This window comes from Motilimonas eburnea, assembly GCF_021295345.1.
Classification (GTDB): domain Bacteria; phylum Pseudomonadota; class Gammaproteobacteria; order Enterobacterales; family CBDFNC01; genus Motilimonas; species Motilimonas eburnea.
The window spans coordinates 173,015-230,685 of the sequence record NZ_JAIMJB010000002.1 but is presented as its reverse complement, the minus strand read 5'-3'; the positions used below and the strand labels follow the sequence as shown (position 1 = coordinate 230,685).

44 protein-coding genes and 2 pseudogenes (1 of these 46 cut by a window edge) are annotated in these 57,671 nt (G+C 47.1%); 23 read left to right on the top strand and 23 right to left on the bottom strand.

What is annotated here, in order from left to right:
• Positions 1-56 precede the first annotated feature (56 nt).
• From sstT to K6Y21_RS03035, 3 genes are all read right to left on the bottom strand, one after another.
• Complete coding sequence (sstT, locus tag K6Y21_RS03045) at positions 57-1,277, bottom strand: serine/threonine transporter SstT (RefSeq protein ID WP_233070204.1); 1,221 nt, start codon at positions 1,275-1,277, stop codon at positions 57-59.
• A gap of 256 nt (positions 1,278-1,533) precedes the next feature.
• Entirely contained in the window at positions 1,534-2,400 is an 867-nt protein-coding gene (locus K6Y21_RS03040; protein WP_233070203.1) for a DUF2797 domain-containing protein, read from the bottom strand.
• Between the two features lie 129 nt (positions 2,401-2,529).
• Positions 2,530-4,119 carry an ABC-F family ATPase gene (locus K6Y21_RS03035; protein WP_233070202.1) on the bottom strand — a complete coding sequence of 530 codons (1,590 nt, stop codon included), beginning with the start codon at positions 4,117-4,119 and terminating at the stop codon, positions 2,530-2,532.
• 160 nt (positions 4,120-4,279) lie between these two features.
• Between K6Y21_RS03035 and K6Y21_RS03030 the strand changes: the two genes are divergently transcribed.
• From K6Y21_RS03030 to K6Y21_RS03010, 5 genes and pseudogenes are all read left to right on the top strand, one after another.
• Complete coding sequence (locus K6Y21_RS03030; protein ID WP_233070201.1) at positions 4,280-4,495, top strand: TIGR02450 family Trp-rich protein; 216 nt, start codon at positions 4,280-4,282, stop codon at positions 4,493-4,495.
• An 83-nt stretch (positions 4,496-4,578) separates the two neighbouring features.
• Positions 4,579-5,226, top strand: coding sequence for a glutathione S-transferase (locus tag K6Y21_RS03025; RefSeq protein ID WP_233070200.1), 648 nt, complete (start codon positions 4,579-4,581; stop codon positions 5,224-5,226).
• Positions 5,227-5,233: 7 nt separating this feature from the next.
• Positions 5,234-5,473: pseudogene (locus K6Y21_RS03020) on the top strand (VF530 family protein); the annotation flags it as partial.
• Between the two features lie 101 nt (positions 5,474-5,574).
• On the top strand, positions 5,575-5,823 hold the full coding sequence (locus tag K6Y21_RS03015; RefSeq protein ID WP_233070199.1) for a PTS transporter subunit EIIB: 249 nt from the start codon (positions 5,575-5,577) through the stop codon (positions 5,821-5,823).
• A gap of 206 nt (positions 5,824-6,029) precedes the next feature.
• A complete protein-coding gene (locus K6Y21_RS03010) occupies positions 6,030-6,374 on the top strand; it encodes a DUF2799 domain-containing protein (RefSeq protein ID WP_233070198.1) in 345 nt (114 codons plus the stop codon).
• 208 nt (positions 6,375-6,582) lie between these two features.
• Here K6Y21_RS03010 and K6Y21_RS03005 read toward each other — a convergent pair whose 3' ends face one another.
• The 7 genes from K6Y21_RS03005 to K6Y21_RS02975 form a co-directional block, all read right to left on the bottom strand.
• On the bottom strand, positions 6,583-9,036 hold the full coding sequence (locus K6Y21_RS03005; protein WP_233070197.1) for a tetratricopeptide repeat protein: 2,454 nt from the start codon (positions 9,034-9,036) through the stop codon (positions 6,583-6,585).
• 511 nt (positions 9,037-9,547) lie between these two features.
• Positions 9,548-10,819: a zinc ribbon domain-containing protein gene (locus K6Y21_RS03000; protein WP_233070196.1), complete on the bottom strand. Its 1,272-nt coding sequence runs from the start codon at positions 10,817-10,819 to the stop codon at positions 9,548-9,550.
• 1 nt (position 10,820) lies between these two features.
• A complete protein-coding gene (locus K6Y21_RS02995; RefSeq protein ID WP_233070195.1) occupies positions 10,821-11,912 on the bottom strand; it encodes a hypothetical protein in 1,092 nt (363 codons plus the stop codon).
• Between the two features lie 528 nt (positions 11,913-12,440).
• The gene (locus tag K6Y21_RS02990; protein ID WP_233070194.1) at positions 12,441-12,800 is read right to left on the bottom strand and encodes a hypothetical protein; all 360 of its coding nucleotides are present in this window, start codon (positions 12,798-12,800) and stop codon (positions 12,441-12,443) included.
• Between the two features lie 86 nt (positions 12,801-12,886).
• Complete coding sequence (locus tag K6Y21_RS02985) at positions 12,887-13,375, bottom strand: hypothetical protein (RefSeq protein ID WP_233070193.1); 489 nt, start codon at positions 13,373-13,375, stop codon at positions 12,887-12,889.
• Between the two features lie 13 nt (positions 13,376-13,388).
• On the bottom strand, positions 13,389-14,504 hold the full coding sequence (locus K6Y21_RS02980; RefSeq protein ID WP_233070192.1) for a hypothetical protein: 1,116 nt from the start codon (positions 14,502-14,504) through the stop codon (positions 13,389-13,391).
• A gap of 57 nt (positions 14,505-14,561) precedes the next feature.
• Positions 14,562-15,497: a hypothetical protein gene (locus K6Y21_RS02975; protein ID WP_233070191.1), complete on the bottom strand. Its 936-nt coding sequence runs from the start codon at positions 15,495-15,497 to the stop codon at positions 14,562-14,564.
• A 328-nt stretch (positions 15,498-15,825) separates the two neighbouring features.
• Between K6Y21_RS02975 and K6Y21_RS02970 the strand changes: the two genes are divergently transcribed.
• A complete protein-coding gene (locus K6Y21_RS02970) occupies positions 15,826-16,518 on the top strand; it encodes a hypothetical protein (RefSeq protein WP_233070190.1) in 693 nt (230 codons plus the stop codon).
• Between the two features lie 15 nt (positions 16,519-16,533).
• The gene (locus K6Y21_RS02965) at positions 16,534-17,403 is read left to right on the top strand and encodes a hypothetical protein (RefSeq protein ID WP_233070189.1); all 870 of its coding nucleotides are present in this window, start codon (positions 16,534-16,536) and stop codon (positions 17,401-17,403) included.
• A 146-nt stretch (positions 17,404-17,549) separates the two neighbouring features.
• Here K6Y21_RS02965 and K6Y21_RS02960 read toward each other — a convergent pair whose 3' ends face one another.
• From K6Y21_RS02960 to K6Y21_RS02940, 5 genes are all read right to left on the bottom strand, one after another.
• Positions 17,550-18,809 (bottom strand): AAA family ATPase, encoded by a 1,260-nt coding sequence (locus K6Y21_RS02960; protein ID WP_233070188.1) that lies wholly within the window; start codon positions 18,807-18,809, stop codon positions 17,550-17,552.
• Complete coding sequence (locus K6Y21_RS02955; protein ID WP_233070187.1) at positions 18,806-19,447, bottom strand: RNA ligase family protein; 642 nt, start codon at positions 19,445-19,447, stop codon at positions 18,806-18,808. Before K6Y21_RS02955 ends, K6Y21_RS02960 begins: the two co-directional genes overlap by 4 nt.
• A gap of 188 nt (positions 19,448-19,635) precedes the next feature.
• The gene (locus K6Y21_RS02950) at positions 19,636-19,980 is read right to left on the bottom strand and encodes a low molecular weight protein tyrosine phosphatase family protein (protein ID WP_233070186.1); all 345 of its coding nucleotides are present in this window, start codon (positions 19,978-19,980) and stop codon (positions 19,636-19,638) included.
• Positions 19,980-20,633, bottom strand: a complete 654-nt coding sequence (prfH, locus tag K6Y21_RS02945; RefSeq protein WP_233070185.1) for a peptide chain release factor H — start codon at positions 20,631-20,633, stop codon at positions 19,980-19,982. The genes K6Y21_RS02950 and prfH overlap by 1 nt, the downstream gene beginning before the upstream one ends.
• Positions 20,630-21,835 carry an RNA ligase RtcB family protein gene (locus K6Y21_RS02940; RefSeq protein ID WP_233070184.1) on the bottom strand — a complete coding sequence of 402 codons (1,206 nt, stop codon included), beginning with the start codon at positions 21,833-21,835 and terminating at the stop codon, positions 20,630-20,632. The genes prfH and K6Y21_RS02940 overlap by 4 nt, the downstream gene beginning before the upstream one ends.
• Positions 21,836-22,234: 399 nt before the next feature.
• Here K6Y21_RS02940 and K6Y21_RS02935 point away from each other — a divergent pair, with 399 nt between their 5' ends.
• On the top strand, positions 22,235-23,104 hold the full coding sequence (locus K6Y21_RS02935; protein WP_233070183.1) for a hypothetical protein: 870 nt from the start codon (positions 22,235-22,237) through the stop codon (positions 23,102-23,104).
• Positions 23,105-23,178: 74 nt separating this feature from the next.
• On the opposite strand, the gene K6Y21_RS02930 is transcribed toward K6Y21_RS02935, so the two are convergent.
• From K6Y21_RS02930 to K6Y21_RS02905, 6 genes and pseudogenes are all read right to left on the bottom strand, one after another.
• Positions 23,179-23,502: a hypothetical protein gene (locus K6Y21_RS02930; RefSeq protein ID WP_233070182.1), complete on the bottom strand. Its 324-nt coding sequence runs from the start codon at positions 23,500-23,502 to the stop codon at positions 23,179-23,181.
• 135 nt (positions 23,503-23,637) lie between these two features.
• Positions 23,638-25,038, bottom strand: a pseudogene (locus K6Y21_RS02925) (PfaD family polyunsaturated fatty acid/polyketide biosynthesis protein); the annotation flags it as partial.
• 137 nt (positions 25,039-25,175) lie between these two features.
• Positions 25,176-30,614 (bottom strand): hotdog fold thioesterase, encoded by a 5,439-nt coding sequence (locus tag K6Y21_RS02920; RefSeq protein ID WP_233070180.1) that lies wholly within the window; start codon positions 30,612-30,614, stop codon positions 25,176-25,178.
• Positions 30,614-32,893: a PfaB family protein gene (locus K6Y21_RS02915; protein WP_233070179.1), complete on the bottom strand. Its 2,280-nt coding sequence runs from the start codon at positions 32,891-32,893 to the stop codon at positions 30,614-30,616. The genes K6Y21_RS02920 and K6Y21_RS02915 overlap by 1 nt, the downstream gene beginning before the upstream one ends.
• Complete coding sequence (locus K6Y21_RS02910; protein WP_233070178.1) at positions 32,886-40,397, bottom strand: type I polyketide synthase; 7,512 nt, start codon at positions 40,395-40,397, stop codon at positions 32,886-32,888. Before K6Y21_RS02910 ends, K6Y21_RS02915 begins: the two co-directional genes overlap by 8 nt.
• Positions 40,398-40,467: 70 nt before the next feature.
• On the bottom strand, positions 40,468-41,202 hold the full coding sequence (locus K6Y21_RS02905; RefSeq protein ID WP_233070177.1) for a transcriptional regulator: 735 nt from the start codon (positions 41,200-41,202) through the stop codon (positions 40,468-40,470).
• 257 nt (positions 41,203-41,459) lie between these two features.
• On the opposite strand from K6Y21_RS02905, the gene K6Y21_RS02900 reads away from it, so the two are divergent.
• A complete protein-coding gene (locus tag K6Y21_RS02900; protein WP_233070176.1) occupies positions 41,460-42,251 on the top strand; it encodes a 4'-phosphopantetheinyl transferase family protein in 792 nt (263 codons plus the stop codon).
• A 414-nt stretch (positions 42,252-42,665) separates the two neighbouring features.
• Here K6Y21_RS02900 and K6Y21_RS02890 read toward each other — a convergent pair whose 3' ends face one another.
• Positions 42,666-43,097 carry an acyl-CoA thioesterase gene (locus K6Y21_RS02890; RefSeq protein WP_233070175.1) on the bottom strand — a complete coding sequence of 144 codons (432 nt, stop codon included), beginning with the start codon at positions 43,095-43,097 and terminating at the stop codon, positions 42,666-42,668.
• A gap of 214 nt (positions 43,098-43,311) precedes the next feature.
• Between K6Y21_RS02890 and K6Y21_RS02885 the strand changes: the two genes are divergently transcribed.
• From K6Y21_RS02885 to K6Y21_RS02870, 4 genes are read left to right on the top strand one after another with little or no spacing between them, the layout of a single operon-like run.
• A complete protein-coding gene (locus tag K6Y21_RS02885) occupies positions 43,312-44,361 on the top strand; it encodes a 3-oxoacyl-ACP synthase III (RefSeq protein WP_233070174.1) in 1,050 nt (349 codons plus the stop codon).
• Positions 44,361-45,254, top strand: coding sequence for an alpha/beta fold hydrolase (locus K6Y21_RS02880; RefSeq protein WP_233070173.1), 894 nt, complete (start codon positions 44,361-44,363; stop codon positions 45,252-45,254). The genes K6Y21_RS02885 and K6Y21_RS02880 overlap by 1 nt, the downstream gene beginning before the upstream one ends.
• 34 nt (positions 45,255-45,288) lie before the next feature.
• Positions 45,289-46,959, top strand: a complete 1,671-nt coding sequence (locus tag K6Y21_RS02875; protein ID WP_233070172.1) for a fatty acid CoA ligase family protein — start codon at positions 45,289-45,291, stop codon at positions 46,957-46,959.
• 13 nt (positions 46,960-46,972) lie between these two features.
• On the top strand, positions 46,973-47,965 hold the full coding sequence (locus tag K6Y21_RS02870) for an NAD-dependent epimerase/dehydratase family protein (protein WP_233070171.1): 993 nt from the start codon (positions 46,973-46,975) through the stop codon (positions 47,963-47,965).
• A 7-nt stretch (positions 47,966-47,972) separates the two neighbouring features.
• Here the strand turns inward: K6Y21_RS02870 and K6Y21_RS02865 are convergent, their stop codons facing one another.
• On the bottom strand, positions 47,973-48,449 hold the full coding sequence (locus K6Y21_RS02865; RefSeq protein WP_233070170.1) for a hypothetical protein: 477 nt from the start codon (positions 48,447-48,449) through the stop codon (positions 47,973-47,975).
• Positions 48,450-48,749: 300 nt separating this feature from the next.
• Between K6Y21_RS02865 and ccoN the strand changes: the two genes are divergently transcribed.
• The 10 genes from ccoN to uspE all read left to right on the top strand — a co-directional run.
• Positions 48,750-50,177, top strand: a complete 1,428-nt coding sequence (ccoN, locus tag K6Y21_RS02860) for a cytochrome-c oxidase, cbb3-type subunit I (RefSeq protein ID WP_233070169.1) — start codon at positions 48,750-48,752, stop codon at positions 50,175-50,177.
• Between the two features lie 13 nt (positions 50,178-50,190).
• Complete coding sequence (ccoO, locus tag K6Y21_RS02855; RefSeq protein WP_233070168.1) at positions 50,191-50,829, top strand: cytochrome-c oxidase, cbb3-type subunit II; 639 nt, start codon at positions 50,191-50,193, stop codon at positions 50,827-50,829.
• Between the two features lie 14 nt (positions 50,830-50,843).
• Positions 50,844-51,029, top strand: a complete 186-nt coding sequence (locus K6Y21_RS02850) for a cbb3-type cytochrome oxidase subunit 3 (protein ID WP_233070167.1) — start codon at positions 50,844-50,846, stop codon at positions 51,027-51,029.
• Positions 51,029-52,000 carry a cytochrome-c oxidase, cbb3-type subunit III gene (gene ccoP, locus K6Y21_RS02845; protein WP_233070166.1) on the top strand — a complete coding sequence of 324 codons (972 nt, stop codon included), beginning with the start codon at positions 51,029-51,031 and terminating at the stop codon, positions 51,998-52,000. Before K6Y21_RS02850 ends, ccoP begins: the two co-directional genes overlap by 1 nt.
• A gap of 92 nt (positions 52,001-52,092) precedes the next feature.
• The gene (locus K6Y21_RS02840) at positions 52,093-52,575 is read left to right on the top strand and encodes a FixH family protein (RefSeq protein ID WP_233070165.1); all 483 of its coding nucleotides are present in this window, start codon (positions 52,093-52,095) and stop codon (positions 52,573-52,575) included.
• Positions 52,562-54,955, top strand: a complete 2,394-nt coding sequence (locus tag K6Y21_RS02835; protein WP_233070164.1) for a heavy metal translocating P-type ATPase — start codon at positions 52,562-52,564, stop codon at positions 54,953-54,955. The genes K6Y21_RS02840 and K6Y21_RS02835 overlap by 14 nt, the downstream gene beginning before the upstream one ends.
• On the top strand, positions 54,952-55,158 hold the full coding sequence (ccoS, locus tag K6Y21_RS02830) for a cbb3-type cytochrome oxidase assembly protein CcoS (RefSeq protein WP_233070163.1): 207 nt from the start codon (positions 54,952-54,954) through the stop codon (positions 55,156-55,158). Before K6Y21_RS02835 ends, ccoS begins: the two co-directional genes overlap by 4 nt.
• On the top strand, positions 55,158-55,835 hold the full coding sequence (locus K6Y21_RS02825) for a sulfite exporter TauE/SafE family protein (protein ID WP_233070162.1): 678 nt from the start codon (positions 55,158-55,160) through the stop codon (positions 55,833-55,835). The genes ccoS and K6Y21_RS02825 overlap by 1 nt, the downstream gene beginning before the upstream one ends.
• A 264-nt stretch (positions 55,836-56,099) precedes the next feature.
• Positions 56,100-56,849, top strand: coding sequence for a fumarate/nitrate reduction transcriptional regulator Fnr (gene fnr, locus K6Y21_RS02820; protein WP_233070161.1), 750 nt, complete (start codon positions 56,100-56,102; stop codon positions 56,847-56,849).
• 126 nt (positions 56,850-56,975) lie between these two features.
• A protein-coding gene (gene uspE, locus K6Y21_RS02815) for a universal stress protein UspE (RefSeq protein WP_233070160.1) crosses the window boundary here: on the top strand, positions 56,976-57,671 show its 5' portion. 237 nt of this gene lie beyond the right edge of the window; 696 of the gene's 933 nt are visible here — the first part of the coding sequence; it begins with the start codon at positions 56,976-56,978; its stop codon lies off the right edge, out of view.

Here is a 57,671-nt window from a genome sequence, read left to right as displayed (position 1 = left end):
AGGCAGGAAAATAAACAGGGCCGCCGCAGCGGCCCCGACCCATATTGAAAGCAAAGTTAGCTTGGGGTTTTGTCATCCGCTTCACAGGCCGCGGCAGTAAACACCACGTCGGTTGAACTGTTTAAGGCGGTTTCAGCCGAGTCTTGCACCACACCGATGATAAAGCCCACGGCCACCACTTGCATGGCCACATCATTATTGATGCCAAATAAGCTACAGGCTAATGGAATAAGCAGCAGCGAGCCACCCGCAACACCCGAAGCACCACACGCCGACACCGCGGCTAACACACTAAGTAGCAAAGCGGTCAGAAAATCAACTTCAATGCCCAAGGTATTAACGGCAGCCAAGGTAAGCACAGTGATCGTAATTGCCGCGCCACCCATGTTGACCGTCGCGCCCAGCGGGATCGACACAGAGTAAGTATCTTCGTGTAGCTTTAAACGCTCACATAAAGCCATATTCACAGGGATATTAGCCGCACTTGAACGCGTGAAAAATGCCGTCACCCCACTTTCACGCAAACACTGCAACACCAAAGGATACGGATTACGCTTGATTTTCACATAGACGATCAAGGGGTTAACCACCAAGGCGATAAATAACATCGCGCCAAGTAACACGCCAAGCAGTTGGATATAACCGGCAATGGCGGCAAATCCCGTTGTCGCAAACGTCCCTGCCACTAAACCGAATATACCGATCGGAGCAAGGCGAATAATAAAGCGCACTATAGTAGACACACCGTGGCTCACATCTAAAAAGACTTGTTTAGTCGCAGAGGTCGCGTGATGCAAGGCAATCCCCAAGCCCACACCCCAAGCCAAAATACCAATGTAGTTACCTGTTAATAGCGCGTTGACGGGGTTATCCACTACCTTAAATAGCAGCGTGTTGAGTACCTCGCCGATGCCTTGAGGAGGATTTGTGCCCTCTACCCCAGTTGCTAATACCAGTGTGGTCGGGAAAGCAAAACTAAATAGCACTGCCGTCAGTGAGGCTGCTAATGTGCCAATTAGATACAGCATAATAATCGGCTTCATGCTGGTGTGGGCATTTCGCTTTTGGTTGGCAATGGAGGCGGCCACCAGCACAAACACCAAAATCGGCGCGATGGCCTTTAACGCGCCAACAAATAAGTCACCTAAAAACGCCAGTTGCAGTGCCGCGTCTTTAGAAATACTGGCAATCGCCACACCGGCTATTATCCCTATAACGATTTGCAGCACTAGGCTGCCATTTGCCAGCTTGGCAAACAGTGAGTTTGATTGAGTCATTTTGTACCCTTATGGCTATACAGGGTTGTTACCACATCACAACAAAGTAATAACATGGTAAACCGCCACATAGCAGCTGTTAGTTTTATATATTGAGCTTGCAGCAGTGTATTTAACCAAGAAGGATTTTTTGAGCAATAGTTATACAGAAGTGAATTAAAAAAATTTGAACTGACGCAAAACAGACAGGATATCCGACTAGTATAACTGGGCTAAAATAGTCGGATATGTTTAGAAATAAAAAACAGCAGATATTTTATTGATCTTGGGCTGACCAAGAAATCTCATAGCTAGTGTATTTACGTAGGTTAATGACCCCCGTATCTAACAGCAAATACTGGCCTTTAATACCCATTAACGTACCGCTCACGTCGGGCGACTTATCCAAATTAAAGCTGGTTATTTTAGACGGGTACTGCTCAACCGGGTACTGGATGCTTTGCAGGGGTAAATCCACCGCCGTGATGGCATCTTCGCCAAATTGATCGGTTAGATGAGCCAACTGCTGCTCTATTTGCGGTAATAACTGCTCGGCCTTGGCCCGTAAATCCATATCCGGTGCATCGCCTTTTAGCAAAGCGCGCCAATTGGTTTTATCGGCAACAAGCTTGGCCAGCTCAACCTCGACAAGACCCGATAATAAACGATTTTTCACTCGTAAAATGGCCATGGCTTGAGTTGCACCTTGATCTATCCAACGAGTAGGAATTTGGCTATGGCGAGTAATGCCCACTTTTAACCCAGAGGTATTGGCCAAATAGACAAAATGATCTGTCATACAAAATTGCTCGGCCCATTGAGGCTCGCGACATGTTCCTTGGTCAAAATGGCAAGTTTCCGGCTTCATGATGCACATATCACAGCGCGCCAGCTTTTTCATACAGACAAAACAATGGCCTTGGGAGTAACTCTTTTTGGTTTTCTTCGCACAAGCATCACAGTAGATATTGCCCGTATGGCTAAAGCGAATCGGCTGGCCAATGAGGGGGTTTAGATGAATTTCCTTTACTCCCTCTTTTGAGCTTAAAGGAAGATAATACTGCGCCTGATCATCGAGTAGCTCGGTGCGCATTTTGCTAATGGTGCCGGTGATCGAAATGGAGCCGGTAATTGAATTTGTCATTGGATCATTGCTCATATCATTATTGTGTTTAATATTTTCCGTTGGCTTAGCCTACATTTTGCTAAGCAAAAACAACAAAGCCCGACAGTATCGGGCCTTGGTAAAAATGGAGATCAAATTAGGAACGAGCTATGCTTCGCCTTGGCTACGTAGATAATCATCATAGCTCCCTTGGAAATCGACAATGCCATTGGGCGTTAACTCAATGATGCGCGTAGCAAGTGACGATACAAACTCACGATCGTGAGAAACAAACAGCAGCGTGCCCGCGTAGTTTTCAAGGGCTAAGTTCAGCGACTCAATGGTTTCCATGTCCATGTGGTTGGTTGGCTCATCCATAACCAAAATATTGGGCTTTTGCATGATCAACTTACCAAACAGCATGCGCCCTTGCTCACCGCCCGATAATACCTGTACGGTTTTCTTAATGTCATCTTGCGAAAACAGCATACGACCCAAAATACCGCGTAGGGTTTGTTCATCATCACCGGGCTGCGACCACTGGCCGATCCAGTCAAGTAAGGGCAAGTCTTCACTAAAATCATGGCTATGATCTTGCGCATAATAGCCAATTTGCGCGTTTTCAGACCATTTGATCTCGCCCGCATTTGGCGTTAAATCACCCACTAAACATTTTAGAAGCGTGGTTTTACCTATCCCGTTAGGACCGATAATGGCAATGCGCTCACCCACTTCAACCATTAAATCTAAGCCGGCAAATAATGGCGCATCAAAACCATGGCCTAAGCCAGTCACTTCGAGCGCTTGACGGTGCAATTTTTTCTCTTGATCAAAGCGAATAAAAGGGCTTTGGCGGCTTGATGGCTTAACCTCATCAAGCTGAATCTTATCAATTTGTTTAGCACGAGACGTCGCTTGCTTCGACTTTGAAGCGTTAGCCGAGAAACGGCTTACAAAGGTTTTAAGCTCAGCAATTTGCGCTTTCTTCTTGGCGTTATCGGCCAACAAACGCTCCCTTGCTTGCGTCGCCGCGGTCATGTACTCATCATAGTTACCGTGATAAAGACGCACTTCGCCGTAATCTAAATCCGCCATGTGGGTACACACGCTGTTTAAGAAGTGACGGTCGTGAGAAATAATGATCATGGTGCAGTTACGCTCTTTAAGCACGCCTTCTAACCAACGTATAGTATTGATGTCCAAGTTGTTGGTTGGCTCATCAAGTAGCATGATGTCCGGATCAGAAAACAGTACCTGCGCCAAGAGTACACGCAGTTTTAAGCCCGGTGGGATCTCACTCATTAAGCCGTAATGCTGCTCAACGGGAATACCAACCCCGATTAAGATCTCCCCCGCACGCGACTCAGCGGTGTAGCCGTCCATTTCAGCATATTCGGCTTCTAAATCACCGGCGCGAATACCGTCTTCGTCCGTCATTTCAGCTTTTGCGTAGATGGCGTCTCGCTCAGATTGCACCGCCCATAGCTCGGTGTGGCCCATGATCACCGTATTGATCACACTAAATTCTTCATAAGCGAACTGATCTTGCTTTAATTTACCAATGCGCTCATTTGGGTCTTTCGACACACTGCCGGAAGACGGCTCTAAATCGCCACCCAAGATTTTCATTAAGGTGGATTTACCACACCCATTAGCGCCGATTAAGCCATAGCGATTGCCTTCACCAAATTTGATGTTCACATTTTCAAACAGCGGCTTAGAGCCAAATTGTATGGTTAGATTTGCAGTAGTAAGCACAGTGTTCCCAAACTAGATAAGAAGTTAGATGTTAAAATAGCCGCGCATTATGTCACACCCGATGTGGACATGCGATAGGTAAGATAAAAAGCCATGAACCGTATGACAAGCTTAATCGTAATTACACGAATTGTGACACACAGATCAGGAACAGCTCACTATGAATCAAATATCGGCTAAAAAGTTACTCCACAGTAAGTGGACCAAAGTCAGCCCCATAAATAAAGAAAAGCACTTTATCATTACCGAGGTCGAATACGATGAAGACCAAAAGGTGGTGCGCTGTGTGATCCAAGCGGTTTACAACCAAAATGAATATGACATCAACTGGCGTGACTTAAAGCAACCTCAGCAATGGCGAACCGGTTGGTGTTAGTTCGCCGATAAATGCCAAAGCCAACCATCTACAATTTGTGATAAAATGCCGGTCAATCGTTAAAGTAATACATATATACACCCATGACACCTATCCTTTATTCGTTTCGCCGCTGTCCCTATGCCATGCGTGCCCGCCTTGCCATCGCCGCAAGCCATCAAGTCGTTCAACTGCGCGAAATCGTGCTCAAACATAAACCCCAAGAAATGCTGGCCATATCACCTAAGGGCACTATTCCAGTTTTGCAGCTAAGCACAGGTGAAGTGATAGACGAAAGCTTAGACATTATGTTGTGGGCATTACATCGCTCGGATCCCCTCACTTTAGTCAAAAATGAATTAAGCACTGACATGGCGCTGATCAAACAAAATGATCACGACTTTAAACCTTGGCTCGATAAATACAAATATGCCGACCGCCACCCTGAGCTTAGTCAAAGGGACTATCAGGACAAGGCCTGTGAATTTATCGACGCACTGGAGTCAAATTTAAGCAAACATCAATATTTAACAGGTGACCAGCTCAGCTTGGCCGACCTTGCCATCGCGCCATTTATTCGCCAATTTACCATGGTGGACAGTAAATGGTTTGATAACGCGCCCTATCCTTTACTGCGCAGATGGCTTAATGACATACTCAACAGCGCGCTATTTAAATCCGCCATGAAAAAATACCCAACCTGGCTAGAATCAGGCCAAACCTTTAACTTTCCAGAATCAAGCACAGCGTGAGCCGATAATGACCAAACCCAATAACCAAAAGCCAACACAAGCAAACAACCCACTTCATGGCATTACCTTAGAAAAACTCCTAACCGAAATGGTGGACTATTACGGCTGGGAAGAATTAGGCGCACGCATCAATATTCGTTGTTTTACTCATGATCCCAGCATCAAATCCAGCTTAAAATTTTTACGTAAAACGCCCTGGGCTCGCAGCAAAGTCGAAGCCCTTTACCTCACCATGATCCAAAAGCCATGGTAAAGGCACAAATCACAAGCCGACAAAACTTGGCAAACATCAAAACTTGAATAAAATGATGATGCTACAATTTTTATTTTGACAGACAAGGATTCATCATGAACGAACTGATTACGAAAACCATCGCACTTTTGGGCGGCAAAGAAAACATTACCGCCATTGACCACTGTATTACTCGCGTGCGTTTAAAAGTAAAAGATGACAACAAGGTAGACTTTGAAGCCTTGAAACAGCATTACGACAGTGCCGTTAAAGGCATGACAGAGCACAGCGTGCACCTAGTGGTTAATCAATACAAACATGAATATTCAGCTGCCGACATCGCAAGCCTGTTGATTAACGAATAATCTCCTAAGCAGCACCTAAACTAAGGCGGTCTCACTCGCGCCTTAGTTGACACCCGGCTTAGTACACTCCCAGCTTAGTTCACCCGCGCCTTCATCACTTCTCGTGCCAAAGAAAAACACTATAATACGAAAATAAGCAATCCAATGGCCAAGATGGCACGTATGATTCACTAGTGCTTTTATGCTAACCCCCGAAGGAGTATCAAATGAAAACCTTAATACCCTTATTATTTGGCTTGTCCTTAACAGCATGTAGCAGTGTTGATCAGCAGCAACTAGCGGATAACAACCAATGGTTCAAAATTGGTCGAGACGACGGCTTGGCGGGCAAAACCGCCAAAGATCAAACCCAACTTGCACAGCTCGGCCAGCTGCCTTCAATGGGCTATAACGACTATGAAAAAGGCTATAACACCGGCCTTGATAGATACTGTAACCCCTTATACAACCCCAAACTCAACTCGCTGCAAGACTACTACGCCAGTGTTTGCTCACAAGTGCCAAACAGCTACAAATACTTCAGTTATTGGGGTATAGGCGACAATATTTAGTGGCTAAACTTAGACAACAACACAATTAAGGGTTGCTTAATTGTGTTGTAAGTAGCTTATTAAATGCTATGCCTTCGAAATAGACATTTATATATAGCTTTTATTTACGATGATTGTCTACGAAGAAGTACTACTAAATATTCTAATCACTTCTCAAATAGCCATTCTGTTTGCTAGTACTCACCACCGGCAAAACTCCCCACCCCACCTAATCAAAGCTCAAACACCTTAGGTGCGGGGCTTTGTCAACCTCAAACCCAGCGCCATGGCCTTGGTTTTGCGCGGCGAGCTCATTAATGGCGCGCTCATAACCCAGCGCGGCGGACTTTTCTAAATGTTGTCGTGATTGGATGAGATCTTTAGTGAGCCCTTCACCCAAATAATACATGCTGGCAAGTACATAATGGCATAATTTGCAATCCTGGTCGGCGCCGGCAATCAAATAGCCGATGCCATGGCTGATCCCAGATTCTTCCACTGCATTTTCCAGCAAAAAGCACGCTAGGTTAAAATAGGCTTGCTCGGCTTGGTTTTTTCCGGCTTGTTCATACCAATGGATCACCTGCTGAACGCGATCGGGGGCATCACTGTCCTCTTGATAATACAAGGCTAGCGTATATTGCGCCGCAACCAGATCATGCTCCGCTGCTAGGGTTAAATACGGCTTAGCGGCGTGTTTATCTAAGGGTAAGATCTCGCCCAAAAAGTAGCGTGTGCCCACCACTTCACAAGCATATGCATCGCCAAAATCAGCCGCTTTAAGCATTAAATCTGAGCTTAGTTTTTGATTGTATTTAGAAAAATCAGGCTGATTAAGCAGTAAAGCCAAGTTATATAACGCCCATGTGTCTTTGGGGTCATCGGTGTGAATGTAACCTTGCAAGTAATCATAGGCGCGCTCTGGAACTTGGTATTGGTGCAGGTAGATGGCGCCTAAGTATTCCTTAGCGGCGCTGACTTGCGCTTGTGCTTGCTCCAAATGATGTGCAGCTGACTCATATTTCCCTTGATCGAAATGTAATACCCCTAAATGAAAATGGCTAAGCTTATCGCCCTGCTCAGCGGCCAGTCTCAACCAGTGAGCCGCTTGTTGATGATTGGCAATCACGCCAATGCCGTATAGTAAACAATGGCCTATGTTCGCCGCCGCTTGTGACCAGCCTAATTCATAAGCTTGATTAAACAGTTGCCACGTACGAAGTTTGCCTTCAGGGTGGTCAAGATCGAGATACAGCCGAGCGAGTAAGTAATGGGCTTCACCGGAGGCATGCCCCAAGGCTTTCGTCAGGTAAATTTGCGCTTTATCCGGTTGTTTTTCACAGCCGCGGCCATGGTAATAACAAAAGCCTAGCTCTAAGGACGAGCTCAAACAATCGCCTTCATCGGCGGCTTTATGAAACCAAACCAATGCCTGTTGTTGCTCTTGTTCATCATCGCTGTTGCTGAGCGCCATCGCGTATATATGTTGACAAACGTGATGGCCTAACTCGGCGGCGCGTTTTAACCAAAACTGACTTTGCTCTAGATCAACCTCGGTACCCGTGCCATCTCGGTACATACAATACAGGTTATTGGCGGCGTCTTCGTCTCCCGCCGTCCCTGCTTGTAAATAATACTTAAAGGCTAAGGCGTCATTTTTTGCGACACCGCGGCCTTCCAAATACGCGGAGCCTAAGGTAAACATGGCACTCATATCGTTTTTTGCGATGGCTAATGTTAGGTACTTAACCCCAAGTTCAACATTAGCAGGGGTGAGCCCAAGGTAGAGCTTACCTAACAGCCGTTCTACATCTTCATAATGGCCTAAGGCTTGGTGATATAAGGCGATTGCCTTTTGCGGATCTTTTTCAACACCTAACCCCAGACTGTAGATCCGTGCTAGGTTGTAACAACTTGTTTCATCCTGATCTTGCTCGATGGCCATTTCATACCATCGGATAGCCTGTTGGTAGTGATCATCATCTTGGCAATGCTTTTCACTGTGATAGCCAAGCTGAAATATAATGTTGCCCTGTTGATGGCCGTGCTGGTAAGCGTGATGTAACAATTCAAAGGCATACACATTATCTTGCTCGACCCCTTTGCCATCACGATAACATTGGGCTAACAGATACGTCGCGGTGGCATTGCCACCTTTAGCGCCTTGCAGTGCGTGGTAAAAGGCGCGTTTTGCATCAACCTCAATCTCATCTTCACCATAGTAAAAAATATCGGCTAAATTTTTGTGCGAAAGCGCATTACCTTGCTTGGCCGAGATTTCATAATAATAGATGGCAGCCTCAAGGTTTTTGTCTACGTACTGCCCCTTTTGATACATGGCGCCCAGATTATTAATGGCCCAAGTGTGATGGTCAGCCGCAGCGATGGAATACCACATAAAGACATCTTTAGGGCTGTATTTGGCTTTTAAGCCATGCTCTGCCATCCAGCCCATCGCAAAGGCCGCCCAAGTGTGACCGTATTGAGCTAAAGGCAGTATATAGCTTTCAGCCATGGCAAAATCTTGCTCTACGCCGTCGCCGTTGTTGTATGCCCAACCAAGAGAAAACTGCGCTTCAATGTCGCCAAGGGCGTAGGCCAGTTGCAGGCTTTTAATATTCTGGGGGGCGGTATTAAGAGCAAATTCCCTTAAACCTGACGCGATCAAATCCGTGGTCGACATAGTCACCTCTGCAATAATGCTTTGTATTATGGCCTCTTAGCTGCACGCCTAAAAGCGGATAGAAGGGCTAACCCTAGCTTGTCAGTTTGCCCAAGACATCAGTCAATCAGATAACTCGCCAATAACAGGGTGCGTAAATAAGCGTGAACGACTCTTTTATATCACAAAAAGGTAATGCCCCGCCTAATGCAAAATGATGATTTAGTAACCAAGTGTTTAATATTGTGACGTAATAATTTAATTACTCACCCTCGGCGAAGAGCGCAAATTTACATTAAAAATGCCATTCCCTGAGCAAGCTCAGGTCCCACTGTTACTCACAAACTAGCAACCAAATACAAGCCCCAGTGGGAGGCGAGCTCACTCGGCGAACATCACAAATTCACATTTAAATATGCTATTCCCTGAGCGAGCTCAGGTCCCACTGATACTCACAAACTAGCAAACAAACACAAGCCCCTGTGGGAGGCGAGCTCGCTCGGCGAAGATCACAAACTTAACCAAATAGCACTTATCGCGCGCCATATTCATCCAGTAATGACATGATCAGCTGATCCCCTCGCCTTGTTGCTATTGCTAACGGTGTTTGTCCGGCTTTGTCGGTAGCATTGGCATCGGCGCCTTGCTCTAGGTGCTGTTTGGTAAGGGCCCAATCGCCATGATTGATGGCTTGATGTAGCGACATCACAAACTGGCTGGCGTCGTATTGATTTATTTGATACCCGCAATGCTCGCAACTTGATGCTAGCTTGGCAACCAGCTCTTTACAGCTTGGACAGCGCTTAACCTTGCCGCTTTTTAGGGCAGCTGCTTCTTGCTCGGCCTTTAAGGCTTGTTGTTGCTTTTGTTGCTGGGTTTGCTGATCAAATAAGTCGGGAATGTCTTCCCAATTAAAGCGAGTCTGTTCTTTTTTTAACTTCTTGGCCACACGTTGCTCAAACAATTTCGGTGACATTTTTTTCCATTTATCGGCCTTGCGTCCTGTGGCCTTATCATGGGCTGCGGTGGTGGGATCTAACTGCCTAAAGGGCTCAAGCTGGGGGATATCGGGTAGCGGCTGGCTGACATCCATAAAACGTTGCAACATTTCCCAACAAAGGTAGTGCTGCTGCGGCGAGGCATGTAATTCACCGGTTAAGTTAAGATAAAACACCGCCTTTTGATTACGGTGCACCACGGCCAAATTGGTATAAATTTGCCCCGAGGTGGTATCCACGTGCAAATCCACAAAAGCATCAAAATCGGTAAACGGATAACTGACTAAACCAAAGCGTTTTTTTACCTTGACCATGCCGGTTTGGCGAAAAAAACCATCGCCATTATCGGTAGCAAACCATTCGGGATGTTTAAGTAAATACTCATAGAGCATTCTTCCTCCCAAACAAATCACCCCAAACAATATACTCACTAAAGCTGCTTGCAGTAGGATTGTTTGATCCTCTTTGTAATAGCCAAAAATGAAAACCGAGAATGCTAAAAGCGATATAAAAAACAGAATTATTCCACCACCTAAAAGGTTCATGACAAATGCGGTATACCCCTTAACCCCAGTATATTGAAGTCGCGTATGACTCCAAGAAGAGCCTTCTTCTCCTGTTTCCTCTGCGTCATAAATGCGGTCGGCAATATACTGATAAGGTTCAACTTTAGTGTAATGTTGTGACCAAGGCAGTTTGATACTTCCTTTGCTCCAGGTGGCGTAACGCAATCCGGTTTCTGGCCGTTTAACTTGGCTTGCCTTACCTTGTTGCCATGCGGTGGCACTGTAGTGCTTATCTAACATTTTATTCAACCTCACTGGTGCAAACGTTGCTCACACGCTGCGCCAGCACCATTTGCTCCATTTCGGCGAGAATATGGGCGGGTACCCAAGGGGCGCTCACTGGCCGCTGGCCCCATACCATGAGTTGATATTCTTCTTCCATTTTTGGTAACGGATTACGTTTGCTACGCCCTTCAAAAGAAAACAAATACTGGATAAAGCGGGTGGGATCTTGTTGGTCAATTTGCGCGGCCTTGGCATATAAATCGCGCCAGTAAAAACGCTCTCGACCGCGATACCCCGCTTCATCCCACGCAAGCGTGGTGGGGTCAAGATGGCGATAAGGCTCTAGCTCAGGAATATCTGGTAAAGGTTTGGTGACATCCATATAGCGCTGCACCATGTCCCAAGCGGCAACGGCCTCATGCATGGAAGCGCCCGCCATCAACACATCAATATCATGAGTTCGACGGCCCAATTTATCGGGGTATTTGTAACGCAGCGCTAAACGGAATTCATGGGTACCATTTTGTTGAACAATGGCATTAATCACCGCATCAAAGTCGGTAAACGGTAACGTACCAAAATGGGTGGTCATGTTACCCGTACAACGGTGTAAACCTATTTTTGACCAAATATAGGGGCGACAACTGGGTGATGATGTACCCAATAACACCCGCATTACTGTAAAGATAAGAAATATCACAAATGGGTAAAATAACAGCTTAATTGTAAATACAATGTCTCCTGCAAGGAAAGTCGCTATTGACGTTATAAAGAGTACAAACAGATAACCCCAAGCTAATGGAAAGCTTCCAATCAGGAAAATAGATCGTATAAATCCCATCAAAACAGAGCCAGAACAATCAGGCCCAGTCTCTATGCGATAAGTTTGATGGTCGATAGAAGCATCATGACTTAACTTACCCGGCTCAGCCACCTTCTTAAATTGATATTTTGTTGGATTTAGCCAAGTAATATCACCCCATGGCAGTTTCGCCTTGGTGATGACGGATTTAAAAAAGCTATCATTGGCCGCCGGCGCTGGGTTTGGCCCTTGGCCATGATACGCCGTGTTTGCGTATTCGCGATGGGATGAGTGATACAAAGACATTCAACCTAGCAATTAAGTCACAAAAAGATAAAGCATTCTACCCCAGCATTATTGACAATAAAATCCATATAAACCTATTACCTCGTACATCACAGCGGTATATGCCATTCCCTGAGCAAGCTCAGGTCCCACTGACACTCACAAACTAGCAACCAAATACAAGCCCCAGTGGGAGGCGAGCTCGCTCGGCGAACATCACAAACTCACATTTAAATATGCCATTCCCTGAGCAAGCTCAGGTCCCACTGATACTCACAAACTAACAGCCAGACACCAACACCTGAGAGAGGCGAGCTCGCTCGGCGAAGAGCGCAAATTCACATTAAAAATGCCATTCCCTGAACAAGCTCAGGTCCCACTGTACCCCGTCAATGAACAACCACACTCATTAAGTTTTAGGTAGATGGCACGACCCAAGCGTCATCACCAAATACCATTACATGATTGCCTTGTGATGATGAGGAGCCTGTTATGGTCGTAGCATCTCAGCTTGCATGGGGTTACTTCGCCTTTACATCATGGATTTCTTCAATGGAAAGCACGCGCGACCTTTTCAGCCATGGCTTGCTCCGCTGCTTCGTACTCTTGTTCGCTCATATCGCGCCAATAACGGGGATCGCGTCCTATGGCTACATCATGTTTGGCGGTGGTCGGGTCTAAATGGCGACATACTTCTAACGTCGGCGCGTTAGGCAACGGCTCGGCGACATCCATGTAACACTGAATAAAGTCCCACCACGCCAGCCCATCGGCAATGCTGGTGAAGTTGGCCAAACCGACACTGCTAAATTGAAGGGACTTGTCATCCTTATGCACAAAAATGATATTGCAGCCAGTCGAGGTCGGCGTTGGGCTGACAAGGGGCTGTAAGTAAGGAATAAACTCCATAAAATTCACACTTTTTTTGCTTTTTAAACGGCCTGATAACCAGCTATATTGCCAAAAGGTGATCATTCCTGTCTGACGATTTAATTCTAAAGCGGGACTAGCCTTACCAAAAATATAGTCTGAGTAAGGGGGGGGAGCCTAACTAATCCAAGAAACACAAGCCCAACAATCAATATGCAGCCTATAATTGGAGCCATTTCCTTAATTATCTTGATTGATAGTTTTAAATCGGAAAAAGCAAAATACAATGATAGCAGCAATACACCTATAACTATTGCAGTCCCTCCAATGACAAGTAAGCTACCACCAAATTGGCACAAGATCCCCAACCATGCCCTTCCACCCGTCACGGTTCGAATACACTGATGATTAAATTGAAACAAGCCATCATCTTCTGCTATACCCTCATCCTTCAAAGAAGCATACAACCCTTTTAAGTAGGTGGATGGCACCACCCGCGCGTAATCACCAAACTCCAATGGATGATTGCCTTTTAGTTGATGAGGCTCAGGCATTGGCGTGGTTTTCCAATACTGGTATTCATATGCTGTTGCTGCGTAATAGTCTTGTTGCACGATTTGGCTCCTGTTATGGCTGCAGCATCTCAGCTTGCTCAGTTTCTAACTCGACTTCTTCCTGCCCTTGCTTTAAGCGCTGCTGGTAAACCTCTTCGGGGATATACGGCGGTGTGTACGGCGCAAAGCCATTCATCATCACTCGGTATTCCTCTTCCATCACCTTGATGGGGTTATCACTGCGAATACCGTCATATTGAGTAAAGTAATCTTGCCACTGTGGTTTACTGTGCTGGGCATAAAAATCAACCCAAAAGTTATCGGGTCGCCCGCGCTTACCCGCTTTATCAAATGCCGCTGTGGTCGGGTCTAAATGGCGAAACGGCTCAAGGCTTGGGATATCCGGTAAAGGCTGCTCCACGTCCATGTATCTTAACAAGGTATCCCATGCGGCCTCGATTTGTGAATAATCGGTGCCGCCACTGAATATTTGTATTTCAAAAGACTGGAATTGATTTTCCGGGTGCTGGTATTTCAACACTAATCTTAGGTGGGTGGTGCCATTTGTCATCACATTATGCTCCACCACGGGCACGCAATCGGTAAAGTTAGCCTCACCGATATAAGCGTGTTTCACTTTGCCGGTGCGGCGATAACACCCTTCACCGCTCCAGTGATAGCGTTTAAAACCTTTTAGGTTTTTTTCTATTAACCAATAGTTTAGATAAGTTCCTATACAAGCCACTATGAGTGGAAATATCCCAAAAATAAGAAACGCTTTAAAAGGCAGTAGCGTCATCTCAATAATGCATCCAGCTAAAAGCGCCCCCCAACAAGCAATGATCAGTATCCATGCCATTGGAAATGACAAGATGCTAACAGGTAAGCCAAGGAGTGCGAAGAAGAACTCACTGGAGGCTTTTTGTTCGAATGTCGTCTTAAACGCCTCTTCACTCCAAGGCCAATGCTTAGGAAAGCTTGTTGATTCATATTGCAAGCTAAATTCGCGATACCAATAAGATGGGAACTGCCAATGGATCGGACTCTTGTAGCTGTATTGATTGTGCCAAATAAGTTGGCTGTCTATGAGTAAATGCTCAAGCAGATTGGCTTGGTAAATTTCATTAATGCGGGGGCACTGACTTCCGCGATAAGCGGTATCGGCATAACCATTTTTTTCAGCTGACATAAGTGACCTGAGACTGTTTATTTACGTTAATTAGACAAAGACGGTCAACCAATCGCATCAGTAATAAATCCGACTGATTTTTTCAGCCATGGCTTGCTCTGCATCTTGGTACTCTTGTTCGCTCATATCGCGCCAATAACGGGGATCTCGTCCTTTGGCTGAATCATGTTTGGCGGTGGTCGGGTCTAAATGGCGGCATACTTCTAACGTCGGCGCGTTAGGCAACGGCTCGGCGACATCCATGTAACACTGAATAAAGTCCCACCACGCCAGCCCATCGGCAATGCTGGTGAAGTTGGCCAAGCCGACACTGCTAAATTGAAGGGACTTGTCATCCTTATGCACAAAAATGATATTGCAGCCAGCCGAGGTCGGGGTTGGACTGACAAGGGGTTGTAAGTAAGGAATAAACTCCATAAAGTTCACACTTTTTTTGCTTTTTAAACGGCCCGTTAACCAGCCAAAGTGCCAAAAGGTGATCATTCCTGTTTGACGATTTAACTCTAAAGCGGGACTAGCCTTACCAAAAATCCAGTCTGAGTAAGGGGGGGGGAGTCGAACTAATAACAAAAAAACCACACCTACGAATAATAGTCCTAATGAAAATGGTAACGTGCCAGAGATGTATAAGAAGGCATTGGATAGGTCATCATACTTTTTTATAAAGGTAACAATAAGACTCATCAACAGAAAAGCAATTCCCGCAATGACTAACATGCTCCCACCAAACTGACATAAAATCCCCAACCATGCCCTTCCACCTGTCACGGTTCGAATGCACTGATGATTAAATTGAAATAAACCATCATCCTCTGCTATAGCCTCATCCTGCAAAGAAGCATGTAGCCCCTTTAAATAGGTGGATGGCACCACCCGTGCATAATCACCAAACTCCAATGGATGATTGCCTTTTAGATGATGGGGCTCAGGCATTGGCGTGGTTTTCCAGTATTGGTATTCATACGCCGATAACGCGTAATAGTCTTGTTGCATGTCTGGGCTCCAGAAGCTAAATACGGTCAGTCGTGGGAACGCTAAGCTGAAACAAATATGACCGATACAAATACAATCGCGGCCATGGATCACGCTTATTTTTTCAACAAAAGCAATAGACCCAAAAGCAATAGTTCTAAGTGCAAACCACAAAAGTCACAAAAAGATAAAGCATTCTAACTCAACATTATTGACAATAAAATCCATAAAAACCTATTATCGCGAGCTAACACATTGAATTAGCAGCTTACTTGTTGTGTTGGCTAATGACTTAGCTGCGCACTATCTAGCCACAAGTTTGGCCCTAACTCATCTAAAAGGATCGCAAGTGTTTCAACGCCAGTTATTCTGCCTATTGGTCGCCATATTAAGCTTGCCTGTACTGGCGCAATCCGCCCCTAAGGCGAGCTATCGAGCCGGCCTCAATCATGAGCTCATCATTACCACGGCAAAGGGCAAGCAAGTCATCGCCCATGTTTTCTCAACCCAAGAAACCAGCGCCGAATACAGTGCCTTGGCTGAGTTTAATCACCAAGCCGCACTCTTTTACAGCAGCAAAATGGATGAGCTCTATTTCACCTTCAGCCAAACAACCCCGGAGCTTATCGATTGTGTTTACGTCAGCTTACGCACCCAAATTAACGTGCCAGTCAGAAAGTTTCGTTGTGGCTTAAACGAAAAAATATCGCCAACTCTGTTTGAACAGCAAAGAGAGGACTTTGCCAACACCTTGCCAGCACAAGCAAACGATCTAAACATCGCCGCCCAAGTTAACAGTACGGGCAAGGTGATTATTCCCATTTCGCAAGCCGAACACTTTGAGGTTCAAGCTGTTTACACCACGCAGAATCTCGAAAACGGTGAGCCGGACATGTTTATTGTGCAAGATGGCGTGTCAACCAAGATCAACGCCAATGGGTTTTATGTTGAATACAAAGGCAAAGGCACCAAGCTTAACGCTTCCAGACTGTTTAAAGTCGTCAGCAAAGAAGGCACAAAGCTTGCCCCGTTCACTGAGTAGCAAAAGGTAAGAAGGATGCAGAGCAGACGCCGCCTTAACATAATCACTATCTCATTATTGATTGTAAGTGCTCATAGTGTGGCAGGGGAAATACCTGACTTAACCTTTGAAGAATTACAACAGAAGAAGAAATGTTTAGTCGAATTCGAAGCACCCAATATGCCTAAATATGTCAAGCCCAGCTGTAAACCCAACACACAAATCACGGCACATTGCCAGCTTCCCAGCGATAAGCTTGAAGTTAGGTTTGAGTTCAAAAAGGATAAAATTTACTGGCAAGGTAAAGAGCTAAAAATGGGCGCGCCGGTACAAGAATGGCTGGCCATTTTCAATGCCCCTTATACCCCAGGGGACAAAATGATCGCTGAATATCGTACTGATTTTAAGACGTGCAGCCGATATCCTCATTACAATCCAAGGTACAGCGATTATATTTTTATACCTAGCTTAGGAATAAAAATCACCGCCTTGCCCGACCCAACACCTTATCAACAACAGCATTACCATCTAAAACCTTTTGATAAGGGGGTGTTACAACGCCCCGTACGCCAGCTTACTGTGCAGTTGAATAAAATACCGTTTCGCAGTCTTGGCACCCCTGTGCCGATGGAACACATGTCCCACCCCTATGGCATGCTATTAGAAGGTCATTATTTAGACAAATTTACCCCCTACAATAAACAAACCTTTGGCATCACCCGCCCCTCATTTAAAACCCAGTTTTATAAGTATTTAGGCAATCAGCCCAGCCACAGCCCTAACGTGATCGTCAGTTACTCTTTAAAAGACATGTGGTTTCACGAAGTGACTATAGAGCCTGCTGTGGATGATAAGAAAGACATGATGATTAAGGCATTTGGGCCTAATGGGATCAAAGCCCTTTAGATGAAGCAGAAATTTAACAGTGGCGATGGTCAAACACCACCGCCCCCGTTAAAACATTAGCAGCGCAACCAACATGCCGCGTTTTTCATCTTCTCTCCTATCGGCCTAATCGATTGCAGGTAAAGCAACTAAATTTCAAGTAGTTCCTAAAACGAACCTTGTCTAAACAGCTCCTTGCCTTTTTCACCGATAATCAGCATGCGGTGGCCTTCGGTTATTGAAGGCCACTCTAATTTAGCGAGTTGGCTTGTAATGATGTCATCGCCAACAACATGACGCCGACTTTTGTTATGGCTGCGCAGCGTACTTTCCTTAACCTGAAAGGCAACTAGGGTGATCAGCGCTCCGTAATTCAGGCCCAGATCGCAAATAATTTGCCTAAAGTCTTTACGGATATTGGTGGCATCCCAAACAACATTTTGCTTTTTAGCTAAGGCGGCTTTTAGTCGGGATTTAGCCAGTTGTAACACTTGGCCGCGTTGTTTTTGGCAGCTTCGTTTGCCATTGAGCTCTTCACGGATCTTGTCTAACGAAATCACCTCAAACCCATTTAGGTTTTGCTCAATCCAAGTGGATTTACCACTACCGCTGACACCACACATGACATAGAGATGGCTGTGATCCAGTCCGCCTTGATAATTCTTCGCCACCCCTTGCTCGATCATATTGATCTGTTCAGTGGCAAGCTGGCGCAGGGCATAACCATTCAAATAGTCCTGCTCGGCGCGAGAGGCCTTGATTTGAATCGGCTTTAAAATAGCCTCAACGGCGTCATCCTCACCCCATAGCTGGTACTCTTGAGCAAACATTTTAAATTGTTCAAGCAAATCGATTTGTAGCGACTGATCAATACAAGTTCGCCCTTGCATATCCGCAAGTTCAAGCCAATAAAGAAGCGCTAAATCTACATTCAAAGCCAAGTGTAAATAGTGGCTATAACCCGTATTTTTGATCACTAGGCCCTTGGGCATCTGATGAAACCCCACCAGCCCAATAATGGCCCTGATGGCTTTGTGCTCAAGGGGTAACTCGGGCAGTTTAAGGGCTAAATAGCTTGCCCCTATCTCCTCGTGTTTTGGCGCAACAACACGCTCAATCCCTGCCATAAGCTTACGCTTGGTGGTGATGGGTTTAGCAATGTCGTGTAGCAAAGCAGCTAAAATCAATATTTGCCTATTGACCCCGGTGATATGCTTAGCGTCAGTGCTGAGTAGGTTATACAGTTGGCTCAATACCATATCGGTATGAATGGCTACATTCCCTTCCGCATGCCAAATCTTGTCTTGCTCGGTGTCGCTAAAATGGTGCAGTAACGGAAATGTATCCCCTAAATACCCAACACACTCAACAAAAGTGGGCGTATGCGACATGGCTAAGCTGTTGAGCCAATTAGCGAGTTTGCTCATTTTAACCTCCCAGGTTTATGGCTTAATCCATTAGGCACAACGCTTTCATGCATCCAGTGCTTTTCACTGATCACATGGTTAGGCCTCACCCATTTTGCAACGCTTTGGTTAAATTGTGAGAAATGAAACGCATCAGCCACCCTCACTACGTAACCTTCTTGATGCTGGGTATCCAGCACTAGGTTTTTTATGGTGGTTTCACACCATGGGCCAAGATACAGCTCCTTTGGTGTGATCAGGCCAAGCTCTGCAAAAAATGCCTTACTGTCTTGCCAACTTAAGCATTCGTTGTGCTCATTCCATAAGGAAAAAGCCATAAAGTAGCTTGCTAATGCGTCATAACTAATCGAATGCCTTGCGTATAGATTTTCGCCGCAAATACGCCACCCCTGTGGTATGCGGTAACCAATCTCAGCTTGTAAGCCTTTAACCCAAGCTCTTGATGGGTGAAACCGACTATCTAGCGAGCGGGCATGGATAAAGTCGCGGTAAATAGTGGTATTTTCGCCATCCATTTTTTCCGTAACAACAACTTGTCGATTTGCCAGACCACTTAAATTACCTTGGCGTATGTCATCATAGGTCGCCCCCGGTGACCAAGGTAAATGCGGGGTGCGAGGGTATTTTACTTTCATCATGTAACTCCATTGCTTATTGTTGTGATTGAACGCAAGGTTCAATGCTTTCCTCGTTTTAAGCACCGCATAGCCGATTCCCCATACTAAAAATGGCGAAAAAGCTTGCGGTGTGGAGATGGAATTACATGGTTCTGTCCTCTGCTTATCTGAACTAATACAACTAATACAACTAATACAACTAATTCAACTTAGGTTAAGCTTAAATAATGGCTAACACTTTGTTTTATCATGCTTATTAACTCATCATCCATGTATTGATAATCGTCGGGGATATCTAATACTTGAATGTCTTTATAGATTAATAACTTGTTAAAGCTCGCCTTTAACCTCTCTTGATGTTTTTGCTCCATAACAAAAATAACATCTGCCCACTGAATCATTTTGGCATTCACCACGGTGTTGGCATTAGGGCTGATGCCCGCCGATTTAACGGCTAGCGCAGGATGATTTTTCCATACCTGTTCACCCGTTGGGCTTCGCCATTGGTTACGACTGCAAATAAACAGTACATGGGTGACTTGATGCTCCTTCATTAATTAGCGCCTCCTTTTTCGCCGCGATCATGACTTAAACGAAACTTGGCGCCTTTAAAGGTTTTTACCGGATCGCCACGTTCAACTTGCCAATGCTGTTGCCAACGGGCCTTGTCTTGTTGCGTCATTGTCGCCATTTGGTTAGCTTCAACCTTTTGCATCAACATGGCCCTTGCCAAGCGTTTATTAGCATGTTGGCTGCGCTCACTCTCAACCCGCACCGAAATGCCCGTTGCCAGATGCGTCGCGCGCACTGCTGAATCTGTGGTATTGACGTGTTGTCCGCCCGCGCCCGACGCGCGACATGTTTGAAAGGTCACGCTGTTATCCAGTTGGCTCTCATCAATGTCGTACACTTGACCACTAAAAAACCAATTTTTCCGTTTATGCTTAGGCCGATACTGACTTTGGCTAACCCATAACATGGCGCCCTGCCATGACAGAGCCAGTTGTTTCGCGCTGTGCTCTGGCGTTGAATCAAGTTGCAGCAACACCGATTTATAACAATCTCGCTCTGTTGCTACGATAGCTTCAACCACATCCAACCTGATGTCTTTTTCGATACTTTGTTTAGCGATCATGTTCAGCGCCAAGCCGACGGCTTGACAGCATTCTATAGGTCCTTGCCCTGCAGATAGTTGCAGTAAAATCATCCCGCGCACCCCCCGTTGGTTTTAAAGGTTAAAACGGGGCGCAACCTTGCCACCACCTCAATGAGTCCTGCGTCGACCATATCGCTGATCACGGTTTCACATTTTTTATAGGCTTGCGGGGCTTCATCGTATAACAGCTCTTTACTACCACACACCACTCGACTGCCTAATGGCGTACGGTATAAGTCTTCACGCTTGTATTTATGACCGAGACGACCATGACATTCACCACGCTGCCACTTACGCCCTGCGCCATGGGCGAGTGAAAATAAGCTAATGCGGCCATTTTCAACTTGGCTTAAGTCATCCCCATTTGAGTTAACTAGAAGGGGGTTAACTAACAGGGGTTTAACCAGATAACTGTGATCCCCTCGAGAGCCCGGAATAACCACATAGCCTTTGTCACTGGGAGTGGCACCTTTTCTGTGTAGCCAGCCATCGCAGCCATCGAGGTTTTTGGGCGATACTAGGTTATGGTTAATGTCTAACGCACAATTACCATTAGCGCGTATTGCTTCTAAAAATCGCATGGCAATTAATTCTCGATTTAGCTCGGCAAAACGCACGGCTTCATCATGCTGGTGCATGTATTTTGCAAAGTCGGCATCACTTTCAGATAATCCATCGTGACTGTATTTTGCGATATGCGCCGCTAAAATGGATTGTCCTAACCCGCGTGAGCCCGAGTGCACCAAAAGCTGCAGGTGCTTTTTATTCAGTCCTAACTCATCAAGCGCAGCTTGTTGATACACCTTATCAATGGCCTGAAACTCAGCAAAATGGTTTCCCCCGCCGATAGTGCCTAAGGCGTGATCATACCCTTGGACATGGATGCTTTTTTCGGCTTTTCGAGTGTAAATAACCGAGTCCCAACGCTCATCGAGAGGCAGTTCAACATGGGTAAATTTTTTAACTAACTTATCTAGATTGATTTTGGCAACCTTGGCAGAGGTTTGCCACAGCGACATGCCACAACCTATGTCGTTACCCACCAGCGCAGGGTAAATTTTGCTGGTGGTAAAAAAAGCTGCCCCGATGGGATAGCCTCGGCCAGGATGTAAATCCGGCATACCCGCAACGCGCTGCATGCCCTCTAGCTGTGCTGTTTTGGTCAGTTGTTGTATTGCCAGCCCCTCAATCCACGTATTTTTAGACGCAATAAGGCTAACATTTTCAGAAATGTGTTGGACGGATTTGCCCATAATACCAATTCCTTTTTCTTAATTAGAAAAACAGGATTAAAACGAAAATCGAATTGGCAGGTCTGGATCTATTTTGAAATCAAACGAAAGGAACGAAATTAACGCAGTATTTGGCTAGATATACAAGATGTATAAAGACGAATTTAAGCGGCTCGTTTCTTAACGGCTAAGACCTGCAAAGGATGCTAATGTCAATGTCATGTTATTTCTCCTTCACAGTAGGTTGATAAATCAGTTGATATCGAGCATTTTTGATCAGTGCTCATTAATTGAGCGGCATATTAGTCAGTTTTTGTGAGTAAAGCAACTGCAATTTTAGGATAATTTGATTTATCATCCTGCGGCTTGCGCATGGTTTATCTCTTACCCCTCATTACTTGCCTATTGCTGGAGAGCTGTATGCCCTTTAAAACGTTTATTTTTTGTTTTTTCAGCTTTTTCTTGATTAGCTGCGACGCCAGCCCCGACTACTTGGCCGATCTGAGACGCCATAAAGACACGGTTGGCAACTTTGTCGGTAAAGGCTTAACCGTTGCAGAGCGCGATACGGATCTGGATTGGTATGTCGCTGACTTTCATAGCTCAGCCCTAAAAAATGCCTCGCTGCTTGAATTTGCGCCCGATAATGACTTTAAGTTTGTGCGTAGCTACAAATTTTACGATGGCACTGGCCTGCTCTGGTCGTGGACTCACTCAGGTCGCCAGTTCAATATGATTTATAGCTTTGTCGGCTCAGGCACCGATGTCACCATAGTTGAAAACACCCATCACCTTACGGACGATGAAATCATTATTGCGCTGTACTTTGAGGACAAATATCAAGCCATGTTAAATGTGTTTGAAGCCCCTAAATGGCGCATTATTGATCAGCCCATCACCTACCAGCCCGAAGCGCTGGGCTTTTTACATCTCGTCGGCGACATTTTTCAAGGCAAGGTTGCCACCCTACCTTATGTTCAAATCGAAAAGTCAGGTTGTGCCTATTTACAAACCAATCAAGACATATGTACCGAGCTGCCCGCGCCTTTCAAACTATGGTTAACCGAGCATGCACCAAGTTTGTTTGGCGATAAATCCACAGCCGGATTTGGTCTCAAAGTGGTTTACAACGATAAGGCAGAGTTTAGCGAGGTGATTGCAGCCTATCACTACAGTGAAGTGTACGATGAAAATGGATACCCACTTCTTAGTGACATCCAACTGCCTATTGCTAAAGGTTACCTAAATGAAGGCAGCCGACTTAAGCTGCCGATTGGATACAGGTATTAGCAAATATTTGCTTTTAGCTTCTGACGTTCTGACGCTTGTCGCCTCATTTATTGAGTGTCGTACTGGTTAGCTTATTATTCGCCAATCTTGCTCCCGGCCTGGTGAATACAGGACACGATTTTTTCGCCATAAACTTGTTGTTCGTCTTGGGTCAGCTCTATGGGTAAATTGAGCTTGTTAGGCTCTGCCAAACAATTTTGATACAGCTTGTTTATTAACTCTCTGCACTTCTTCGTTGTTAGCGCTTTACTTTGAAGATATGACTGATCCCTTACACTACACAAATGGCTACTTAAAACAGGTTCAAGTGAAAGTAACCATTGCTCGGTTGCCAATTTATCAGCATAAGCGCCACTACTGATCAGTAACGTCATGACTAATGCTTTATTCAGTTTCATAGTTTCCCTTATTCACGAATAATCGAATCGTTCGGCAACTCATCGTGTTGGTGCTAAATATTCTTCAAATGTTTGACAGGTAAAGGATATTGCTAAGCACCAACAAAATGGAGCTGACAAATCATCAGGTATTCATTAAAGCCGGTACTGGCCTAGTTCAGGTGACAGCATCAGCCCTTGGCTTTTTAGCAGTTGAATTCGCTGTAGATAAGCGGCGCCTGTCATTAGGTGGTTGACCACATCGACGACCTTACGGTTTTGGTATTCGCCGAGATAGGTGCCCTTGGTCCACGCATTAAACGCCCCCAATGCTGGGCCAGCCCAAATTTGGTAGTCCATTTCGCGCCCTGCTTCGCCTTGGTTTGACCAGCGGCTCGACAGGCCAAGATACCAACGAAAGATCAGCGCCATTTTGCGCTTGGGATTATCTTGAGCGCGTTCAATTTGTTTCGGATCGCGGCTGTTAAAGTGCGCCACCGTGTCTTGCCAAATTTGCTCTAGGGGTTTGCGAAACACTTGCTGCTCCAGCTTTTCGCGCTCATTGGCTGGGATCGCCTCTATGCTAGGGTATTGCTGATAGAGTTCATACAGTTTTTGCGCGCGCATAGGGAACAAGGTGCCGCGTTTAACCACTTGTAATTGCACGCCCATTTCAAACATATCGGCGGCTGGCGCCATACACACATCGGCCATTTCTGTGGTGGCCAGTAGCTTTTTGGTATGCTCGCTCGCGCCAGCTTCGATACAGGCTTGGTTAACCGAGCCGGTGACAATAAAGTCTGCGCCCATGGCAAAGGCGGCCAGCGCCGCACTTGGCGTGCCGATCCCACCACCCGCACCCACGCGTACCGGAGTGGCATATTGATGGGTTTGTTGCAGTTGATCACGCACGCTGATCAAGGTTGGCAGCAAGGTAACCAAAGGACGATTATCGGTATGACCGCCCGAATCGGCTTCGGCGGTAATATCATCGGCCATGGGCACAGCTTGCGCTAGCTCTACTTGCTCGGCGCTGATCAAGCCTTGCGCTTGCAGGCTTTGTAGCATTTTAAGGGGCGCAGGCTGAATAAACTTGGTTGCCACTTCACTGCGAGACACCTTAGCAATCACTTTATTGGCAATGTGGATCTTGCCATCACTGCCTCGGCTGAGGCCAGCGGCGCGATAACGCACTATGTGCTCGGTTAAGCCTAAAAAGGCAGACGCTTCAACCGTTCGTACGCCGTGGCGTAAATACAGCTCAACACAGCCTCGCTCTAGGGCCGGCTCACTTGGACTGTGGATCAAGTTAAATGCATAAGGGCCATTAGGCAGCGCTTGTTGAATGGTTTGAATGGCTTGTTCAACCCGAGCTGGCACTAAGCCTGCTGCGCCAAATGAGGCCAGAAAACCAGCGCGGCCAAGGGCGATAACCATTTCTTCTGAGGCAATGCCATTAGCCATGGCGCCCGCGTAATACGCATAATTAACACCGTGACAGGCTTTAAACTCGGCGCTGCCCAGCTCGCTGGCGTCACAGGCTGGAGCAAAGGCCACTAACGTGGCGTCATCTAGGTTTGCGCTACTTTGCACCTTGAGCTGATTGCCTTGGTTAAAGACAAAACAGTTTTGCGCAAGCTCGCGCAGCTCGGCTTGGTTGTTAGGGGTAAATGCTAGTGTATTTGTGGTCATGATTATTCGCTCTTATTAGCGCAGTCGCTAGATGCACTGCCCTTATCTGTTTCGCTTGCTTTGATGCAAAGTGCAATGTCGGTCACTTCATAAATGCGCAGACCGTCTTTAGATAAATCGGCGTTGGCAATCAAGGTGACTTGATTTGGCTCGCGGATCACGTTAGTGATCTGCACGTTAATATTCATCAAGGTGTTTAGCGGGTTAATTTGGCCGCGGTATTTCCACTTCACGTTACTCAGCAGCGGCATAAATCGCGGTGAAATCAGCTTATCGCCTAAATCTTGGTTTAGGGCAAATACTTGCATCACTTCAATAATGGCTTCAACGCCCAACGAGCCCGGCATCACGGGATCTTGATGGAAATGGAATTGGAAGAACCAATCACTGGGATCGATAGTGCGCTCGGCGTAACAATAGCCCAATTGATGGGTGCCGCTGTTTGGCAGTAAATAAACCGTATCAACAAAGTTTAACCGCCCGCCCGCAAGCCGATAATGAGGTCGCTTAGGATCAAGGGCAAACAAGGGGTTTTGTTTGTCACTCAGATCGATGCGTAACGGCATTTGGCTGGTGCCTAAGGTTTGCGCGTCTTGCTCTAAATACCAAGCTTGGCGCACCTTGCCATTATCTAAGCCCAGCTGATGGGTTAATGCCTCGGCTTTGAAATAACCAAACACGGCGCTGCCGCGATAGAAAGGCTCGCCATCAGTGGACAGCACAAAGTCAAAACTTTGAATAATGTTGGTACCGGCGATCACGGTGGATTTGAGCAGCGATTCGTTGACTATGGTTTTACCGCGTAAGTCGACCTCGCGCAGTAGCTCGCCTTGACCGTCTAAGTTTCTAAAGAACAGCTCGGTGCCGGGAAACCCTAAGGTGGTGCCCATGTAGCCCGAGATAAACCCATTGGGCTGCAACGAAATTTCCATCAAGATGGAATACGGCATATAACTTGGGTGACTGTTGGCCTTAAAATACCACGCATCGGCCGGCACATCGTATTCGGCGACACAAGACGCCGGATGTTTTAAATCGCCGCGCTGACCTTGTACGTCAATCACTCGGGTGGTGAGCTGCAAATCGCCACAGGGTGTACGCGGTGGGATCAGGCCATCATAGATACGATAGTCTTCACCGAAACACTGACAAATATCACCGGTGGCAAATTCAAATAAATGAAATGGCGTAAACGGTAAGGTATCAGGAACGCGATTTTCCCCTGCTACCACAGGCGCTGGCACATGCTTTAATGGCACCACGCCCTTGATGGTTGGCGCAGATAAATCCGGGATTTGCGCCATTAGCGGCGCACTGGTTTTGGCTTTTGATTCTACCTTGCCCTTGATCATCACGCCCAAGTTTTTAAAGTCCACCACCACTTTGCCATTTAAGATAATGTCGATATTGGCCTTGGCGTAAGGCATGGGCGACACGCCAATTTCGGTGACTTGCATGCGATAAACTAAGCGGCCATGTTGCGGTAATACTTGGCCGCGACAGCGCACTTTTTGCGGTTCATTGGCCATGGGTTGAAATCTGGCATCATCCACTAAGGTATGCAGCCCCAGATACATCATGTAAAACTGCAGCAATTGACCACAGCCTTCGGCCATTAATGATCCAGCCATCACTTGATCATCTTTAAAGTGACATGGGAAATACCAGTGATCCGGCGCCAGTTCTTTTTCACCCACCAGCTCACCTAAACCCCAAGGACCTCCGTGAATGTCGATATTGCTCACTTGCTCGATCATTAAGAATTTCTCTGACGAGAAACACAAAGAAGAGCCTGGGTTAGCACGGTACTCAGGGCCAAAACAAGCCGCTAAATCACCTTGGATCAAGTGACTGATCGCTTTGCGATCAAAAGCGGTCGCCTTGTGAGTTAACAGCGGCTCAAAGCGCTGCTTTTCAACCTTAGCCAAGGCCTTTAGCTCATCTTGGGTTTTAATCACCCCTTTGCCATCGGCCAACTCTTGGTCGGTGAAAAAGCCAGCGCAGCCGCCGTCCATTTTCAGCACCATGTTATCGCCGACAAAACATTCGTAGGAGAAGAAAAACAGCAAGGTATCCCCATTGCGAGCAAAGTGATTGATGCTGATGTCGTAACGCAGGGTTTCACCGCCTTTGGGCAGATCGTCTAAGAAGGTTAAGGTGCAATCGAGTAAGCGATAGACTCGCTCGCCTTTGTTTTCAAAATCTATACCTAGGTAGCTGATCAGCATTAAATCACATTGACCGGATTCCACCGCTACCGCCCACGGGATCTGCCCATCGACCAAAAATGGCGCATCCACCGGAATATCGTATTCCGTGGTCATAGTGCTGGGTTTGTATTGGTTCATGGTGGCGTTAAGCTTGGTTACCCGCGAGACCAATAAATAATCCGTGGTGGGCAAGCGCACCCGCCTTGGGTAGCTGTCGATAATGGCGTAATCTGGGCCAAATACCTTGGCGATGCTGCCTTCTGAGTATTCCACCAGATCGGCGTAATTCCAGATTTCGCCCGCTTTTGGTTGGACAGCGCTGCTTGTAAAGGTTTTAGCCGCTTGCGTTCTAGCGCCAAGCCAAGGTTTCCCTTGCTGGCGAACGAGCTGGCCAAATTGGTTTAGGCCTGCTTGGCGTGTGGCAACCAGTTCGCTATAGGCAAGGGTTGGCTGCGCAGTTGTTAAAACATGTTTGGACAAGGTTTTTCCCTGCTCGGTGATGGTGTTAGAAATCGATGGCCCACCTAAGGTGACCGCCTTGATCAGGCCTTTTATGTTGGCCTCGGGTTGGCTAAATGGGCGCGCCGGCGCGTCTAAGGTTTGCAGTACAATGCGGCTTAAACTGCCATCCATGGCGCCTTGATAACTGGCCGCCAGTTTGCTTGATTGAGTTTTGGTATCTGCTGCGGATCTATTTACCAAAGAGCCCTTTACTAACAAGCTGAGCAAGCTAAACATGCCGCTGGCGGCGTATAAGTGACCCGTAGCTTGGGCGCTTTGGATCCCTTGTGCCTGTGGATGTAACCCTTGGCAATAGGCCAGTTGCTGCTGATACAAGTGCTGACTGTCGCAGCCTGCAAGATCAAACAGGCTAAGCGCTTGTTGCCAAGGTTGGCTGTTGACTTGCCAATTGTTGATCTGTCCTTTAGGCGCAAAATCTAAGTCGACAATTTTGCCATAGCCGAGCTGGTTTGTTGGCTCAGTTTCAGGATCAGCTAAACGCAGCACCACAGCGCCGGCGCCGTCACTGACGTGTCCATAAAAATCGGACGTCAGCATTTGCCGTAACGCGTAATTTTCGGCGCTGCCAGCCAAGTCCACCGCGGCCACAACCACGGCATCGACCTCGCCTTGCACTAATAAGTCGTGGGCAACTTGCAAGCTGTGATACACAGAATGCTCTTCACCGGAGATAGTAAAGGCCGGGCCGTTGAAATCCCAGAGCGAAGCGATGCGCGAGGCCATGATGTTGCCGATAAAGCTGGTGTATTGATTTAGCTTGGCCGCGCCTAATACGCTATCCATGGCCAATTGTTGCAGCTGGCTTTGCTCTTTATCGCTGAGTGTGATCCCCGCCTTCGCCAAACTTGGCGCCAGCTGGGTTTGTAAATTCACGCGGCCACGAAATTGATGGGTTTCAGGCTCAGCGGTCATGGCCACTAGCACGGCGACCTTGTCGCCTTGATTGACTTTGGCATCGCGCAGGGCTTGATCGGCTACCTTCATCATTAACAATTGCTGCGGGATCAAGGCGTCATCATTATTAGGTGGCACCTTAAACTGCATAAAATCCAGTTCAAATTGGTCGATAAATCCGCCCATTAGCGGGTTTTGTGGGTTATCAGCCAGTAGCTGGCGCTCCATGCCTTTCCAGCGCGAAGGAGGCAGTGGCTGAAACACATCTTGGTTGGCACTGAGTAGCTCGGCAAATTGCGCCATGTTTTCAGCGCGCCCAACATGACAAGCCAAGCCGGTGATCAAGAGCTCACTTTGTTTGGCTGCGGTCTTTGGGGTTGCTTTTGAACTGGTTAAGTCGTCAATCTTGTTCTGGCTTGGCGCTTGTTGTAGCACTAAGTGGGCATTACACCCGCCAAAGCCAAATGCCGACACGCCCGCGCGTTTAGGCGCAGCTTGTTCCCTTGCACTCTCGTTCACCGGCCAAGGCTGTAACTGTCGCACTAATTGAGACTCGCCCCAAGCTTTATTGGCCGAGCTAATGGGCGCGTTAATGCCGATGCTGGCAGGAATTTGGCCATGCTCCATGGCGCAAATGGCTTTGATAATACTGGGCATGCCCGCAGCCGTTAATAAGTGACCAATGTTGCCTTTAACCGAGCCGATATGGGGCACCTTGTCGCCATTACCAAAAAACTGCGACATCGAATTTAGCTCAACCTTGTCACCGAGCGGCGTGCCCGTGGCGTGACATTCAACGTAGTCCACTTGCGCTGGGCTGAGTTTGGCTTGCTCATACGCATGTTGGTAGGCCAGCACTTGACCTTTGCTGTTGGGGCTAAGCACAAATTGACCGCGGCCATCATTGGATAAGCCCACGCCCTCTATGGTGGCGTAAATGCGATCCTTATCGCGCTGGGCATCACTTAGGCGTTTTAGCACTAACACACCCGCGCCTTCACCGGCAAACAAGCCTTGGCTTTGCTGATCAAAGGGCGCAGAAATGCCATTGGCGGGATAGGCTTGAAAAATCGAAAAGCCCATATTGATAAAAAACGGATCGGAACCCGATACCGCGCTCGCCAGCATTAGATCGCTGCGCCCTGCTGTTAAGGCATCGCAGGCCAGCTTGACGCTGTAAAGGGATGACGCACAGGCGGCATCAAGGGCATAGTGGCCTGCGCCAAGGCCCAAAGCATTGGCCACCAGCGAAGCACTAAAGCCCGCACTTAAACCTTGCTTAGGATCCACTGGGCCATTGGCAAACCCTAGGTCAAACGGCGCGAGTTTAAAGTCACTGCCAAGAACTTGCTGCAAGCCTTGCTCAAGTGCCTGATGATAAAGAGGTAAAAATACCCGATTGGATTGCTGAGTTGGAAACGATAAGGCGCCAAGCACCAAGCCGGTGCGCGCTAAAATATCATTTGATATGTCGCTGCTTTTGTTGCTTCCAAGAGAGACATTGGCATCCAATAAGGCCTGCTTGCACACTTGTAATAGCCAATGTTGGTGACAATCTAACCCAGCTAATTCTTCTGGGGTTAACTGATAGCCAGTGGCATCAAACTCAAAGTTTTCAATATAGCCGCCGCGATGGCAGTAATGTTTGTCATTTTGCCCCTTGCTGCCGGCAAATAAGCTGGGATCGGCAGATTGGCGCGCAGCGCTGACTTCACGGCGAGCATCATGCTGTTCACTGAGGTTTTGCCAAAAGGTGTTGAGATCTTGGCTACCGGGAAATACATGGGCGATACCAACGATGGCAATACTGGTCATTAATTTACGCTGTCCTGTGACTGAGAAAATAAAAATGGCGATGGGCCCGCTCTACCCGACAAAAGGCCCGACAAATCGACGGGGCAACCTATGCTGAGCAGCTGCGCCAATAAACCTAATACACTGCGCGAGCTGCTCTGCCTCTTGCTATTAGTGGCTAAACAAAGGTGGCCTTGGCCTTGATAGATTTTGTCTAAATAGGTGGTGCAACTGCGCCCCGCGCCCACTTCGATAAATACCCGCGCGCCCGCATCATAAACGCGCTGGGCTAAAGCGGCAAAATCAAGGGGCTGGCAAAAACACTCGCGAATGCTTTGGCTGATTGCGCCAGCATCAAAACTGACTGGCTGCATTTGGCCGCTGGAATAAAGCTTTGGCGCATCTGTTGTTTTAGCCCAAGCCTTTCCTTGCTCTGATAATGGCAAATGGAAAATAGCGGCTATTTCATCCTGATAAAACCGCGCCGCTGGGGTATGCATGGCGGTAACAAAATTCACTTTAATGGCGCGACAGCCACTTTGCTGCAACCAATGCTGACAGGTATCTGCGTCCCCTTGCAAAATGCCGCTGTCACCGTGATTGATGGCCAGCCATGCCTTAGCGCTGTCAATGTTGTTATCATTGAGCCAAGGGGTGAGCTTAGCTGGTAAACGCACCGAATAACTGGCCCAATTAATTGGCGTTTGTTGCCATAGCTTAGCGACGCCGTTTAGTTCGCCAGTAATGCCTGAGGTAAAGGCGCTAGATTGCCGGAGTCGCTCACCCAGCACCTTGGGCTGCTGCCAAACATTGAGCCCCGCCCACATGCTGACTTCACCTAGGCTATAGCCAAAAGCAAACTTAGGTTTCACTTGCCACTTGGCCAACCAATGACTGACTAGCCACGCGCTACCCACGCCCGCTTGCGCCAGTGTCGTGAGCTTATCCGTGCCTTGGCCATCAGTGCCAAACGCGTCATTAGCCAGCAGTTCGGCGAGCTCTCCTTGCTGATCAAGCGCTTGATACAGCGCAGGGAAATAGCGATGCAGCTGGGCAAATTGACCGACATAACAGGTGCCCACGCCGGGATAGACAAAACATAAGCGATCAGGCCTAAGCTGCTGCGCTTGATTAACGTTTAGATAACGGCACACACTGCCACTGGGCGTGGTGATGGCGGCAAAGTCATGCTGCGGCCATTCATTTAATCGGCTGATCAGCACGGCGATCTCTTTCGCCATCTCACTGCGCTCTGGCGCGACGACAATGGCCACACAAGCACTCACACCAGAATTCGCACTTGAACTCGCACCTGAACTCTCACCTAAACATAAGCTGTCAGCGTTTTGGCTAAAAAAGCCTTGCTGCTGAGCTTGAAATTCCTGATAAGCGCGATGGCAAAAGGCAAGTTGCTGGGCATCATCTAACGCAGCAAAAGCGTGTAACCTTGCAATCAGTTCGTCATGCGAGCTTGCCAGCAAGGGTAAAAAGCCTTGCCAACTAAGGGGCGCATTCGGCGTTTGACTAGCCAGCAAAGGCCAAGGCGTTGGCGCCATGCTGCCTTGCTCAAATAGGATTGAGTGGTAGCTAGCGGGCGCTAAATCTAATCTGACTTGGCGGGTTTTACCTGCTACTGCATACCAATAAGTCGCCCCTTGCTCGCGCTGCTTTAACGATTGCAGGGCATAAAACACCTCGGCGGCTAAATCATCAATATGGCCCGCTTTGATAGCAAGCAGCTCCGCTGGGTCAGTTTTATCATCAATGGCTTCATTTGTTAGGCACTGGCTTAAGCGCGCCAAAATCGGTAAACCGTTGGCTAAGGCTTGCGGCATGGGCGTAAGCTCAATGGCCAGCGCCATCGCTCTATTTGACTCATTTTGCTTATCTAACCAAGTCGGTAAGGATGAGTTTGCCACGGGCAGCAATATTGATGCCCGATTATCGCAATTCTCGGCAGCGCTTCGCGCCGTTTGGGTGTGCAAGGATTTCGTTAGCAAGCGTTGGCACAGCGTCACTAGCGCATCTTGGCCGGTGATAAAAGCCGTTGCCTTGATATCAGATCTAGGTCGCCACGCCTTGGTATGTCGCGCAGGCAAATCACGCAGATGCAACACAAACTCGGCCATTAAGTCGAGTGCCATTGCGTTTGCGTTTTTAGAAGTGTCGTCGAAATCACAGCGGGTTAGCCCATGGCTAACCAGCTGTAGTCCCGTGACCGCCCATTTGGTCTTAACATTTAATGCTGTACCGCTCTGGGCTGCGCCCTGATTGAAAGGTGAGATCTTGCTATCAATCAAGGCTGGTCACTGCCTGTTTGGTGTTTGCCTTTTCACCAAGGACTTGGGTTAATACCACCTTACCCTGCTCCATTTGCACCAATAATTGCCCGCTTTCGTCCACGAGTGCCACGTTGGCAATTAGCTCATTGCGGTTAGCCTGCACCTTGTCGATAACCACATACATGGCTTGGCCCGCAATCGGGCGCTGATAATAGCGCACCTTAGCGGCAGCAACCGGCAAACTGGCTTTACCCAGCTTGGCCTTGGCCCAAACCAGCATGGTTTGATAGAGCAAATCGTCGGCCAATAACGCACTGCCGCTAATCTCTTTACAGAGCTCGTCACCCCCATGCAGGCCATCAAAATCAGCAAAGTAGTCGGCTTCACATGGATCAAGCTCGGCAATAAATACGCCTTGTTGCTCATCTAAACTGATGCATTGTTTTAACATGCAAAAATGGTTTTGATGAAACAAGGTGCCATCTTGATACCAAGTGCTAGCTAGTGCGCTGCCTTTTTGGGCTTGCCATGATGCCAGCTGCGCTTTATTAACAGACTCAAACGGCATTTGTTGGCGCAAGGTTAGCTTGGCACCGTAATGAAACACCTGACGCCCTTGCTGCTCACTGCTGATGCGCGCTTGCAAGGTGATCTCGTCTGTTTGCACTTCTATCACTTCAAGTGTTAATTGCAGCTGCGCGCTGGCGTGCTCTTTGCTTAGCACCACACCTTTAAACAACTGATAATCACACATGTCAGTGACTAGCCAACTCGTTAACCAGCGCTGGGCAGCTTGCGCCATCCAGCCGGTGGCAAACACCGTAGGCAGTACGGGATTGCCATTGATTTGGTGATCCCGTAAAAAACCTTGCTTCGCGATGACTTTGGCTTCGCTGTACTCTTTATTTAAGTACTGTTCATTTAGGTACTGTTCTTTTAAGTACTGAGCATTTAACGCTGGCGCTGCGTGCAACAAACCTTCACTTTTATGAGTGAGATTGGCTTGTTGCACTAAGGGCTTTTTTGCCGCGCTGTCCTCTTTAGTGCCGCTCATGTCGGTGCCCACGATCACTTGCACCTTATTGGTGTCACTGGTTGTGCTTAACAAATGATCCGCAAACAACTGCGCGCCGCCCTCGATGGGGATCACATACACGCCGCGCTGCTCAAACATGCGTTTGAGCTCAGGCGTCACCATGCCGCCGTCCCATGGCCCCCAGTTAAAGCTAAATACCTGAGCCTGAGGTTGCTGCTTAGCTAATGCCAAGGCGGTTTTATTTAAAATTTCGTTAGCAATGGCGTAATCCGATTGGCCCTTGTTGCCATAAAAACCCGCGGCCGACGAAAACAGTGCGATGTGTTTTAACTCACTGCCCGCTAGCGCGTTTAATAAGGCGTGTAGACCTTCAATTTTGGTCGCGAATACACGCTCAAAATCACTGAGCTTTTTGTTTTCGATTAAACCATCGGCTAATACACCCGCGCCGTGAATAAGACCTGTGATCGGGCCTAAGGTCATCTTGGTTTGCTCAACCACGCGCGCCATGGCGGCGGCGTCGGTCACATCGGCAGCCACGTATTCGGCAATGCCACCCGCTTGTTCAATGGCGGCTATACCGGCATCAATTTCAAGTTGTGACAAGACGGGTTGGATCATCTTTTTCAAGCTGGCCGGCGTTGGCTTTTGACCTTGTTGCTGACAATACACCATGGCGGCTTGTTGCAGCTCGCTTGCCTCGGTTAAGCCCGTCGCCCACTGCGGTATCGCGATTGGCTCAGAGCGCCCCAGCAGCACAAATTTGGCTTGACTGCCCTTAGCCAGCGCTACCACACAGGCATTGGTGACGCCTTTGGCGCCGCCGCTAACGATAAAGACATCGGATGGGGTGACAGCCGGTGTCGCACTGGGCACGGCCGCTTCTGCCGGATGAGCGACTAAGGTAAAGCGACCCGTTGCATTGATGGCTACTTCACTTAGATTTACGTCTTGGTCAAACAGCTCAGCCGTTAACGAGCGCGCAAATTCACTGCCAACCAAAGCACTGTCGATATCAATCACGCGACATAAGGTGTGCGGCCATTCTTGTTTTAGGGTTTTACATAAGCCCGCTAGGCCCATTTGCATCAGCTCGGCATTCGCTAAACCGCTGTTATAACCTAAGCCGCCATCACCGCGCACAACACAAATAAAGCGCGCCCCAGCTTTGGCCAAGGTGGCTTTTAAATGCTTGGCAAATAAAAACACACCTTGCAGCACTTGCTGACTTGGCTTAGCAAATTGCGCGCTAACAAAATCACTTGGCTGTAAATGCACAAAGCCGGTGATATTGGCGTAATTGGCCACCACTTGCTGGCACAGCTCACTGATACTGGTTTCGCTGTTATCTGCTAAGGTAATGCGTTCAATTTGACTGTTCAACGCCGAGCTGGCTTTAACCGTTTCTTTAGCAAAGCTGATCACCACTGGGGTTAACCCTTTGCTGAGCAGCTTTTCTGCCACTCGGCCGGTATTGTGGCCGTCATCGGTTAATAGGATCACTTCGCCCTGATGTGCACTTAGTTCAGCTTGCTTTGGCGCTGCAAGAGGTGTCATCAGGGCATATTGAAAAGGGACACTTGTCTCCTTTGCTGGCTCAGTAATCTCGGCATCGCTGGTTGCCGCTGCGCCTGATTCATCACCCAATTGGGCTTGCATATAGGCAACGATTTCGCCCAAGGTGCGAAGCTCGGCTAAATCTTCTGGGTTTAGCGCAGGCAGACTTGGCAGTTGGTCTTGCACCGTACCTAGAATTTCAACGCGTTTGATTGAGTCGATACCAAGGTCTGCTTCCATGTCCATGGTGAGCTCTAGCATGTTGGCGGGATAGCCGGTTTTATCGGCCACCACGGTTAACATGGTTTGCTCTATGGTGGCTAAATCTAGGTTGCTGTCTTCGTTGGTATTAGCGGTGCTCACTGGCGCATCGGCAACGTCGCCCAGTTGCGCTTGCATATAGCTAACGATTTCGCCCAAGGTTCTTAGCTCGGCTAAATCTTCTGGGTTTAGCGCAGGCAGCGAGGGCAGTTGGTCTTGCACTGTGCCTAGAATTTCAACACGCTTGATTGAGTCGATGCCTAAGTCTGCTTCCATGTCCATGCTTAGCTCTAGCATGTTGGCAGGATAGCCGGTTTTATCCGCCACCACGGTCAGCATGGTTTGTTGAATAGTGGCCAAATCTAGGCTGCTGTCATTTTTAGTCATCACTTGCGCCGGTGCCGTGTCGCCCAGTTGCGCCTGCATATAGCTGACGATTTCACCTAAGGTTCTTAGCTCGGCTAAATCTTCTGGGTTTAGTGCAGGCAGGCTTGGCAGTTGGTCTTGCACTGTACCTAGAATTTCAACACGTTTAATCGAGTCGATACCAAGGTCGGCTTCCATGTCCATGCTTAGCTCTAGCATGTTTGCAGGATAGCCGGTTTTATCGGCAACAACCGACAGCATGGTTTGCTGGATAGTGGCCAAATCTAGGCTGGCCCCGCTAACTGTGTTGGTATTAGCTGAAACGTTATTAGCCGTGCTGACTGGCGCAGTGGCAACATCGCCTAGTTGCGCCTGCATATAGCTTACGATTTCGCCTAAGGTTCTTAGCTCGGCTAAATCTTCTGGGTTTAGCGCAGGCAGCGAAGGCAGTTGGTCTTGCACCGTGCCTAGAATTTCAACACGTTTGATCGAGTCGATGCCAAGGTCTGCTTCCATGTCCATGCTGAGCTCTAGCATATTGGCTGGATAGCCGGTTTTATCGGCCACAACCGACAGCATGGTTTGTTGGATCGTCGTTAAATCGAGCGATGTTGACGACGTATTGGCCGTTTCAACGTTTGCAGTTTGAGCCACACTAGCGGGAACAACGTCACCCAGCTGCGCCTGCATGTAATTAACGATTTCGCCTAGTGTGCGAAGCTCGGCCAGATCTTCTGGGTTTAGGGTTGGCAGCGTGGGCAGCTGGTCTTGTACCGTGCCTAGGATTTCAACTCGCTTAATCGAATCTATGCCTAGGTCGGCTTCCATGTCCATGCTCAGCTCTAGCATATTGGTTGGGTAACCGGTTTTATCCGCCACCACGTTCAACATGGTTTGCTCAATCTCGGCAAGTGTTAACCCCGAGGTTAAACCTGAGTTTAAACCTGAGGTAGAAGGAGCCACAGGTGCTGGGCTACTGGCCACTGGCGCCGCAGGCACATTCACTGGATATGCCGTTGGCATTTTTGGCTCAGGGGCGATAAAGGCTGGCTCAGATACTGGCACTGCAACAGGTGCCGTTACTTGCACTTGCGCTACAGGAGCGATTGCTGGGCTAGAGACAGGCGCTTGACCTGATAAAGTATCGAGCAAGCGATGACTTAACTGCGCTTGTTGCTCTAAAAATTGCTGTTGCAATGCCATGCTTTGCTGCTGATATTGCGCCATGCTTTGGCTTAATGCTTGTTGCTGAGCCAAGATGGCATCCGCAATCGGATTAATTGTCGCTGCAGGAGCAGATTGTGCCGTCACTGGGGCGTTGGCAGATTCACTTACCGCTACAGGCACTTCTTTGATCACTTCTTTTACCACTTCTTTCACCACTTCGATGGTTTTAGGCTCGCTCTGGCTGATTTGGCCATTGGCTAATGCCTGCTGCATGTTGGATTTGGTTGCTTCGCTTAAATAGTTTTGACCGCCTAACTTGATGGTTAATGGCGATTTGGCCTTGCTTGGTTTGGCTTTTGGCGCCAGGGCATATTTGTCTAATTGTGTTAGCGGTAAGCCCAGAACCGCTAGCTGTAAATGAGCCAGTTGTAACTGTTTGTCGCTGCAATCACTGTTGCCATTTAGCGCTATGCTGACCACATCGGTTGCGGTTAAGGTTTCTTGCACTAGGCGAGATAAGATGTTTTTCGGGCCAAATTCAACAAAAATGCGCGCGCCTTGCGCGTAAAGATCGTTTAACTGATCCGTAAAGCGCACCGAGCTAAGCATATGTTGCTGATAGCTTTGTTTGATTTTAGCCGCCGCTTTGGCATGGTTTTTACCTGTGCTATTGGCGCTTAATACGGTTTTAGCTGGGCTAAACTTAACGGCTTCAATGGCCTTGGCATACGGGCCTTGAGCAAATTCCACCAGCGGCGTATGAAACGCCGCCGAGACAGGGAGTTTAACCCCTTTGATGCCCTTCGCCTTAAGAGCTACTAAAGCGTCATCAATGGCTTGGCTGGTTCCGGCGACCACAATTTGGGTGGGCGAATTGTAATTGGCAAACCAAAGCTGATCACTTTGTTCAATAAAATCGGTTAAGGCTTGGGTATTGGCTGCTAGCTCGTCGCCCGTTTGACCTTTAAACACCACCGCCATCATGGCGCCGCTGTCTTGATCCGCTGGTGTTGCCGCCATGGCGCTACCACGCGCTACACATAAGCTTAGATAATCGCTTTCGCTGATCACGCCACTGGCCGCTAACGCCGTTAGCTCACCAAAGCTATGGCCAGCGCAAAAATCGGCGCTAAAGCCGGCTTGTTGCATTAGCTTATGTAAGCTCCAGCTCAATGCTCCGATCGCTGGCTGAGCAAAACGCGTGTCTTGCAGCGCGGCGGCCTGCGCTTTTTTATCACTGGCGTTAAACACCGGGATCGGCATTACCTTGCTCGAGAGGCTGGCTTGGCCTTGCTCGGTTAACAAGGCGTCAAATTGAGCGAGCACGTTGCGATATTCAGGGTAGTTTTGCGCAATACTTTGGCCCATGTTGACGTATTGTGAGCCTTGGCCGCTATAAAGGGCGACCACTTTACCGCTGACGTTTTCGCCCTGCTCGCGATAAAACGCGTTATCTTGTTGCCAAGCCTTAGCCTGATGGGTTTGCAATGCCGTTAGGGCTAATTGCAATTGCTTGGCCACATCTTGATTTAGGTCGATAAACAAACCTAAACGGGCCTGGTTTGTCGCAACGGGCTGCACCGCGTATTGGCTTAATAACTCAGCCAACTCAAGTTCGCCTTGCTTAACTTGGTTACTAACTCGGCTTAGCTCATCGATTAAAAGGTTGCGATCATCAGCCTTAAACAGCACGCTGGCGCCAGCGCGATACAAGCGATAAGCCTGCTCGTGCTCACAGGTGTATTCTTCAAGGGCCACATGGTAGTTGGTGCCACCAAAACCAAATGAGCTGATACCAGCGCGGCGTGGATGCGCCCCTTTGATCCAAGGTCGGGTTTCACTGTTAATGTAAAACGGCGACTCGCTAATGTTTAATTTAGGATTGGGCTGATTAACGTTAATGGTAGGCGGCAACACCTTATGATGCAGCGCCAGTGCGGCCTTGATAAAGCCCGCCGTGCCCGCGGTCGATTTAGTGTGGCCAATTTGCGATTTAACGCTGCCTAGAGCAATGCCTTGCTTAACCGGATTGTCCTTTGCAAAAACTTGTCTTAGGCCTTCAAATTCAGCGACATCGCCTGCGGCCGTGCCTGTGCCGTGGGCTTCAATTAAACCCACGGTATGGGGCGCGAATCCTGCATCGGCATAAGCGCGATTGAGGGCTTTGGCTTGGCCTTCTGGGCGCGGCGCGTAGATGCTTTTAAATTTACCATCGGATGACGTGCCTATCCCTTTGACCACAGCATAAATACGGTCGCCATCACGCTCGGCATCACTTAAGCGTTTAAGCACCACCATACCGATGCCTTCACCTATCATCATGCCTTTAGAGTCTTGGTCGAACGGTTGCACCACCGAGTTTTCGGTAAAGGCAGGCGTTTTTGAAAAGCTCATATACATTTGCGGCGAGTTATCGGTGCACACACCGCCCGTGATCATCACATCGGCGCGCCCTTCCCATAATTCACTTAAAGCCATTTTTGTGGCCGCCAATGAGCCGGCACAAGCCGCGTCGACCACACAGTTCATACCACCTAGATCAAAACGGTTGGCGATCCGCCCTGCGATCACGTTACCCAGTGAGCCAGGGAATGAGTTTTCTTCCCAATGAACGTACTGACTTTTGAATTTTTCCACCACCATGGTGGCATCGGCTTCACTGACGCCGCTATTAAGCAGCACTTTTTTCAGTACGGGGTAATGTAAACGGGCATTAAGGCTGTGATTTATTTTTTGGCCACCACCGACTCCCAGTACCACGCCGATCTTATTACGCTGCTCTGCGCTTGCTTCATCAAGGCCGGCATCAATTAAGGCGTCTTTAGCCACCACCAAGGAAAGTAATTGCGAGGTATCCGTGAGCTCTAGAATATTAGGCGGTAAGCCATATTCCATCGGATCAAAATCAATGTCGGGAAGAAAACCACCGCGACGACAATAGACTTTGTCAGCTGCTGATTTATCAGCATCATAATAATCGTCGATTTGCCAGCGACTGGCGGGTACATCGATAATGGCATCGATTTTATTTCGGATCAGGTCCCAATAGGCACCTAAATCTTCCGATTGGGCAAACAAAGAAGCCATGCCGACGATGGCAATGGGCGCTTTATCTTGTTTCTCAATTGTTGACATTCATTTTCTCTTATCACTCGATCTTACAAAAGATCTGATTCTTTATGGTGTGCAAAGGTAAATCACACCGCTAATTGAAGATGGTTTGGTCACCAAATTTTTGTTTGAACACATGGTAATTACGAGCCAGTGTTCGCCGCATATGAAACGGCGCATGTTTTAATACGTATGTCATGTAGCGTGTTGAAGCCGCTTTGGCACTGTCTTGATAGATGTCGACATAAGCCCAGTCGCTATCAGGATCACTGGCCACAAACATGTTTAGCGCGACCTCTTGGCAATACTGCTTTGGCACGGGTTGGGCCATCACATGGACCACAGGTTGCTTGGCATCGCCCGTCAGTTCTAACGCGTGGGCCAAGGTTTGGTGATTAATGGAAAAATGCTGACAGTTTTCGGCTTCTGCTCCTATGTGCAACTGATCGAATTGACCTGAACGTATGACGGGGGGATGACTGTCATCGAGTTGGGAAACACCGTGGCGTTTTAAACAGCGCGCCAAGCCAGAACGCGACACCTGCGGGTTGATATGTTGTTGAGTTACTGATAACAGTTTGTTTAGGCTGAATTTTAAGATCAGCTTAAGTTGTACCACCACATATTCCTGCGCCGGAGTGAGGGTTGTGTTCAATTTTGCAGGAATATTCGATGCATCATTAACATTTTCGCGTTTTTTCCATTTACGAACAGTGGCTTCGCTGATATTTAAAATACGAGCAAGCTTTGCAACACTCAGATCGGAAGACTGAATAAATTCACGCATTTCGGGCGTGGTTGTCGCGTTGGCATGGCGTTTAGTCGTCATGCTGTTTGATAGCCTTGAATTTTAGTCATTGACATGGTGTTGGGTTTTAAACTCGTGTTTTTTTGGGTTTATCCAAGTATTCGTTCGCTATTTGAGCCTTGATTATCCGTTCTTTGCTAAAGTTAGCTAAAGGACAACAAGCTCAATCAGCCTTAAATTTGAATCTCGCAATTTACATCAGTCGAAGATTCGAAACAATGTGCCGGAACAATCCTAAGCAACAATATCCGGTTTGCATGCTTTTCTAGGGAGAAATAATGTCAAAATATGATCTAGATCTCGCCAGAGTAGAAGTGATTTACTCTGATTTGAGCAAAATATCCAGTCAATCGCTAGAAGAGCTGACCGCCATTTGGTGTCCAGCAGAGGAAATTGCTGAGCTTAGCCAGTCAAAAAATACACAAAAGAACCACTCTCGTTTATTGAGTCGCATGTTACTTCGCTATGCACTCAAGTTAATGCATCCCAAAATCAATCATCTCCATTGGCATATCGAAAACAACGCTATGGGACAGGCGGTTTTGCAAGGTCGGCTTGATAGATTAAATAATCTAAAATTGCCTCGGTTTAGTTTTTCTTACAGCTACCCCTATGTTGCCGTCGCGTTTCATCGTGAAGCCATTGGATTAGATATTGAAGTTCACGACTCCGAGCTGGATTATCGCAGCATCGCCGAGAACTTTTATTCGCCCAGTGAAATCGCCCTGATGGATTCGCTACCTAAACAAGACCGACAGACTTTTTTCTATCACTTATGGACAATTAAGGAAGCCAGCGCTAAAGCCTTAGGCAATGGCCTTCGCATGAAGCTATCGAATATTAACGTCGATCATGACCCTAAAGATTTACTGACGGAATACGGTCATGTGCCAGTGCGTATTTTCGACAAAAAAGAAGTGTTTGATAAAAGTACGGGTTTAAAACTTCGCAAGCGCGTGTTGATGAAGGAAATGTATAGCCAATGGTTTATTATCAAGCCCAATGTGCACTTTGCCATCACTCAAGACCACGCTAACCCCATTGCACTTGAATATATTGAATGGGATTAGGGCCTGTTGACCTTTTGAGCTTGTTTTTGCAACGATTTGTTGGGTATTTATACAAAACAATCGTTGTAGGCAGCGACTTTGCAGCATAGCCAACTATGCAAAAAGGCGCTAACGCAGTAGAAATGACCAACAAACGCTGTCCTACGGATTCGGCTAAAGCCCTTCGGGCGTAAGCATTCTATTCGTCGTTGAGCAGTATTTACTTAGAATGCTAAGCTACACACCGCTCGCCTTGCCCAAAACGCTTTTAGACAGGGTGTCTCCCACCCGAACAAAAATTAACCGCGAAAGGTCATCAGGGCCTAAGATGTGGCTCAATGGGGCGCAGTTAAATTCCACTGCGCCTGGCACTTTTTTAAGCTGAACTTTGGTTATGTTAATCGCTGCATGACTGCCGCTCCCACTAAGCTTAACTTATTTAGACTCAAGTAATTGCAATACTTCTGCCGGGAGTGGACATAAGCTTCTGGCTTGATTCATACACACCATCTCAATTTCCGCCGTTACCGCAGGCTTAGTGCCATTGGGTCGCCAGATTTCCTGTAACCAGATAGAGCGATAGGGACCATCAAAATAAAACTGGGTTCGTACGTCTACGATGTCTGCAAACTCAACTCCTTCAAAACAACCCATATTGGTTTTATACACCGCAAAGCCGATGCCTTGTTGTTGCCATAATTGCTGCAGCATTTGCGCCCCTATCACATGCTCGCGCGCCCGTTCGAAGTATTTTAAAAAGTTGGGATGATAGACTACGCCGGAAAAATCCGTATCTTCATAGTAGATTTGCACTGGAAAATGATAGGTTTGGCTAAGTTTGGTATTGTCTGGCAAAGATGTTGGCATGGCTTAAGTCGGTGATGAGTCAGTTGTTAAGGTTTAATTGCTTTATAAACAATCCCGTGAAGGGCTGCAAGTGCTGCTGGTTTATGCAGCAATAAATCAAAGAATCTCCATTTGCATGGCATTTAACGCCACAAAACGTTGCATCTTATTTTTTTTCTTGTTCCAATGAGCCGTTTTTTTATCGACCGTTATAAGATAAGGCTTTTTCCACCAGATGAATTACTCCAAGGTCTACGTTAACAGCATTGCTTACGAACTGGCACCGATTACCGTTTCTAGTGAAAGCTTAGAAGCGAAACTGGCGCCGATTTATGACAAATTTCGCATCCCGAAAGGGCAATTAGCCGTGTTAACAGGCATTGAAGAGCGTCGCTGGTGGCCCAATCACACTAAAGTCAGTGATGGTGCGATTAAAGCCGCGCAAAAAGCCGTATTAGAAACAGGCGTCAATATTGCCGATATCGGCGCGGTGGTTTACACCGGGGTGTGTCGCGATCAACATGAGCCAGCCACAGCTTGTCGTATTGCCAGTCAATTAGGCGTTGCCAATAAAGCCAGTATTTATGACATTAGCAATGCTTGCCTTGGTGTGTTAAGTGGCATGTTAGATATCGCTAACCGGATAGAACTTGGCCAAATTAAAGCTGGCCTTGTAGTGTCGTGTGAATCAGCCCGTGACATTGTTGATACCACCATAGCTAAAATGCTAGCCAACCCCAGCATGCAAAACTTTGCTGCCGGCCTTGCCACCTTAACTGGCGGCTCAGGCGCTGTCGCCGTGCTTTTGACCGATGGCAGCCTTGATTTGACCAATACAAAACAGCATAAGCTTGAGTCTGCAACCACCCTCGCCGCACCGGAACACTTTGATTTGTGTTATTGGGGCATGGAAGAAACGGCTAAAGGGGTATTTAGAGAAAACATGCGCACTGATGCGGTATCGTTACTCAAGCATGGCGTGGCCCTAGCCCAGCAAACTTGGCAAGAGTTTCTCAGTAATGCAGGTTGGCAGGCTGAGCAAGTCAATAAAGTGATTTGCCATCAAGTGGGCTCAGCCAATCGTAAAAACGTGCTTGAAGCCCTTAATATCAATCCGATTAAAGAGTTTCCAAGTTACCAGAAGCTAGGCAACATGGGGACAGTCTCCCTGCCCGCAACGGCGGCAATAGCCCATGAACAGGGCTTTTTACAGCCCGGCGATAAAGTGGGCTTTTTAGGTATCGGCAGTGGCTTAAATTGCATGATGTTGGGGTTAACTTGGTAATGAAAACAGCAGCTCAATACTCTCCCTATCAAGCCCATTATTTTGATCGTAATGGCTTAAAATACCATTACGTTAACGAAGGTAGCGGCGATCCTGTGGTGATGGTGCACGGCAACCCAAGCTGGAGTTACTACTATCGTGATCTGGTGGCGGCATTAAAAGACCAATATCAAACCATCGTGCCGGACCATATCGGAATGGGGCTTTCCGATAAGCCAAACGATGATAAGTACGACTACACCTTAGATTCTCGCATTGACGACTTAGCCGCCCTATTGCAACACCTTGGCATTAATAAAAACATCACCTTAGTCGTGCATGATTGGGGTGGTATGATTGGCATGGGTTATGCCGCGCGCTATCCAGAGCAGATCAAGAAAATTGTCGCCCTGAATACAGCGGCCTTTCATATGCCAACCACTAAGAAATTACCTAAGCGGCTGTATCTAGGCCGTAATACCCAGCTGGGCGAGTTATTGATCCGCGGCATTAATGCCTTTAGTTCATTGGCTTCCTACATCGGTGTTAAACGCAAGCCGATGCCGGCCGAGGTACGCAACGCCTTTGTCGCACCTTATAACAATTGGCAAAACCGCATTGCTACAGTGCGCTTTGTTCAAGATATTCCACTGCAACCGGGTGATAAGGCCTATGCTAGCGTCAGTGAGATTGAGGCTAGCCTAAGCAAATTTAAACACCTGCCGGTGTTTCTTGGCTTTGGTTTGCAAGATTTTGTGTTTGATCAGCACTTTCTTGATCGCTGGGTACATTTCTTCCCTGAAGCAAAGGTACATGCTTACCCCGATTGTGGACACTATATTTTGCAGGATGCGGCACAAGAGATCATTCCGTTGATCAGTGATTTTATTCGTCAAGATCATTCATCAAGTTAAGCCACTAGCTAGCTGATAACCACGCGGTGCTCATATGAATCAAACCAGCAATAAAGCAGTTAATATTGCTAATCACTTAACCACCATGGCCAATGATCATCCTGATAAATTGGCGATCGCAATTCAGCAGCACTCACTGTTCGGCAAAGTCGCCCATTATACAGAATTAAACTTTGCCCAACTTGAAACACAAGCCAATCTCTGTGCTTGGGCTTTACACCAGCGCGGGGTTCGCTGTGGTGATAAGGTGGTGTTGATGGTCACCCCTAGTGTGGATTTTTTTGCCCTCACTTTTGCGCTGTTTCGCGTTGGTGCGATCCCGGTCTTTGTTGACCCCGGCATGGGAATTAAAAACCTTAAACAATGTTTTGCCGAAGCTGCGCCCGATGTGTTTATCGGCATCGATAAAGCGCATATTGCTAGGTTGTTGTTTGGTTGGGGCCGTGCATCCATTCGCATCAGTATTACGGTTGGGCAACTTGGCCTTGGCAGTAAACTCGAAAAACTCAAAGCCAAAGTCAAAATCAACCATGATGATGCTTTTGAACCTGTGGCTGCCAGAGCTAATAAAATGGCCGCGATCTTGTTTACTAGTGGTAGTACAGGTGTCCCTAAGGGCGTTGAATACAGCCATGCCATGTTTAATGCGCAAATAGACGCATTACGACAAGACTATGGTATTAGCCCAGGTGAACGTGATCTGGCCACTTTCCCATTGTTTGCCCTATTCGGCCCCGCTTTGGGCATGGCATCCATTATCCCTGACATGGATGCCAGCCAACCAATCAAAGCAAACCCTGAGTTTATTTTTGCCGCGATTGAGCGATATCAATGTACCAACTTATTTGCTAATCCCGCCCTGATGGATGTGCTTGGCAATGCTGGCAAAGCAAAGGGTGTCACTTTAAACAGTATAAAACGGGTTATTTCTGCTGGAGCCCCGGCAACGCCTGCTTCTATCGCAAAATTTGAAACCTTACTCAACGAATCAACCCAAGTATGGACGTCTTACGGTGCGACGGAATCCTTACCTGTGTCTAAAATTGGCAGCCATGAGTTGTTACAACAAACGCAGGTGATCACAGATCAAGGCGGTGGGATCTGTGTCGGTTATCCCGTGGCGGATATCAAGGTTAAGATTATTAACATCACCGATGAGCTAGTCCAAAGCCTAAGCCAAGCACAAGTGTTAGCCACCGGCCAAATTGGTGAAATATGTGTTCAAGGGCCCGTCGTTTCTCCTGCTTATTATCAACGTATGGGGGCTACTGCACTTGCCAAAATAGATGACGAAAATGGTGGCTTTTATCATCGCATGGGCGATGTGGGATACCTGGATACAACGGGCCGACTCTGGATGTGTGGCCGAAAAAGTCATCGCGTGACGTTACAACACACCGAGCTATACACCTTAAGTTGTGAGCGCATATTTAATCTTCACCCGGATGTCTATCGTACAGCCTTAGTAGCGGTTAAAGTGGCGGGAATAAAACAGGCCTATCTGTGTGTAGAGTTAAACTCTGGTGTGCAAGTAGATCAAGAGATGTTATTCGAGCAATTGAAGGAATTAGGTCAACAATATCGTCACACACAACAAGTGGCAGGATTTTTAGTTCACCCTAAGTTTCCGGTCGATGTACGTCACAATGCGAAAATCTTTCGCGAGAAATTAACGGTCTGGGCCCAAGCAAAGCTAGATACATAATATAGGTTAGAATATGGAAAAGGTACTGGTTACCGGTGCAGGCGGGTTTCTTGGTTTAGCATTGGTTAAATTGCTGTTAACAAAAGGCATTCAAGTCAACGCCTTAGTGCGTCGTGATAACCCTGAATTAGGTCAGCTTGATGTTACTATCTTCAAGGGTGATCTGACCGATTACATGGCTGTTGAAGACGCTGCTCGCGATTGTGATACCGTGTTTCATGTGGCATCCAAGGCCGGCGTTTGGGGCGCAGAGGAGCAATACATCGCTTCCAATATTACGGGTACCCAGCATGTCATCGAAGCCTGTGAGAACTTAGCCATCTCTAGGCTTATTTATACCAGTACGCCTAGCGTGATTTTTTCCGGCAAGGATGAAGATGGCGTTGATGAATCCGCACCGTACAGCAATAACCCCCTTAACCACTACACGGCCACCAAAATTGCTGCCGAGAAAATGGTGCTTGCGGCCAATTCAGATACCTTGTTAACCACGAGCCTACGCCCACACCTTATTTGGGGGCCAGGCGATCCTCACTTGATCCCTCGCGTGATCAGTAAGGCGAAAGCGAAGCGTTTAGCCTTAGTTGGAAACCGAGATAAATTAGTGGATACCGTCTATGTGGATAATGCCGCTCTGGCACATTATCAAGCCGCGGTTGAGCTGACTCAAGATGCAAAATGTGCCGGCAAGGCTTACTTTGTCAGTAATGATCAACCCGTGACCATGGCCACTATGCTAAATGATATTTTGTATGCGGCCGGTTTACCCCCAGTACAAAAACGAGTAAGCAGCCAATTGGCTTTTGCTGTTGGGGCGAGCCTAGAGTTCATTTATGGTGTACTTCGCCTGAAACAAGAGCCTGCCATGACGCGTTTTGTTGCCAAGCAATTAGCGACGGCACACTGGTTTGATATCAGTGCAGCAAAAAGAGATTTTGGTTACCAGCCAACGATCAGCATGACACAAGGTATGGCTAAACTTAAACAGTCATTAAATCAATCCTGACCATCAACTAATGATTGCGCATTTCAAAATCAAAGCTGGCGGTGTCACTTTGTCCTAAATAATCTAGCTCTATGGTTAGCTGCCAAACCATGCTTTCGGTGATGCAGGCCCCCAGTAACAATTCGCCTTGGTATTGATCTGCTATGTCGCTCGCATTAAAAATGACAGGAATGGTGCCCATGAACATGTCTTTACCCTTCAAGTAAGCTTTAGTAATTGTCATGCCTTGGCCAAGGGTCAAGCGCAAAGGAAGCGGCGTTTCGGCTAGCACTGGCGTGTTAGCTTCACTACTGATATTTATTTGCTGACCAAATACGTCATATTCACAGCCTTGGTTAAACTCACACAAGGCGATGTTGGTAAGCTCAGTGGCAGGCTCCTCACTGACAGCGTGTGTCGGCTCTAGGGTTCGATAGACAAAAGCTGCAGTTAATACAGATAAAACCACTAAGATCTGGATGATGCGTTTTAACTCTAACTTCATGTCAAATAATTCCTATTAACCCTATTTTGAGTAGGTTTTAATCAATTGCTGTTTTCTATAGCAGATTTAGTTAACAAATTTGTTCGCCATTAACAATTTAGCTGCACTGTGACTGTCATTGTAACGTTTTCTGCAGTAGAATTCGCATCGAATATTGTGTTTGTAAAACTCCTTGCTTTACTGAGTAGGGACAGCCAGTTTTATGCCAAGCACATATTTGCTAATTGTTTCGTGAATAACGCTTTTAATTTACGTGCTAATTTACGTGGTAACAATGGACAGCAGCGGAAGCAAAATAAAATGACAAGCCATATAGAAAATCAACCTGACTACAACTACACAGTTGTACGCCAATTTACCGTGATGACCATCATCTGGGGTATTGTTGGCATGGGTGTCGGTGTGTTAATCGCAGCTCAATTAATTTGGCCTGCGCTCAACTTCGAAACCCCTTGGCTAACTTATAGCCGTTTACGCCCTCTTCACACTAACGCCGTTATTTTTGCCTTCGGTGTCTGTGCCTTGATGGCAACCTCCTTTTACGTGGTACAACGTACCTGTCAAACAAGATTGTTTGGTGGCCCATTAGCACAAGTTGTGTTTTGGGGTTGGCAATTGGTGATCTTATTGGCAGCCATCACCTTACCTATGGGTTACACCGCGGGTAAAGAATACGCCGAACTAGAGTGGCCAATCGATATCTTGATTGCCGTGATCTGGGTGATTTACGCGATTGTGTTTTTTGGCACGATTGTTAAGCGTAAAACATCACATATCTATGTCGCTAACTGGTTCTTTGGTGCCTTTATCATTACCGTAGCCGTGTTACACATAGTGAACAGTGCCGCTGTGCCTGTTTCTATGATGAAGTCTTACTCTGCCTATTCAGGTGCAGTGGATGCTATGGTGCAATGGTGGTACGGCCACAACGCGGTAGGTTTCCTATTAACCGCGGGCTTCTTAGGTATGATGTATTACTTTGTTCCTAAGCAAGCAGGACGCCCTGTTTACTCTTACCGTTTATCGATTGTTCACTTTTGGGCATTGGTTTCTGTGTACATTTGGGCAGGTCCACACCACCTTCACTACACAGCATTGCCTGACTGGGCACAGTCTTTAGGTATGATCATGTCGCTGATTCTATTCGCTCCTTCTTGGGGTGGTATGATCAACGGTATCATGACCCTATCCGGCGCTTGGCACAAACTGCGCTATGACCCAATTTTACGTTTCTTAATCGTTTCATTGTCTTTCTACGGTATGTCTACCTTCGAAGGCCCAATGATGGCAATCAAGACAGTAAACGCACTATCACACTACACAGATTGGACTATCGGTCACGTACACTCAGGTGCACTGGGTTGGGTTGCCATGGTATCGATTGGTGCAGTTTACCACTTGATCCCTAACCTATTCGGCCAAGGCAACATGTACAGCACTAAGTTAGTCAATGTGCATTTCTGGCTTGCAACTGTGGGTACGGTACTTTACATCGTAGCGATGTGGATTTCGGGTGTTATGCAAGGCCTAATGTGGCGTGCAGTAAACTCTGACGGTACGTTGACTTACAGCTTTGTAGAGTCACTACAAGCGTCTTACCCCTTCTACTTTGTTCGTTTCTTAGGCGGCGCAATCTTCCTAAGCGGTATGCTAATCATGGCTTACAACGCTTACAAAACGATTGTTGCACCAAAGGGCTCATTGCAGCCAGAACCGCAAGCAGCTTAAGGAGTAGCCGAGAATGAAACATGAAATAGTCGAAAAAAATATTGGTCTAATGGCCATTCTGGTTGTTATTGCAATCAGCTTTGGTGGCTTGGCGGAGATCACCCCGCTATTATTCCAAAAAGAGACGACTCAACCTATTGATGGGTTACGCCCTTATTCGGCACTTGAGTTAGAAGGCCGCGACATCTATATCCGTGAAGGTTGTAGCGTTTGTCACAGCCAGATGATTCGTCCTTTCCGCAGTGAAACTGAACGTTACGGCCATTACAGCGTGGCTGGCGAGCACGTTTGGGAACACCCATTCTTATGGGGTTCGAAACGTACCGGTCCTGATCTCGCTCGTGTCGGTGAACGTTATTCTGATGATTGGCACCGTGCTCACTTAATCGACCCGCGCTCTGTGGTTCCTGAATCGAATATGCCAGGTTTCCCTTGGCTTGAAGAGAATCAACTTAGTGGTGAGCTAACGGCTAAGAAGATGGAAACCTTCAATATGTTAACTAAAGGCAGTTGGCATACTGATGAGCAAGGCAATGCCATTCCGCTTTACTCTGAGCAAGACATTGCCGGAGCATCAGATGCGGTTAAGGGTAAGACAGAAATGGATGCGTTGATTGCATACCTTCAGTCTCTAGGTCACGCACTTAAATAATTGAGGTGGTTAATATGGATTACGGAACATTCAGTGGATTATATACCGGATTTTTAATTGTAATCTTTATTGGCATTATCGCCTGGGCTTACAGCAGTAAAAATAAATCGTCATTCGACAAAGCCGCCAACCTGGTTTTTGCTGATGATGAAGCGGTAAAGCCAAGTGCCGACAATAAAAACGCAGGAGCGAATTTATAATGAGTACTTTTTGGAGTATTTGGATAACCGTTATCACGCTGATTGTGATTATCGGTTGTGCTGGTCTTTTGTACTGGTGTGCAAAAGATAAAATGGGTGTTGAAGAAGGGAAGTCCATGGGACATTCTTTCGACGGCATTGAAGAGCTAAACACGGGCTTACCTAAATGGTGGGTTGGTTTATTTGTTTTCACCATTGTAGGTTGTGTAATTTACATTTTACTCTTCCCTGCTTTTGGTGGCTTTGGTAACGGCCTGTTAGGTTGGACCAGTGCTGATCAAGATATTGTTTCAAAACAAGATTCGATTGAGCGCGCGGCCACGTCTAACTCTCAATACCAACGTGAAGTAAACAAGGCCAATGAGCTTTACGCTGAAGTGTTCAAAAAGCTAACCCATGACGAGCAAGGTCAATATATTGCTGTAGAAGAGGTCGCGAAAAACCCTGAAGCGGTTAAAGTTGGACAACGCTTGTTCTTACAAAACTGTGCTCAATGTCATGGCTCTGATGCTAAAGGTTTTACCGGTTTTCCTAACCTAACCGACAACGATTGGTTATACGGTGGCACCGGTGACATCATTAAAACGACCTTAATGGAAGGCCGTAATGGTGTGATGCCAGTAGGTGGTTTACTGACGCCTGAGCAATTAGAAGGCGAAGGCTTACAAAATCTGGTTTCTTATGTCCTTAGCTTAAGTGGCCGTAAGGTAAATGCAGTTGAAGCGCAAAAAGGTAAAGAGCTTTTCGGTACTTGTATGGGCTGTCACGGCGCGGATGGCTCTGGCATGCAAGCCCTTGGTGCACCTAACCTAACCGACAATATTTGGTTATACGGCGGTTCACGTAAAGCCGTTGAAGAAACCATCATTCACGGTCGTAACGGTGTGATGCCAGCTTGGAAAGACATCTTAGGCGAAGATAAAGTTCATATTATCGCCGCTTATGTATACTCCCTTTCTAACCCCCAATAAGAAATATTAATTCTTACTCAAAACCCCGAATTTTCGGGGTTTTTTTTTGCCTTTTTGTTACAATCCAAGGGTTCATATTAAGGAGTGATGCAGTGAAAAATAAATGGTACCAACAGAGTTCAGTGTGGCTCATTATTCTCTTACCATTGGCAGCGGTTATCGCCGGTATCAGTACTGTTATGATTGCCCACGACAATAAAGTCGACCTGGTAGCTGAAGATTATTATAAAACCGGTAAAGCCATTAACGCCGACCTTTCAAAGCTGAACAATGCACTCAAATCAGGCATCACCACTCGTTTAGTAATGGATGGAGATCAAGGCGTCATTTCGATTGCCTCTGGCGATGTTCCCCCTAATCAAGCCCTTAAAATCAGCTTTTATCACGCGACCCTTTCTGGGCGTGATTTTACCACTATGCTCTCGGCCGATGCGGCCGGTCATTATCGTTTTACCTTTCCCAGCGAAATTCAAGGAAAATGGGCGGTACGCGTTGAGCCATTTGATAGCAGCTGGCGAGTCCAAAACAATGTGACTTTTCCTATCACTCAGGTGATACTCGATGGCAAGCAATAACGTATCCGGTTGTTTTCATTGCGGCGAAGCCATTCCGCCAGACAGCCAATTCTCCGTGACCTTAAACGGAGAGCAAAAAAACATGTGTTGCCCCGGCTGCGAAGCCGTGGCACAAACCATTATTGACAGTGGCCTAGCCTCTTATTACCACCACCGTACTGAGCAAGCCCAAAAGGTCGATGGCTTGGTTCCCGCGGAGTTAAGTGCTTTAAACCTGTACGATCTTGAAGAAATTCAAAATGATTTTGTACAGCATAATAAGGCCTTACAAGAGGTCATGGTGTCTATCGACGGCATTACTTGTGCCGCGTGTGCTTGGTTGATTGAACGTCAATTACGGGTATTGCCTGGCCTGGCTTTTATCAATGTTAATACCACCTTGCATCGTGCAATCATCCGTTGGGATCCTGAGCTAATCAAACTCAGTGATATCTTAAAAGCCATTGCGCAAGTAGGCTATCGCGCTCTGCCCTTCCAAGCTGACGAACAAGAAAAACAGTATCGCGAGCAAGTCCGAAGTTATATGAAGCGCGTTGGATTGGCGGGCATTGCGACAATGCAGGTGATGATGTTTGCCGTTGCCTTGTATGCTGATCTTTTTACGGGTATGGAAGAGGAGTTTCGTCAATATTTCCGCTGGGTCAGTATGATTTTGGCCACACCGGTTTTACTTTATAGTGCCCAGCCCTTTTATTTTAATGCGTTAAGAAATATCCGAAACCGTACCTTAGGCATGGATATACCCGTTTCTATTGCCTTGTTGGGTGCTTATATCGCTTCTACCTACGCCACCATCACCGGCACGGGCGAAGTGTTTTTTGAATCTATCTCCATGTTCACTTTCTTCTTGTTGATTGGTCGAATGCTAGAGCTAAGGGCCAGGCGTAAGGCCTCTGAAAGTGGCAATAACCTAGCCAAATTAATGCCTAAGATGGCCTGGTTAAAGCAAGGTGACACGGTCGAACACATCCCCGCCAAATTATTGCGTGAAGGGCAATCAGTGTTAGTTAAGCCCGGTGAGACCATTCCCGCCGATGGCGTCATCGTATCCGGCAAATCATCCATTGAGGAGTCCATGTTAACAGGTGAACATATGCCTGTTTTTAAAACCTTAGATGAGCCTGTTTATGCTGGCACCATCAATTTGGAAAGCCCCATTACGGTATTAGTTAAGCAGATTGGCCAAGCAACTTTGATTGCGGACATAATCCGAATGCAGGATTTAGCGCAGGCGGAAAAACCACATATTCAGGTGGTTGCCGACCATGTCTCTCGGTATTTTGTGGGTGCCCTATTGGTTTTTTCTGCCCTCACTTACAGTGCTTGGCTTTATGTTGCCCCTGAGCATGCTTTTTGGGTGACCTTATCGGTTCTGGTTGCGACTTGCCCTTGCGCTTTAAGCCTTGCAACCCCCACTGCGCTTACCTGTGCCACAGCAACATTGAACAAACTTGGCATCTTGATCCGTAAGAACCATGTACTGGAAACCTTAGCCAAAGCAAATCTGTTTGTATTTGATAAAACAGGCACCCTCACCCAAGGTAAATTTTCAGTGGCCAAAACCCATGTATTTGCCAATATAGACAAAGCTCAATCTCTTGCGTTAGCGGCGGCACTCGAGCAACACTCAGAGCACCCTATCAGTCGTGCTTTTGCTTCCTACAAGCAAGCCAATATCAAGATCGATAATGTAACAAATGTGCCGGGAGAAGGCTTAGAAGGCAAGCTGAAAGGACAATGTATTCGACTTGGAAAACCCGAATTTTGTCAGGTGTCTTTACCTGTCGCGTCTGATCTACTGCTCATCGTGATGACTATAGACAACGCGCTAGTTGCTGCTTTTGAACTGACCGACGAATTGCGTGACGACGCCAAATCCACCTTTGCCCACTTTAATCAACAAGATCTGAACACGGCTATGTTAACCGGGGATGGCTCAGCTCAAGCGAACATAGTGGCAACGCAACTGGGCATAAAAACCGTCATCTCAGGCGTCACGCCCGAACAAAAACGTGCGGCTGTGCAACAGTTTCAACATGATGGTCATATTACCCTCATGGTCGGGGACGGTATCAATGATGCGCCCGTGCTGTCCCAAGCCCATGTATCGGTGGCTATCGGCAGCGGTACCGATGTCGCTAAAAACTCGGCTGATGTGATATTAATTGGCGATTCATTGCATAAATTGGCCAAGGCTCGCCACCTTGCAAAACAAACCCGTGACATTATTAGGCAAAATTTAGCGATTTCCTTAGGTTATAATCTATTTATCTTGCCCCTGGCAGCAACAGGCCATGTGCCGCCTTATATGGCCGCCCTTGGCATGTCACTAAGCTCGGTTGTGGTTGTGACCAACTCCTTAAGGTTATTAAAAAAATGAGCATAATTTTCACACTGATCCCAATTGCCATTCTATTTGTTGTTATCGCAATTGGTCTGTTTTTTTGGGCGGTACGCTCTGACCAATTTGAAGATTTAGATCGTGAAGGCGTCAATATCTTATTTGATGAGGATGAGCAACCAACGCCTAGTGACCTCACTTCAGTGTCTCAAACCAAACCTGATAATCCAAGATCATCCTAATGGCAGACTTTTACGCTGCATTTTTTATCGGCTTACTTGGCGCGGGCCATTGTTTAGGCATGTGTGGTGGTGTTGCCAGTGCCATGACATTTTCTATCAACAAGGATGCGACTAAATCTCAGCAATGGCTTACCCTATTGCTTTATAACTTAGGTAGATCATCAAGTTATATTTTAGCCGGTATGGCCATCGCCGGTGGCGCTGCGGTTCTGAGTCAGTTGTTTGATGTTAAACAGGCTTTAATCATGCTGCGTTTATTGGCAGCGAGCATGATGCTGTTATTGGCGCTTTACATCAGTCGATTATGGCTAGGCCTGCAAGCATTAGAAAAAGCTGGTCAGCACCTTTGGCGACGAATTCAGCCCATCGCACGGTTTTTCTTACCATTAAAACACCCTGTTTATGCTTTTCCTTTAGGCATGGCTTGGGGCTGGCTCCCATGTGGTTTGGTCTATTCTAGCCTCTCTTGGGCCGCGGTGAGTGGCAGTGCCCTTAACGGTGGCTTGATCATGGCCGGGTTTGCGCTAGGTACGCTCCCAGCCATGACCACCCTAGGCTTGCTCAGCCACACTGTTAGTCGTTTGATCCAATCCAACTGGTTTCGCTATGGTGGCAGTGCCTTGTTAGCGCTCTATGCCCTTCACACTGGCTATATCGCCATCAAGCAACTGATTTAGCATTGACACTTGCATATTTTTAGCTGCATTTGTTTCTACCGCTCCTGAATGGCACTAAAACAGGTATGGCTTAAATCCCATGTTCTGTGAAATTTCTCACTCTGTTGCAATAAAGCGACCTTGTAATAGTAAGTATTTTTTCGTTTTTTTAAGGCGTAATCACTTTTTGCCTTTCAATTCACCTTCTGCCACCAATCTGCTATTTAAACTAAGTCAATAAATGTTACAATATTGATATATATCAAGTGGAGATTTCGGGTAAGCATGAAGTCCGATAATAAAAATACCAGACGCATCCAGTCAGGTGGCTGCGAAATACACTGCCAAGATTGCAGTATCAGCCAACTTTGCATCCCGGTGAGTTTAAACGAAACAGAACTCGACCAGCTCGATGAAATCATAGAGCGCAAGAAACCCATTCAAAAAGGCGAAGAATTATATAAAGCTGGCGAAGAAATGCGCGCTTTATACGCCATCCGCTCGGGGACGGTTAAGTCCTATACCATCACAGAGCAAGGCGATGAACAAATCACAGGTTTTCATTTAGCTGGTGATCTTGTCGGTTTTGATGCCATCAACACTGGTTCTCATCCAAGTTTTGCGCAAGCCCTTGAAACGTCAATGATTTGTGAAATACCTTACGATACCCTTGACGACTTATCCGGTAAAATGCCTAAGCTTCGTCAGCAAATCATGCGAATGATGAGTAATGAAATCGTGGGTGACCAAGAAATGATCTTGTTACTTTCGAAGAAAAATGCGGAAGAACGATTAGGTGCCTTTATCTACAGCTTGTCGCAACGTTTTTCTGAGCGTGGTTTCTCTCCTCGTGAATTTCGCTTGTCGATGACGCGAGGTGATATTGGCAATTACTTAGGTCTCACCGTCGAAACCATCAGTCGCTTACTGGGCCGTTTCCAAAAGAGTGAAATGATTGCGGTGAAGGGTAAATACATCACCATCATAGATCATCAACAACTGGCTGAAGTTGCAGGCGCTATCAAAGCGGATTAAGCCTTTGCGCGATGGAATTAATCAATTGAAAAATAAAATAATTGATCCCCATCGCGCCTTATTTCATCATTTTGAGCTAAATTATGACTAGAAACGTGGATTATTATCAGTAACCCGGAGGGGTGTATGGTTAAATATCGCAACATCTTAGTCGTCATTGATCCAACCAAAGAAGAGCAAACAGCCCTTTCTCGCGCCGTCTATATCTGTCAACGTGAAGAGCATGCTAAGTTAAAGCTGTTTCTATCTGTTTATGATTTTTCTTTTGAAATGACCACCATGCTTTCACTCGAAGAGCGTGAAGCCATGCGTGCCAGCGTGATACAACAACAAACCGCTTGGCTAGAAGAGTTAGCCGCTCCCTATCGCAGCCAAGGCGTATTTATTGACACCAAAGTTATCTGGCACAACCGGCCATTTGAAAGTATTATTCAAGAAACATTGGATTTTGGCCATGACCTTGTGGTGAAAGGGACACATCACCACCCTAAACTGCAGTCGGTCATCTTTACGCCCACTGATTGGCATCTCCTTAGGAAGTGTCCAGAGCCATTATTGTTAGTCAAAAATCATGACTGGCCAGAAAACGGGACGATTTTAGCGGCCATTCATGCCACGGCCGAAGATGATGAGCACGTTGCGCTCAATGATAAAATTACCCGAGAAGCACAAGATATGGCTAAAATGATCAATGCAAATGTCAGTTTGATCAACGCCTACCCTAGTACCCCCATGAATATCGCCCTAGAGCTTCCGGATTTTAATCCAATAGAATACAGCGATGCGGTGCAAAAACGCCACCAAGACATGCTGGCACAACAT

Excerpts from the sequence above, each read along its gene's own strand:
- sstT (WP_233070204.1), bottom strand. The coding sequence starts at position 1,277 with ATGACTCAATCAAACTCACTGTTTGCCAAGCTGGCAAATGGCAGCCTA.
- K6Y21_RS03040 (WP_233070203.1), bottom strand. The coding sequence starts at position 2,400 with ATGACAAATTCAATTACCGGCTCCATTTCGATCACCGGCACCATTAGC.
- K6Y21_RS03030 (WP_233070201.1), top strand. The coding sequence starts at position 4,280 with ATGAATCAAATATCGGCTAAAAAGTTACTCCACAGTAAGTGGACCAAA.
- K6Y21_RS03025 (WP_233070200.1), top strand. The coding sequence starts at position 4,579 with ATGACACCTATCCTTTATTCGTTTCGCCGCTGTCCCTATGCCATGCGT.
- K6Y21_RS03015 (WP_233070199.1), top strand. The coding sequence starts at position 5,575 with ATGAACGAACTGATTACGAAAACCATCGCACTTTTGGGCGGCAAAGAA.
- K6Y21_RS03010 (WP_233070198.1), top strand. The coding sequence starts at position 6,030 with ATGAAAACCTTAATACCCTTATTATTTGGCTTGTCCTTAACAGCATGT.
- K6Y21_RS03005 (WP_233070197.1), bottom strand. The coding sequence starts at position 9,036 with ATGTCGACCACGGATTTGATCGCGTCAGGTTTAAGGGAATTTGCTCTT.
- K6Y21_RS03000 (WP_233070196.1), bottom strand. The coding sequence starts at position 10,819 with ATGTTAGATAAGCACTACAGTGCCACCGCATGGCAACAAGGTAAGGCA.
- K6Y21_RS02995 (WP_233070195.1), bottom strand. The coding sequence starts at position 11,912 with ATGTCTTTGTATCACTCATCCCATCGCGAATACGCAAACACGGCGTAT.
- K6Y21_RS02990 (WP_233070194.1), bottom strand. The coding sequence starts at position 12,800 with ATGGAGTTTATTCCTTACTTACAGCCCCTTGTCAGCCCAACGCCGACC.
- K6Y21_RS02980 (WP_233070192.1), bottom strand. The coding sequence starts at position 14,504 with ATGTCAGCTGAAAAAAATGGTTATGCCGATACCGCTTATCGCGGAAGT.
- K6Y21_RS02975 (WP_233070191.1), bottom strand. The coding sequence starts at position 15,497 with ATGCAACAAGACTATTACGCGTTATCGGCGTATGAATACCAATACTGG.
- K6Y21_RS02965 (WP_233070189.1), top strand. The coding sequence starts at position 16,534 with ATGCAGAGCAGACGCCGCCTTAACATAATCACTATCTCATTATTGATT.
- K6Y21_RS02960 (WP_233070188.1), bottom strand. The coding sequence starts at position 18,809 with ATGAGCAAACTCGCTAATTGGCTCAACAGCTTAGCCATGTCGCATACG.
- K6Y21_RS02955 (WP_233070187.1), bottom strand. The coding sequence starts at position 19,447 with ATGATGAAAGTAAAATACCCTCGCACCCCGCATTTACCTTGGTCACCG.
- K6Y21_RS02950 (WP_233070186.1), bottom strand. The coding sequence starts at position 19,980 with ATGAAGGAGCATCAAGTCACCCATGTACTGTTTATTTGCAGTCGTAAC.
- prfH (WP_233070185.1), bottom strand. The coding sequence starts at position 20,633 with ATGATTTTACTGCAACTATCTGCAGGGCAAGGACCTATAGAATGCTGT.
- K6Y21_RS02940 (WP_233070184.1), bottom strand. The coding sequence starts at position 21,835 with ATGGGCAAATCCGTCCAACACATTTCTGAAAATGTTAGCCTTATTGCG.
- K6Y21_RS02935 (WP_233070183.1), top strand. The coding sequence starts at position 22,235 with ATGCCCTTTAAAACGTTTATTTTTTGTTTTTTCAGCTTTTTCTTGATT.
- K6Y21_RS02930 (WP_233070182.1), bottom strand. The coding sequence starts at position 23,502 with ATGAAACTGAATAAAGCATTAGTCATGACGTTACTGATCAGTAGTGGC.
- K6Y21_RS02920 (WP_233070180.1), bottom strand. The coding sequence starts at position 30,614 with ATGACCAGTATTGCCATCGTTGGTATCGCCCATGTATTTCCCGGTAGC.
- K6Y21_RS02910 (WP_233070178.1), bottom strand. The coding sequence starts at position 40,397 with ATGTCAACAATTGAGAAACAAGATAAAGCGCCCATTGCCATCGTCGGC.
- K6Y21_RS02905 (WP_233070177.1), bottom strand. The coding sequence starts at position 41,202 with ATGACGACTAAACGCCATGCCAACGCGACAACCACGCCCGAAATGCGT.
- K6Y21_RS02900 (WP_233070176.1), top strand. The coding sequence starts at position 41,460 with ATGTCAAAATATGATCTAGATCTCGCCAGAGTAGAAGTGATTTACTCT.
- K6Y21_RS02890 (WP_233070175.1), bottom strand. The coding sequence starts at position 43,097 with ATGCCAACATCTTTGCCAGACAATACCAAACTTAGCCAAACCTATCAT.
- K6Y21_RS02885 (WP_233070174.1), top strand. The coding sequence starts at position 43,312 with ATGAATTACTCCAAGGTCTACGTTAACAGCATTGCTTACGAACTGGCA.
- K6Y21_RS02880 (WP_233070173.1), top strand. The coding sequence starts at position 44,361 with ATGAAAACAGCAGCTCAATACTCTCCCTATCAAGCCCATTATTTTGAT.
- K6Y21_RS02875 (WP_233070172.1), top strand. The coding sequence starts at position 45,289 with ATGAATCAAACCAGCAATAAAGCAGTTAATATTGCTAATCACTTAACC.
- K6Y21_RS02870 (WP_233070171.1), top strand. The coding sequence starts at position 46,973 with ATGGAAAAGGTACTGGTTACCGGTGCAGGCGGGTTTCTTGGTTTAGCA.
- K6Y21_RS02865 (WP_233070170.1), bottom strand. The coding sequence starts at position 48,449 with ATGAAGTTAGAGTTAAAACGCATCATCCAGATCTTAGTGGTTTTATCT.
- ccoN (WP_233070169.1), top strand. The coding sequence starts at position 48,750 with ATGACAAGCCATATAGAAAATCAACCTGACTACAACTACACAGTTGTA.
- ccoO (WP_233070168.1), top strand. The coding sequence starts at position 50,191 with ATGAAACATGAAATAGTCGAAAAAAATATTGGTCTAATGGCCATTCTG.
- K6Y21_RS02850 (WP_233070167.1), top strand. The coding sequence starts at position 50,844 with ATGGATTACGGAACATTCAGTGGATTATATACCGGATTTTTAATTGTA.
- ccoP (WP_233070166.1), top strand. The coding sequence starts at position 51,029 with ATGAGTACTTTTTGGAGTATTTGGATAACCGTTATCACGCTGATTGTG.
- K6Y21_RS02835 (WP_233070164.1), top strand. The coding sequence starts at position 52,562 with ATGGCAAGCAATAACGTATCCGGTTGTTTTCATTGCGGCGAAGCCATT.
- ccoS (WP_233070163.1), top strand. The coding sequence starts at position 54,952 with ATGAGCATAATTTTCACACTGATCCCAATTGCCATTCTATTTGTTGTT.
- K6Y21_RS02825 (WP_233070162.1), top strand. The coding sequence starts at position 55,158 with ATGGCAGACTTTTACGCTGCATTTTTTATCGGCTTACTTGGCGCGGGC.
- fnr (WP_233070161.1), top strand. The coding sequence starts at position 56,100 with ATGAAGTCCGATAATAAAAATACCAGACGCATCCAGTCAGGTGGCTGC.